45 protein-coding genes (1 of these 45 only partly in view) are annotated in these 57671 nt (G+C 71.5%); 22 read left to right on the top strand and 23 right to left on the bottom strand.

Annotated features, from left to right (window positions below):
• The first annotated feature begins 5 nt into the window (after window positions 1-5).
• The 16 genes from WME75_RS46315 to WME75_RS46240 all read left to right on the top strand — a co-directional run bounded on the left by WME75_RS46315 (window position 6) and on the right by WME75_RS46240 (window position 18412).
• The gene (locus WME75_RS46315) at window positions 6-1418 is read left to right on the top strand and encodes a sigma-54-dependent transcriptional regulator (protein WP_437484878.1); all 1413 of its coding nucleotides are present in this window, start codon (window positions 6-8) and stop codon (window positions 1416-1418) included.
• 208 nt (window positions 1419-1626) lie between these two features.
• Window positions 1627-2601 (top strand): type II secretion system protein GspC, encoded by a 975-nt coding sequence (gene gspC / locus WME75_RS46310; RefSeq protein ID WP_437484876.1) that lies wholly within the window; start codon window positions 1627-1629, stop codon window positions 2599-2601.
• A gap of 63 nt (window positions 2602-2664) precedes the next feature.
• Window positions 2665-2946, top strand: a complete 282-nt coding sequence (locus WME75_RS46305) for a hypothetical protein (RefSeq protein WP_437484875.1) — start codon at window positions 2665-2667, stop codon at window positions 2944-2946.
• 52 nt (window positions 2947-2998) lie between these two features.
• Window positions 2999-5584 carry a type II secretion system secretin GspD gene (gene gspD / locus WME75_RS46300; RefSeq protein WP_437484873.1) on the top strand — a complete coding sequence of 862 codons (2586 nt, stop codon included), beginning with the start codon at window positions 2999-3001 and terminating at the stop codon, window positions 5582-5584.
• Complete coding sequence (gene gspE / locus WME75_RS46295; RefSeq protein ID WP_437484871.1) at window positions 5581-7359, top strand: type II secretion system ATPase GspE; 1779 nt, start codon at window positions 5581-5583, stop codon at window positions 7357-7359. Before gspD ends, gspE begins: the two co-directional genes overlap by 4 nt.
• Before the next feature lie 8 nt (window positions 7360-7367).
• Window positions 7368-8594 carry a type II secretion system inner membrane protein GspF gene (gspF, locus tag WME75_RS46290; RefSeq protein ID WP_437484869.1) on the top strand — a complete coding sequence of 409 codons (1227 nt, stop codon included), beginning with the start codon at window positions 7368-7370 and terminating at the stop codon, window positions 8592-8594.
• A gap of 8 nt (window positions 8595-8602) precedes the next feature.
• On the top strand, window positions 8603-9016 hold the full coding sequence (locus WME75_RS46285; protein ID WP_437484867.1) for a type II secretion system protein GspG: 414 nt from the start codon (window positions 8603-8605) through the stop codon (window positions 9014-9016).
• A 38-nt stretch (window positions 9017-9054) separates the two neighbouring features.
• On the top strand, window positions 9055-9459 hold the full coding sequence (locus WME75_RS46280) for a prepilin-type N-terminal cleavage/methylation domain-containing protein (RefSeq protein ID WP_437484865.1): 405 nt from the start codon (window positions 9055-9057) through the stop codon (window positions 9457-9459).
• 22 nt (window positions 9460-9481) lie between these two features.
• A complete protein-coding gene (locus tag WME75_RS46275; protein WP_437484863.1) occupies window positions 9482-10183 on the top strand; it encodes a pilus assembly FimT family protein in 702 nt (233 codons plus the stop codon).
• Window positions 10183-10857, top strand: a complete 675-nt coding sequence (locus tag WME75_RS46270; RefSeq protein WP_437484861.1) for a type IV pilus modification PilV family protein — start codon at window positions 10183-10185, stop codon at window positions 10855-10857. Before WME75_RS46275 ends, WME75_RS46270 begins: the two co-directional genes overlap by 1 nt.
• A gap of 2 nt (window positions 10858-10859) precedes the next feature.
• Complete coding sequence (locus WME75_RS46265) at window positions 10860-11573, top strand: type II secretion system protein GspJ (protein ID WP_437484859.1); 714 nt, start codon at window positions 10860-10862, stop codon at window positions 11571-11573.
• Window positions 11574-11576: 3 nt separating this feature from the next.
• Window positions 11577-13079, top strand: a complete 1503-nt coding sequence (locus WME75_RS46260; RefSeq protein WP_437484857.1) for a general secretion pathway protein GspK — start codon at window positions 11577-11579, stop codon at window positions 13077-13079.
• 27 nt (window positions 13080-13106) lie between these two features.
• Window positions 13107-14624, top strand: coding sequence for a type IV pilus biogenesis protein PilM (pilM, locus tag WME75_RS46255; protein WP_437484855.1), 1518 nt, complete (start codon window positions 13107-13109; stop codon window positions 14622-14624).
• Window positions 14621-15223 carry a hypothetical protein gene (locus tag WME75_RS46250; RefSeq protein ID WP_437484854.1) on the top strand — a complete coding sequence of 201 codons (603 nt, stop codon included), beginning with the start codon at window positions 14621-14623 and terminating at the stop codon, window positions 15221-15223. The genes pilM and WME75_RS46250 overlap by 4 nt, the downstream gene beginning before the upstream one ends.
• A complete protein-coding gene (gspN, locus tag WME75_RS46245) occupies window positions 15220-16536 on the top strand; it encodes a type II secretion system protein GspN (protein WP_437484852.1) in 1317 nt (438 codons plus the stop codon). The genes WME75_RS46250 and gspN overlap by 4 nt, the downstream gene beginning before the upstream one ends.
• Before the next feature lie 31 nt (window positions 16537-16567).
• Window positions 16568-18412, top strand: a complete 1845-nt coding sequence (locus tag WME75_RS46240; RefSeq protein ID WP_437484850.1) for an STAS domain-containing protein — start codon at window positions 16568-16570, stop codon at window positions 18410-18412.
• 173 nt (window positions 18413-18585) lie between these two features.
• Here the strand turns inward: WME75_RS46240 and thrC are convergent, their stop codons facing one another.
• From thrC to WME75_RS46225, 3 genes are all read right to left on the bottom strand, one after another.
• Window positions 18586-19917, bottom strand: a complete 1332-nt coding sequence (gene thrC, locus WME75_RS46235; protein ID WP_437484848.1) for a threonine synthase — start codon at window positions 19915-19917, stop codon at window positions 18586-18588.
• A 54-nt stretch (window positions 19918-19971) separates the two neighbouring features.
• Window positions 19972-21057, bottom strand: coding sequence for a serine/threonine-protein kinase (locus tag WME75_RS46230; protein ID WP_437484846.1), 1086 nt, complete (start codon window positions 21055-21057; stop codon window positions 19972-19974).
• A gap of 119 nt (window positions 21058-21176) precedes the next feature.
• A complete protein-coding gene (locus WME75_RS46225; RefSeq protein WP_437484845.1) occupies window positions 21177-22529 on the bottom strand; it encodes an NAD(P)/FAD-dependent oxidoreductase in 1353 nt (450 codons plus the stop codon).
• Between the two features lie 57 nt (window positions 22530-22586).
• On the opposite strand from WME75_RS46225, the gene WME75_RS46220 reads away from it, so the two are divergent.
• Both WME75_RS46220 and WME75_RS46215 read left to right on the top strand, forming a co-directional pair.
• A complete protein-coding gene (locus WME75_RS46220; RefSeq protein ID WP_437484844.1) occupies window positions 22587-23825 on the top strand; it encodes a hypothetical protein in 1239 nt (412 codons plus the stop codon).
• Window positions 23826-23876: 51 nt separating this feature from the next.
• Window positions 23877-26099, top strand: coding sequence for a DUF2169 family type VI secretion system accessory protein (locus tag WME75_RS46215; protein WP_437484842.1), 2223 nt, complete (start codon window positions 23877-23879; stop codon window positions 26097-26099).
• 18 nt (window positions 26100-26117) lie between these two features.
• Here the strand turns inward: WME75_RS46215 and WME75_RS46210 are convergent, their stop codons facing one another.
• The 11 genes from WME75_RS46210 to WME75_RS46160 all read right to left on the bottom strand — a co-directional run bounded on the left by WME75_RS46210 (window position 26118) and on the right by WME75_RS46160 (window position 40718).
• Window positions 26118-26447 carry a hypothetical protein gene (locus WME75_RS46210; protein ID WP_437484840.1) on the bottom strand — a complete coding sequence of 110 codons (330 nt, stop codon included), beginning with the start codon at window positions 26445-26447 and terminating at the stop codon, window positions 26118-26120.
• Between the two features lie 12 nt (window positions 26448-26459).
• Entirely contained in the window at window positions 26460-28103 is a 1644-nt protein-coding gene (locus WME75_RS46205) for a PAAR domain-containing protein (protein WP_437484838.1), read from the bottom strand.
• Window positions 28104-28118: 15 nt separating this feature from the next.
• Window positions 28119-28553 carry a DcrB-related protein gene (locus WME75_RS46200; protein WP_437484836.1) on the bottom strand — a complete coding sequence of 145 codons (435 nt, stop codon included), beginning with the start codon at window positions 28551-28553 and terminating at the stop codon, window positions 28119-28121.
• Between the two features lie 63 nt (window positions 28554-28616).
• Entirely contained in the window at window positions 28617-31310 is a 2694-nt protein-coding gene (locus WME75_RS46195; RefSeq protein ID WP_437484834.1) for a type VI secretion system Vgr family protein, read from the bottom strand.
• Window positions 31311-31382: 72 nt separating this feature from the next.
• Window positions 31383-32384, bottom strand: coding sequence for a GAF domain-containing protein (locus tag WME75_RS46190; protein ID WP_437484832.1), 1002 nt, complete (start codon window positions 32382-32384; stop codon window positions 31383-31385).
• A gap of 143 nt (window positions 32385-32527) precedes the next feature.
• Window positions 32528-33499, bottom strand: a complete 972-nt coding sequence (locus WME75_RS46185) for a histone deacetylase family protein (protein ID WP_437484830.1) — start codon at window positions 33497-33499, stop codon at window positions 32528-32530.
• A complete protein-coding gene (locus WME75_RS46180) occupies window positions 33496-34902 on the bottom strand; it encodes an aminotransferase class III-fold pyridoxal phosphate-dependent enzyme (protein ID WP_437484828.1) in 1407 nt (468 codons plus the stop codon). Before WME75_RS46180 ends, WME75_RS46185 begins: the two co-directional genes overlap by 4 nt.
• Window positions 34903-34936: 34 nt before the next feature.
• Entirely contained in the window at window positions 34937-37258 is a 2322-nt protein-coding gene (locus tag WME75_RS46175; protein WP_437484826.1) for an FdhF/YdeP family oxidoreductase, read from the bottom strand.
• A complete protein-coding gene (locus tag WME75_RS46170) occupies window positions 37255-38127 on the bottom strand; it encodes a formate dehydrogenase accessory sulfurtransferase FdhD (RefSeq protein WP_437484824.1) in 873 nt (290 codons plus the stop codon). The genes WME75_RS46175 and WME75_RS46170 overlap by 4 nt, the downstream gene beginning before the upstream one ends.
• A 183-nt stretch (window positions 38128-38310) precedes the next feature.
• Window positions 38311-39300: a hypothetical protein gene (locus tag WME75_RS46165; protein WP_437484822.1), complete on the bottom strand. Its 990-nt coding sequence runs from the start codon at window positions 39298-39300 to the stop codon at window positions 38311-38313.
• On the bottom strand, window positions 39297-40718 hold the full coding sequence (locus WME75_RS46160) for an aminotransferase class III-fold pyridoxal phosphate-dependent enzyme (protein WP_437484820.1): 1422 nt from the start codon (window positions 40716-40718) through the stop codon (window positions 39297-39299). The genes WME75_RS46165 and WME75_RS46160 overlap by 4 nt, the downstream gene beginning before the upstream one ends.
• An 81-nt stretch (window positions 40719-40799) precedes the next feature.
• Between WME75_RS46160 and WME75_RS46155 the strand changes: the two genes are divergently transcribed.
• The gene (locus WME75_RS46155) at window positions 40800-42242 is read left to right on the top strand and encodes an aldehyde dehydrogenase family protein (RefSeq protein WP_437484818.1); all 1443 of its coding nucleotides are present in this window, start codon (window positions 40800-40802) and stop codon (window positions 42240-42242) included.
• Between the two features lie 12 nt (window positions 42243-42254).
• On the opposite strand, the gene WME75_RS46150 is transcribed toward WME75_RS46155, so the two are convergent.
• From WME75_RS46150 to cas6, 6 genes are all read right to left on the bottom strand, one after another.
• Window positions 42255-42851, bottom strand: a complete 597-nt coding sequence (locus WME75_RS46150; RefSeq protein ID WP_437484816.1) for a DUF4142 domain-containing protein — start codon at window positions 42849-42851, stop codon at window positions 42255-42257.
• A 429-nt stretch (window positions 42852-43280) separates the two neighbouring features.
• Window positions 43281-44756, bottom strand: a complete 1476-nt coding sequence (locus WME75_RS46145) for a ferritin-like domain-containing protein (protein WP_437484814.1) — start codon at window positions 44754-44756, stop codon at window positions 43281-43283.
• Window positions 44757-45009: 253 nt separating this feature from the next.
• The gene (locus WME75_RS46140) at window positions 45010-46041 is read right to left on the bottom strand and encodes a hypothetical protein (protein WP_437484812.1); all 1032 of its coding nucleotides are present in this window, start codon (window positions 46039-46041) and stop codon (window positions 45010-45012) included.
• A gap of 190 nt (window positions 46042-46231) precedes the next feature.
• The gene (gene cas8a1, locus WME75_RS46135; RefSeq protein ID WP_437484810.1) at window positions 46232-47179 is read right to left on the bottom strand and encodes a type I-MYXAN CRISPR-associated Cas8a1/Cmx1; all 948 of its coding nucleotides are present in this window, start codon (window positions 47177-47179) and stop codon (window positions 46232-46234) included.
• On the bottom strand, window positions 47164-49626 hold the full coding sequence (gene cas3, locus WME75_RS46130; RefSeq protein WP_437484808.1) for a CRISPR-associated helicase Cas3': 2463 nt from the start codon (window positions 49624-49626) through the stop codon (window positions 47164-47166). Before cas3 ends, cas8a1 begins: the two co-directional genes overlap by 16 nt.
• Complete coding sequence (gene cas6 / locus WME75_RS46125; protein ID WP_437484806.1) at window positions 49626-50255, bottom strand: type I-MYXAN CRISPR-associated protein Cas6/Cmx6; 630 nt, start codon at window positions 50253-50255, stop codon at window positions 49626-49628. Before cas6 ends, cas3 begins: the two co-directional genes overlap by 1 nt.
• A gap of 876 nt (window positions 50256-51131) precedes the next feature.
• Between cas6 and WME75_RS46120 the strand changes: the two genes are divergently transcribed.
• Window positions 51132-52121, top strand: coding sequence for a hypothetical protein (locus WME75_RS46120; protein WP_437484804.1), 990 nt, complete (start codon window positions 51132-51134; stop codon window positions 52119-52121).
• A gap of 94 nt (window positions 52122-52215) precedes the next feature.
• Window positions 52216-52851 (top strand): glutathione S-transferase family protein, encoded by a 636-nt coding sequence (locus tag WME75_RS46115; protein WP_437484803.1) that lies wholly within the window; start codon window positions 52216-52218, stop codon window positions 52849-52851.
• Between the two features lie 4 nt (window positions 52852-52855).
• On the opposite strand, the gene WME75_RS46110 is transcribed toward WME75_RS46115, so the two are convergent.
• Window positions 52856-53368 carry a hypothetical protein gene (locus WME75_RS46110; protein ID WP_437484801.1) on the bottom strand — a complete coding sequence of 171 codons (513 nt, stop codon included), beginning with the start codon at window positions 53366-53368 and terminating at the stop codon, window positions 52856-52858.
• A 4-nt stretch (window positions 53369-53372) separates the two neighbouring features.
• The gene (locus tag WME75_RS46105; protein WP_437484800.1) at window positions 53373-54866 is read right to left on the bottom strand and encodes a serine/threonine-protein kinase; all 1494 of its coding nucleotides are present in this window, start codon (window positions 54864-54866) and stop codon (window positions 53373-53375) included.
• Between the two features lie 322 nt (window positions 54867-55188).
• Here WME75_RS46105 and hemL point away from each other — a divergent pair, with 322 nt between their 5' ends.
• A complete protein-coding gene (gene hemL, locus WME75_RS46100) occupies window positions 55189-56505 on the top strand; it encodes a glutamate-1-semialdehyde 2,1-aminomutase (protein ID WP_437484798.1) in 1317 nt (438 codons plus the stop codon).
• Window positions 56506-56607: 102 nt separating this feature from the next.
• Here the strand turns inward: hemL and WME75_RS46095 are convergent, their stop codons facing one another.
• Window positions 56608-57671, bottom strand: the 3' portion of a protein-coding gene (locus WME75_RS46095) for an FG-GAP repeat domain-containing protein (RefSeq protein ID WP_437484796.1). 613 nt of this gene lie beyond the right edge of the window; only the last 1064 of its 1677 coding nucleotides appear in the window; the start codon falls outside the window, past its right edge; its stop codon occupies window positions 56608-56610.

Genomic DNA, 57671 nt, shown 5'->3' with positions numbered 1-57671 from the left:
GACGCATGGCTGACGATCTGGCACAAATCGGAGCCCCCCCGAGCGCGCCTCCGCCCGCCGGCGCCGCGCCGCCGCCCGGCGCGCCGACGGTCCTCGTGGTCGACGACGAGCCGTCGAACGTCGCCTCGATCGAGAAGATCTTCCAGCGCGACGGCATGCGCGTCATCACGGCGGACAGCGCGAAGGCGGCGCTCGAGATCGTGCGCAGCCGCCGCGTCGAGGTCGTCCTCACCGACCTCATGATGCCGGGGGTCAGCGGGCTCGAGCTGCTCCGCGCGCTGAAGCAGCTCGCGCCCGACACCGAGGTCGTGATGATGACCGCGTACGGCACCGTCGAGACCGCGGTCCAGGCCATGCGCGAGGGCGCTTACGACTTCGTGGAGAAGCCGCTCAAGCGGATGACGATCATCAAGAGCGTCCGCAAGGCCGCCGAGCGCCAGTCGCTCGTCGCCGAGAACCGCTCGCTGCGGCAGGAGATCAAGCTGCTCATGAAGCGCGAGATCGTCGGCTCGAGCCCGACGCTCCGCCGCGTGCTCGACATCGCGACCCAGGCGGCGCCCTCGAGCGCCACGGTGCTCGTGCTCGGCGAGAGCGGCACCGGCAAGGAGCTGCTCGCGCGCTTCATCCACGAGCGCAGCGCGCGGTCGCGGGGGCCGTTCGTCGCGGTCAACTGCGCCGCCATCCCGGAGACCATCCTCGAGGCCGAGCTCTTCGGCCACGAGCGCGGCGCGTTCACCGGCGCCCTCGCGAAGCGCGACGGCCGCTTCGCCAAGGCGGCCGGCGGCACGCTGTTCCTCGACGAGATCGGCGAGCTCTCGCCGGCGGTGCAGGTGAAGCTCCTCCGCGTGCTGCAGGAGGGCGAGTACGAGCCCGTCGGCGGCGACACGGTCCGCGCCGACGTGCGCGTCGTCGCGGCCACAAACAAGGACCTCCGCGCCGAGGTCGCCGCGGGCCGCTTCCGCGAGGACCTGTTCTACCGGCTCAACGTGATCGCGATCACGGCGCCCCCGCTCCGGACCCGGCGCGAGGACATCCCGCTCCTCGTCGACCACTTCCTCGGCGTCTACTGCTCGAAGAACAACCGCCCCCGCCTGGAGGCGCCGCGCGACGTGCTCGCGCGCCTGACCGACTACACGTGGCCGGGCAACGTCCGCGAGCTCGAGAACGTGATGGAGCGCGCCGTGGTGCTCTGCCGCGCCGACCAGCTCTCGGTCGACGACCTGCCCGACTTCATCCGCGAGGCCGCCCCCGCCGAGCCGAGCTCGCTCACGTTCTCGGTCGGCACGCCCCTCGACGAGGTCGAGCGCAGGCTCATCCGCGAGACGCTCCGGCACGCCCGCGGGGACAAGTCCGTGGCCGCGCAGTTGCTCGGCATCTCCACCCGCACGATCTACCGAAAGCTCGGCGAGCTGGAGTGACCCCGCGCGCGCCGTCCGGCGGACCGGGCGCGCTCCGGCGCGCCGGCACCCCCCGTGAAAATCCATTTGTCACTTTGGCAGAGGGGGCTATCCCGGGCGCCTCGGGTGCGTCACCTTGGCGGGGCAGTCCCCGAATTTTCGTGAAAAGCCGGGGGAACTGCCAGCGATTGACCCCTGGCATGGAACCCGCTTAGAGGAGCATGGGCGCATGGGCATCGACGCGATCCTGAAGCGGTATTTTCCCTGGCTCTTGGGCGCGCTGATCGCGCTTGCCGCCTATTTCCAGGCGTCTGGCATGGGTCAGCTCGTGGCCTCGAGCGTCGCGGTCGACGCGCCGCCGGCGCCGGTCAGCCCGCCGCCGCGGTCGCCGACGTTCGGGTCGACCGCGAACACGGACCACGCGACGCACGCCGGGCCGATCCTCTCGCGCAACCCGTTCGACTCGGTGACCGGGCCGCTCGATGGCAAGCCGGTCGAGCTCCCGACCATCGAGCAGGAGATGAGCAACAAGGACCCGTACGCGGACCCGTCGTGCGACGGCGCCCGCGTCCTGCTCATCACGCAGGCCGACGATCCCGAGTGGTCGTTCGCGGCCATGGCCGGCTCGGACGGCAAGGCGATCTTGCGGCGGCAGGGGGATGAGATCAGCGGGCAGACCGTTTACTACGTGGGGTGGGACCGGGTCTGGCTGACCTCCGGCAGCTCGCGGTGCCAGTCCATCGTGGGCGGCAAGAACGCCGGCGCGCGCACCGCCGCGGCGCCGACGCCCGCGCCCGCGCCGACGGCCACGACGTCGAAGGCGACCGCCCGCGGCGGCAAGAAGGTCCCGCCCGAGATCGCCTCGAAGATCCAGCGGGTGAGCGAGACGGAGTTCAACGTGGAGCGCAGCGCCGTCGACCAGATCCTCGAGAACCAGGGCGAGCTGATGCGCTCTGCGCGCATCGTCCCCGAAAAGGAGGGTGACAAGGTGGTCGGCATCCGTCTCTTCGGGATTCGACCGGACTCGCTGCTCGGGACGCTCGGGCTGGAGAACGGAGATCGGCTGTCCAGCATCAACGGGTTTGAGATGAGCGATCCGCAGAAGGCCCTCGAGGCCTATGCGCGGCTCCGGACGGCGGACCGGCTCACGGTGAGCGTCAACCGCAAGGGCAAGCCGATGAACATCGACTTCAACATTAAATGAGCGCTGCGGACTGAATTCCAGGGACGAAAGCAGGGTAGTGGCATGGCGCGATGGATAGGTAGATTGAACGAGGGGAGCCTGCTCCGGCGAACGCTGGTCGTTATCGGCACGTTCGTCCTCGGCTCACTCACGTTCGTCGGGGTCATGAGCCTGGTCCTCGTGTCGGTCGCCAAGGCCGTCCTGCCGCCCCACGGCGCCGAAGGATCCGCGTCGGACGCGGCGGAAGAAGCCGAGGGCGAGGCCACCACCGGGACGAACAAGAGCGCCCTGGGCAGGACATCCCGCTCGAAGCGGCCGCGGCCCCCCTCGCCGGCCGAGCGCGAAAGCGCGCCGAACGCCGACTGAGCGGCGCCGCCCCCCCCAACCCAACCTCACGCAGAGAATATCGAGCCGACTGATGGTGATGACGACCCTCGAGCGATCCTGCTGCCTCCAGAGGAGGCTCCTCGCCGCGCCGGTGGCGGCGCTCGTGCTCGCCGCGGCGGCCCCGCCGGCCGCAGCGCAGCCCGCGAATCGCAGCACTCCCGTGCTGCGGACCCCTGGCCAGGGCGCGCCGGCGCCCGGCCGCCCCGGGGCCCCCTCGACAGCGCCGGGCGCGGGCGCTCCCGCTGCAGGCGCGCCGGGGGCGGCGGGCGCCGCGGGAGAACCGGGGGACGACCCGCTCGCCGGGGTCAAGCAGGGGGTCCAGGAGATCGAGTTCAAGCCGAAGCCCGGCGGCTACAAGGTCAGCTTCAACCTCGACGAGGCCGACCTGCCCGAGCTGGTGAAGGCGATCAGCAACATCACCGGGCGCAGGTTCATCTACGGCGGCAAGCTCCGGCAGATCAAGGCCACGGTGTACGCGCCGGAGAAGGTGACCGTCGCCGAGGCGTACAGCGCGTTCCTGTCGATCCTCGCCTCGAACGACCTCACCGTCATCCCCCACGGCCGCTTCCTCAAGATCGTGGAGACGCCCGGCGCGGTCTCGGAGACGACCCCCGTGTTCGGCACCGCCGCGCCCGTGCCCGCGGAGGACCGGTTCGTCACCCGCCTGTACCGGCTGTCCCATATCGACGCCAACGACGCGGGCGGCGTCCTGACCAAGTTCAAATCGAAGGACGGCGACGTCACCGTCTACCCGCCCGGCAACCTGCTCATCATCACGGACACCGGGTCGAACATCCAGCGCATGCTCCGGATCGTCGAGGAGATCGACGTCGGCGGCGCCGGCGACCAGCTGTGGGTGCAGCCGGTTCACTATGGCTCCGCCGCGGAGGTCGCGACGAAGCTGAACGAGATCGTGGACCCGAGGGCCGGCGGCGGTGGCGGCGGCAGGGCCGGCAGGGGCGCCCCCCCCGGCGCCGGCGGCACCGGCGCGCGCATCATCGCGGACGACAGGACCAACTCGCTCATCATCACCGCCTCCGAGCCGGACTACCTGCGCGTCCTCGGCATCCTGAAGCGGCTCGACGTGCCGCAGTCGGGGGAGGGGCAGGTCCACGTGCTCTCGCTCCAGCACGCCGGCTGCAAGGAGCTGTCGGCGACGCTGAACCAGGTCCTCGGCGGCAGCGGGGGCGGCGGCGGCGGCGCCGCCGTGGGCGGCAGGGCGGCCGCGCGCAACGCGCCTGCGGTGCCCGGCTCGACCGACGACATCTTCGAGGGCCAGGTCAAGGTCACCTGCGACGAGGCGAGCAACAAGCTCCTCATCACCTCGTCGCCCCACGATTACGCCCAGCTGCGCACCGTGATCGACCAGCTCGACGAGCCGCGACGGCAGGTGTTCATCGAGGCCGTGATCATGGACGTGGACGTCAAGCGCTCGCTCGACTTCGGCATCGGCTACCACGCCGGCGCGCCCTTCACCGGCCAGGCCGAGGACGACAGCGTGGTCTACGGCGGCAACAACATCGTCCCGTCGGTCGGCGGCCTGCCGACGCAGCTCGGCGCGCTCGCGCTGGGCGTCCGGGGCCCCGAGATCCAGGGCACGAGCAACATCCTCGGGACGGGCATCTCGATCCCGGCGTTCGGCGTCGTCCTCCACGCGCTGGCCCAGGACGGCGACTCCAACATCCTCGCGACGCCGCACATCCTCGCGACCGACAACGTGCCGGCCGAGATCTCGATCGGCCAGAACATCCCGCTGCAGACCAACGTGGGCGGCGGCGGGCTCGGCCAGCTCGCGAACCTCGCGGGCGGCGCGGGCGGGGCGGCGGGGCTCGGCGGCCTCGGCGGCCTGCTCGGCGGCCTCGGCGGGCTCGGCGGCACGGCCGCGCGCCAGGACGTCGGCACGAAGATCAAGGTCATCCCCCACGTCAACGACTCGGACCAGGTGCGGCTGGAGCTCACGGAGGAGATCTCGGACGCCGGCGCCCCCCTGGGCGCGCTCGGCGCGATCCCCATCAACAAGCGCACCGCGAGCACGACCCTCGTCGTCAGGGATCAGCAGACCGTGGTGATCGGCGGCCTGGTGCGCGACGCCCAGACCAGCCAGGAGACCAAGATCCCGGTGCTGGGCGACATCCCGGTGCTCGGATTCCTGTTCCGGCAGCGGGTCAAGACCATGACCAAGGCGAACCTCCTCCTCGTGCTGACGCCCTACGTCATCCGCGATCAGGAGGACCTCCGGGCCATCTTCGAGCGCAAGATGCAGGAGCGACAGGAGTTCATCGATCGCTACTTCGTCTTCAGCGACAGCGCCGCCTGGGAGCCGCCGCGCGACTTCAGCCGGGCGAACGGGCTCGTCGAGGATATCCGTCAGTCGATCCTGACCGAGGAGGAGCGGGCGCGCCTCGAGGAGGAGGCGCGGCCGAGGGGGCCGCAGGAGCACGCGCCGGTGGAGCCGGTCGGGCTGCCGACGTTCGGAGGCAAGGCCGGCGGGCCGATGGCGCCTGGTATGGTCGACATGGAGGGCGACGTGCCCCCGCCCCCGCCGCCGAACGGGGCGGCGCCGCCGGCGCGCCCGCGGCGACCGATCGGCGGACGGCAGATGGAGCGCGTCGAATGAGCATGCAGCAGCAGCAGTACCTCGGCGAGATCCTGGTCCGGCGGGGCGTCGTCCCCGCGGAGCGGCTCGCGCCGCTCTACGACACCGTCCGCGAGCGCGGACAGCTGCTCGCGGACCTCATCGTCTCCTCCAACATCGCCGACGAGGCGAGCATCGCGAAGGCGCTCGCCGAGGAGTGCGAGGTCGGCCTCCTCCCGCGCATCGACATCGACGCGGTGTCGCTCGAGCTCGCGAGCCGGGTGCCGATCACCTACGCCAAGCAGCACAAGATCCTGCCGCTCGCCGAGCAGGACGGGGTCGTCTACTGCGCGGTCGCCGACCCCCTCGACACGACCGCGATCGACGACGTGCGGGCGCTGTTCGGCAAGCCGGTCGAGATCGCGGTCGCCACGAGCGACGCGGTGCTGAACGCGATCAACCGCATCTGGGAGCGCAAGGAGGACGGCGGCGCGAAGCTCGAGGGCGACACGGCGCTCGAGGAGGACAACCTCGTCGACATCATCGACTCGGACGACGACGCCCCGATCATCGCCTGGGTCAACGGCCTCTTCGCGCAGGCGGTCCGCGAGCGGGCGAGCGACATCCACATCGAGCCCGAGGAGCGCGACGTCGTCGTCCGCTACCGGATCGACGGCGAGCTCTACATCGCGAAGCGCGCCTCGAAGCAGTTCATGGCGCCGATCATCGCCCGCGTGAAGATCATGGCGTCGCTCAACATCGCCGAGAAGCGGCTGCCCCAGGACGGCCGCATCACCCTGAAGATCGCGGGCAACAGCGTCGACATCCGCGTCTCGACGGTGCCGACGAGCCGCGGCTTCGAGCGGATCGTGATGCGCATCCTGCACAAGGCGTCGGTCCTGCTCGGGCTCGACGACCTCGGCTTCGCGCCGCGCGAGTACGCCATCATGGACGGGCTCATCCAGCGGCCGGACGGCATCATCCTCGTCACCGGCCCGACCGGCAGCGGCAAGACGACGACGCTCTACGCCTGCCTCAACCGGATCAACGAGCCGAGCCGGAACATCCTCACCGCGGAGGACCCGGTCGAGTACGAGATCGGCGGCATCCACCAGATCCACGTCCACCCCGGCATCGGGCTCACCTTCGCCTCGGCGCTCCGCGCGTTCCTCCGCCAGGATCCGGACGTGATCATGGTCGGCGAGATCCGCGACAAGGAGACCGCCGAGATCGCCATCCACGCGTCGCTGACCGGCCACCTCGTGCTCTCGACCATCCACACGAACGACGCGGCCGGCGCCGTGACGCGCCTGGTCGAGATGGAGATCGAGCCGTTCCTCGTGCGGAGCAGCGTGATCGGCATCCTCGCCCAGCGCCTCGTGCGCCTGCTCTGCCCGGCGTGCAAGGTCGCCTACCACCCCTCGGACTACGAGCTCCAGCAGCTCGGCCTCGACCAGGACCGGATCGCCTGGAAGGTGCGGCGCAAGGTCTCGAACCGCTACAGCGTGCACGGGCAGAAATATGACTACATCGGGCAGGACCTCGACCGGGCCGTGTTCTACAAACCCGGGGGCTGCGACGCCTGCAACCAGAAGGGCTTCGTCGGCCGGCGGGGCATCTACGAGCTGATGGTCATCGACGACGCCGTGGGTCCGCTCATCCTGAAGAGCGCAGACGCGCAGAGCATCAAGCGGGTCGCCATCTCCCAGGGCATGGATACGCTCCGCGACGACGGGGCGCGCAAGGTGCTCAAGGGCATCACCACCGTCGAGGAGGTCCTCGCGGCGACGCAGGAAGACGTCATCGTCGACGAGTAGGGAAGGCCGTGGCGGTATTCGAATACAAAGGCATCCTCGTCGGCACCGGCAAGCCGGTCAAAGGGGTCCGTGACGCGGAGAACGCGAAGGCCCTCCGGGTCGCCCTGCGCAAGGACGGCATCATGCTCACCGGCGCGACCGAGGAGCGGGCCGCGAAGGCGAAGGCGAAGCGCGATCTCAAGCTCTTCGCCTTCGCGGGCCGCCCCTCGACGTCCGAGGTCGCCATGATGACCCGCCAGCTCGCGACGCTCATCGGCGCCGGCATCCCCCTCTTCGAGTCGCTCAACGCGCTCATCGAGCAGGTCGAGAAGGAGTCCCTGAAGCGGGCCCTCACGCAGGTGCGCGAGCAGGTGCGCGAGGGCACGAGCTTCGCGAAGGCGCTGGAGGGGCACCCCACGGTCTTCCCGCCGCTCTACGTCAGCATGGTGCGCGCCGGCGAGGCGTCCGGCACGCTCGAGGGCGTGCTGCTCCGCCTCACGGTCTTCATGGAGAACCAGGCGAAGCTCGTGGGCAAGGTGACCGCGGCCCTCGCCTACCCGGCGCTCATGGCGATCATCGGCATGGGGCTCATCTCGGTCCTCATGATCGCGGTCGTGCCGAACGTGAAGGACATCTTCGCGTCGATGGACCAGACGCTGCCCTGGTACACCTCGGCGCTCATCGGCACGTCGGCGTTCGCCTCGAGCTACTGGTGGCTCGTGCTGATCGTGATGGTCTCCGCGGTGTACGGGTTCCGCCGCTGGCTGCGCACGCCGAAGGGGCGCCTCAAGTGGGACACGTTCGTGCTCAGCGCGCCCATCTTCGGCAAGCTCATCCAGATGCTGTCCATCGCGCGCTTCGCGCGGACCCTCGCGACCCTGCTCTCGTCGGGCGTCGCGCTCCTCAGCGCGATGGACATCGTTCGGAGCGTGCTCGGCAACGCCGCCCTGGAGAAGGTCATCGCCGACGCGATCAGCTCGATCCGCGAGGGCCAGAGCATCGCCGATCCGCTGAAGCGCAGCGGCCGCTTCCCGCCGATCGTCATCCACATGATCGCCATCGGCGAGAGGAGCGGGCAGCTCGAGGCGATGCTGGAGAACGTCGCCAACGCCTACGACTCCGAGGTCGAGACCCGCGTCCAGGTGCTCACGAGCCTGCTCGAGCCGCTCATGATCGTCATCATGGGCGGCACGGTCGCGTTCATCGCGATATCCATCCTCATGCCGCTCATGCAGATGTCGAACTTCGTCGGGTAGAGGGCTTCATGGGGCGCCGGAGACACCGAGAGAGCACGATTTTCTTCCCGTGGGAGCGCGGCGGCGGGCTCTTCCGGCGGAGCGGCGTGGCGCGCGCGCGGCCGTTCGCCGCCGGCCTGGGGATGGTGCTCCTGCTCCTGCTCCTCGGCGCGCGCGAGCGGCGGCTCGTGGGAATTCGCTCGACGCGCGCCACGTTGTCTGTCGTCCACGGGGCGATCACGCTGTACCGCGCCGACCACGAGCGGCGGTGCCCGGCTTCGCTGGAAGAGCTGAAGCGCGAGGGATACCTCGCGATCGATCTGGTCGACGCCTGGGGGAGGCCGCTCCGGCTCACCTGCCCTGGCAGGACGGACGCGGAGGGATACGATCTGATGAGCGACGGTCCGGACGGCGAAATCGGCGGCCTTGACAGGGTGGAGTGAGGGACATGGAGACGAACAGGGCAATGAGGATTCGAAGGTTGGGCCGGAGGCTCTCGCGGGGCGTGACCCTGGTCGAGGTGCTGATCGTGGTGACGATCATGGCGATCATCGCCGGCGGCGCCACGCTCGTGCTGTGGCCGAAGCTCGAGGCCGCGAAGGTCAGGAGCGCCTACACCGGCACGTCGGTCATCAAGACGGCGGCGGATCAGTACCAGAACCTCGGCGCGGGCGGCGAGGGCTGCCCGACCATGCAAGCGCTCGTGAGCGCGAAGCAGATCGACGCCAACAAGACGGACGACCCCTGGGGGCAGCCGTACCGGATCAAGTGCGAAGAGGGCGATATCCGCGTCTACTCGATTGGCAAGGACAAGAAAGAGAGCACCCCGGACGACATCCGGGACAACATGAGACAGTCCGAGATCAGCAAGATCGCGGAGATGTGACGCCGACGCGGAGGGAGCGCTCATGACACGCCGCCTGCGCACGAGGGGAGTCACGCTTGTCGAGGTGCTGATCTCCGTCACGGTGATCGCGCTCATCAGCGGCTCGGTGATCCTCGGCATGGGCGCGGTCACGAGCGCCCGGCTGAAGCGGAGCGCGGCGCTGCTCGCGGGCGCCGTCCGGGTCGCCTACGCCCACGCGAACGCGAAGTCGAAGCCGATGCGCCTGGTCTTCGATTTCGAGGAGCGGATGATCGTGCTCGAGGAGTCCACGGGCGAGCTCCTCGTCGAGAGGAACGACCGGACCGGCGGCGCCGCCGCGGCCACGGAGGCCGAGCGGGCGGCGGTGGCCGAGGCCGAGGCGATCCTGAAGGGGCCCCGCGCGCCGCGGCCGTCGTTCGAGCCGACGAAGGCGTTCGGCTTCGACCCCACGAGCGACAAGCCAGGCAAGGAGCTGTCGAGCGGCGTCCGCTTCCTCCAGGTGGAGACAGGGCACCAGGACGAGCCCGTGACGGAGGGGCGCGCCTACCTGTACTTCTGGCCTGGCGGCCAGACCGAGCACGCGGCCGTCCAGCTCTCGCTCGGCGGCCAGGAGACCGAGGACGCCGTGATGACGCTGCTCGTCTCGCCGCTCACCGGCAAGACCGAGATCAGGCGAGGCAAGGTGAGCATGCCGAGGCCGCGCGACGACGCCGAGGAGTCGGAGCGCGAGGACACGGGGTTCTGATGCGCGCCCGCGGCTTCACCCTGCTCGAGATCATGGTGGCGGTGGCCATCCTCGGCCTCGGGCTCACCGCGATCCTCTCCGCCCAGGCCGGCGCCTTCTCGGCGGCGGCGCACGCGCGGAACATCAGCCTCGCGAACGGGCTCGCGCGCTGCAAGATGACCGAGATCGAGGAGCGGCTCGCCAAGGACGGCCTGCCGGCGCTCGACGAGGCCGACAACGGGCCGTGCTGCGAGGGCGACGAGTCGACCTTCATCAAGTGCTCCTGGCGCATCGACAAGCCGGAGATGCCCGAGCCCAACTACGGCGAGCTGGATCTCGATACGAACCTCGAGGGGCTCGGCGAGCTCACCAAGCCGGCCGAGTCGAGCGGCTCCGCCGCCCCGAGCGGCAGCCTCGACGATCTCGCGCAGTCGCTCGTCGGCGCGCCGGGCGGCGAAGGGAGCGGCGAGTCCGCCGGCGGGATCGCGGGGCTCCTGCAGCCGTTCGTGGACATGCTCGCGCCGACGCTCCAGCCGATCTTCGAGGCGAGCGCGCGGCGGGTGACGGTCAAGCTGACCTGGCAGCAAGGGTCGCAGGAGCACGCGCTCGAGCTCGTGCAGTGGGTCACGGTGCCCCAGATGGGCCAGCCCGATGAGACAGGCGCGGGCGGCGCGGGCCAGGGAGGAGGGGGCTGACCATGACGGCGCGAAGGGCGAGCTCTCTCCGCAGGCGCCGCGGCCGATCGGGCGGGGTGACCCTCCTCGAGGTCCTCGTCTCGATCTCCATCCTGGCGCTCATCGGGACGCTCATCTACGGCGCGTTCGACGGCATGAGCCGGTCGCGCGCGGGCATCTCGCGCATCAGCGACCGCTACCACCAGGGCCGCGGCGCGATCGCCCGCATCTCGCGCGAGCTCCAGGCGGCGTTCCTGTCCCGGCACCAGCCGGCCGACAAGAACATCGCGGTGCGGCTCACGGCCTTCGCCGGGCAGGACTCGTCGCCCGCCGACCGCGTCGATTTCACCGCGTTCGCGCACCGGAGGCTCGTCAGGAACACGCACGAGTCGGACCAGTGCGAGGTGGGCTATTTCGGCTCGCGCGACCCCGATCGCGACAAGCTCGATCTCGTGCGGAGGGAGGCGAAGGTCATCGACCTCGAGCCGACGAGGGGAGGCGTCGTCAACGTGCTCGCCGAGGACATCGAGAGCTTCAATGTCCAGTACCTCGATCCCGTCACCGGGGAGTGGGTCGACTCGTGGGACTCGACCCAGCCGGCGGCGCAGTTCGAGCGGCTCCCGTCGCAGGTGTGGGTGACGCTGGTCCTGAACGGCGGGCCGGGCGGCAAGCCCATCCAGTTCGAGACGAAGGTGCCCATCCCGATGCAGGTCCCCATCGCCTTCGGGGCCAACTGAGCCATGAGCCACCCGAGGAGCCCCCACGCCGAGGAGCGCGCCGCCCCCACCCTGCCGGGCGGACGCGGCCGCCTCCGCCGCCTCCGGAGGCGGCGCGACCGGCGGGGCGTGGCGCTCGTCATGGTGCTCGGCGCGATCACGGTGCTCACCGTGTTCCTGACCGAGCTCCAGGAAGAGACCTCCACCGAGCTCTCGGCGGCGCTCGCCGATCGCGACGCGCTCCGGGCCGAGTACTACGCGCGGAGCGCCGTGAACCTGTCGCGGATGCTCATCGCCTCCGAGCCGAGCGTCAGCTCGACGCTCGGGCCGATGCTCGCCATGATCGGGCTCAAGGGCAATTTCCAGGTGCCGGTCTGGAAGTTCACCGACATGTTCCTCGGCCCGTTCAACGCGCAGCTCGTCGAGCCGGGCGCGGCGCCGCCCGCCGAGGCCACCGGCCAGGCCAGCGCGGCGACGGGCAAGAACCTCGGGCTCACCGGCGGCGGCCGCTTCGAGCTCAAGATCGTCGACGAGGACTCGAAGATCAACATCAACCGCGCCGCCGACGACGTGGGTGGCATCGCGGATCAGATCGCCATCGGGGCACAGCTGGTCAGCCTGATGAGCCCCGCCCAGTACAATGCGCTCTTCGAGGAGCGCGACGGCGACGGCCAGTTCTCGGATCGCACGACCATCTGCAGCGCGCTCATCGACTGGGCCGACCCCGGCGACCAGACGTTCGCCTGCGACTCGTCGACGAACGCCCCGAGCTCCACCGGCGCCGAGGACAGCTTCTACCAGACGGTCGGCCTCCCCTATCAGCGCAAGAACGCCCCCTTCGACTCGTTCGAGGAGCTGCGCCTGATCCGGGGCATGAGCGACGACTTCTGGGCGACGTTCGTCGACCCGGATCCGAACAACCCGGACAAGCGGGTCCTGACCGTCTGGGGCAGCCGGAAGCAGAAGGTGAACGTGACGTCGGCGAACGCGCAGCTTCTCCTCACGCTCACCTGCAGCGACCAGTTCGTGGACATCGCGGCGACGCCGCTCTGCACCGACGTGAACCAGCAGACGGCGTTCCTGACCGTGGCGTCGCTCGTGCAGAGCATGACGGGCGGGATCCTCTTCCCCACCCCGAAAGATTTCGTCGACGCCATGACCCAGAAGACCGGCAATTCGCTCGGTGCGATGCTCGGGCAGCAGCTCAAGGCGATGGGCGTCGAAGCGGTCAAGTTCAAGCCGAACGCCACGAAGTCCCTCGGCAACAGGAGCAGCTTCCTGAGCATCTATGCCGATGGCATCGTCCCGGGGAACAAGCGGGAGACGCGCGTACGCGTACATGCTGTGCTCGATCTCACGGGGGCAACGAAGATCACCGATACAAGGCAGGACGGGTCGGGCTCCCCTGGGCCCGACCCCAATCAGCCCAACGCGAATCAGACCGGCGCCCCCGCGACGCCGGAGACGTACGAAACGCAGGTACGATCGAACCCCGCCGGGACGATCATCTACTATCGGATCGAATAGGACACCCCTCCGGGAAGAAGCGCGGAAATGCACAGGCTGCTCGGGATAGATGCTGGAAAATCCGTGGTGCGGGCGGCGCTCATCCGCACCTCGTACAGGAGGGTCTTCGTCGAGGCCCTCGGCGAGGCGGCCATCACGGACGCGGTCTCCGAGGCCGAGGCGATCCGCGCCGCCGTCGGGCTCCACCGCCCCGACGGCGCGTCGATCGCGCTCTCCGGGGAGCGGTCGTTCTACCGCCGCCTCGATCTGCCCGCGGCCGCGCACAAAGAGGTCGAGAACGTCCTCGGCTTCGAGCTCGAGGCCACGGTGCCGTTCGAGATGGAGGACGCGGTCTTCGACTACCGCCTGCTGAAGCGGCCCCCCAGCGCCGAGACGCTGCCGGTCTTCGCCGCGGTCGCGCGCACGGACGACGTGCGCGAGCGCATCGCCGTCGTGAAGGAGGCGCTCGGCTTCGAGCCGGAGCGCGTCGCGCTCGGCGCGGTGGCGCTCGCCAACCTCGAGGCCGTGATGCCGGAGCTCGCCTCGCCGTCGCCCGCCGGCGCGAGCGTGCCGATCGCGCTGCTCGACCTCGACCACCTCACCTCCGAGATCGTGATCCTCTCCGGCGGCGAGCCGGTCTTCGCCCGCACGCTGTCGCGGGGGACGGCCGGGCTCCCCGGCTCGGCGCCGGCGCTCGCGCGCGAGCTCCGCCAGACGTTCGCGGCGTGGCGCAACCTCGGCGGCGAGCCGCTCGCCGGGCTGTACCTCGTCGGCGGCGGCGCGACCGCCCAGGGCGCGGAGATGTTCCTGTCGACCCAGCTCGGCCTCACCATCCTGCCGCTGCCGACCCCGCGGCTCGAAGGGATCACGCCCGAGCAGGCCGCGGCGCTGCCCCGCTTCGCCAAGGCGCTCGGGCTGGCCCTCGGGCTGACGCCGAAGACCAAGGGGTTCAACCTGAGGCGGGGCGCGCTCGAGGCCGAGCGCAGCTACCCCTTCCTGCGCGAGAAGATCCCGATCCTCGCCGGCCTCGGCACCGTCATCGCGCTGAGCTTCGGGTTCTCCATCGTCGCGGAGCTGCGCACCCTCGACGCGGAGCGCGAGCTCCTGCTCGCGTCGCTCGCGACCGCCTCGCGCGACGTGCTCGGCGAGGAGACGAGCGACCCGCAGAAGGCGCGCGAGCTGCTCGACCAGGGCCCCGCCGCGGCCGACGAGGACCCGATGCCCCGCGTCGACGCCTTCGACGTCATGGTGCAGCTCTCGAAGGCCGTGCCGAAGGAGATCACGCACGACGTGCTCGAGCTCGACGTGAACCGCGGCCACGTGACCCTCCAGGGCGTCGTCCCGTCGGTGTCGGACGCGCAGATCATCGCGGATCACCTGAAGGAACACCGCTGCTTCCGCGACGTGAAGATCGGGCGGACGAGCCAGTTCACGGAGGGCAAGCACAAGTACGTCCTCGAGCTGGATCTCAAGTGCGAGGACAAGAAGAAGAAGAAGACCGGCGCCGCGGATGGAGCGGACAGCGCCTCGGCCGGCGCGCCGGACAAGCCGGAGGGATCGCGATGACGCTCCGCGAGCGACTCGACAAGCTGGAGCCGCGCGAGCGCCGGCTCCTCACCCTCCTCCTCGGATTCCTGGGGGTGATCGTGCTCCTGCTCGTGCCCATCGGGCTCGCGAGCATCGCCTCCGGCAAGCGCACCGAGAACCACGAGGTTCGCGATCTGCTGCAGTCGATCTACGAGGCCTCGGGGAAGGTCAGCGAGCGAAAGGCGCAGAAGGACGCGCTGATCGCGCGCTACGCGCGGCCTGCGCCGCCCCTCGCCGGCTTCATCGAGGAGGCGGCGAAGCAGCAGGGGCTCACCGCGGCCGAGTCGCAGGATCGCCCCGACGTCCCGCACGGCAAGAAGTACACCGAGCGGGTCACGGTGGTGAAGATGCACCGGATCGGGATGCTCGGGCTCGCCAAGATGCTCGAGCGCATCGAGAGCTCGGGCCACCCGGTCGCGGTGACGAAGCTCAACATCAAGCCGCGCGCCGGCGAGCCGGACTCGTACGAGGTGGAGCTCGGCGTGTCCGCGTTCGACCGGAAGGGTGACCCCCAGCCGGCGAGCCCTGCGCCGGCCGCGCCCACGGCCGCCGCCGACGAGGAGGAGCAAGAGCCATGAAGGAGCGCCTCGTCAAGATCGCGAAGTGGGCGGCCTACCCGCTCTTTTACCTCTTCTGTCTGGGCCTCTTCGGCTACCTCACGTTCCCCTACGACCGGCTCAAGGATCGGCTGATCGCCGAGTTCGATCGCACGCAGCAGAAGCGGGGCTCCGGCCCGGCGCAGCGCCTCGAGATCGACGAGCTCGACTCGTACTGGTTCACGGGCGTGGAGATGAAGGGGGTGCGGCTCATCCTGCCGCCGAACGAGCTCGGATCGAGCAGCAGGCCGAGCGGCGCCGCCGCCTTCACCTCGGGCGACGCCGCCAAGGACAGCGCGCCGAAGCCGAGCGTCATCGAGATCGAGGAGGCGCACGCCCGGGTGAAGATCCTGCCCTTCCTGATCGGGCGGATGCGGATCTCGTTCTGGGCGAGCGTGTTCGGCGGGGAGGTCGAGGGCGTGGTCCCGATGGGCAAGTCGGACGGCGACGTGCACGTCGAGGTCTCGGACGTGGAGCTCGCCCAGGTGGAGCCGCTCGGGGACATCCTCGGCCTGCCGATCGCCGGCACGCTGAGCGCGAACCTCGATCTCAGCGCGCCTGAAGGCAAGTTCAACAAGGCGAACGGCGCGCTCGAGGTCTCGGCCAAGGAGGTCTCGGTCGGCGACGGCAAGACGAAGATCCAGGGGCTCATCGCGCTCCCGGAGGCGAAGCTCGGCGAGCTCCTCCTGTCGGCGGAGGCGAAGGACGGCGTCCTCAAGATCACGAAGATGAGCGCGAACGGCCAGGACCTCGAGCTCGACGGCGACGGCAAGGTCAACATGCGCGAGCCGTGGAACAACTCCACGGCGGACCTCTACGTCCGCTTCAAGTTCGCCGACGCCTACCGATCGAAGAACGACGTCACCAAGTCGCTGCTCGGCGCGCCGGGGTCGAGCGTGCCCGGGCTGATCGAGATGCAGCAGCCCAAGATGAAGCGGTCGAAGCGCGCCGACGGCTTCTACGGCTGGCACGTCCACGGCGCGCTGAAGCGGCCGCGGTTCGATCCGCACGCGGGGGACTCGCCCGCCGCGCGGGGCCGCGGCAAGACCGGCGACTCTCCGGGCTCGGGCGCGGCCGCGACCGCCAGGAAGCCCGGGGGCGTGAACCTCCCCCTCGGCGCCTCGGAGGCCCCCGCGCGGGACAGCGAGGAGGAGGCGAGCCCTCCTCCGCTGATGCAGCCGCCGCCGCCGCCGCCGCCGCCGTCCACCGAGGATGAATCGCCCACGGGCGAGGCGCGGTCGCGGCCGACGCCCCCTCCGCCCGCGGAAGGCGAGGGCGCGCCTCCGGTCGAATAGGACCTCGACCTCACGCTCCAAGGACAAGGCCATGCGGGACCCCAGCTGGCAGCAGAACCGGCGCATTCTGCTGATCGACGACAACGAGGCCATCCACGGGGATTTCCGCAGGATCCTCCGGTCCGACGCGGAGCGATCGACCTTCGATAGCCTCGAGTCGGCGCTCTTCCGCGAAGCGCCCGGCCGGAGGCCGGTGAGGTTCGAGCTCACGACCGCGACCCAGGGCGCGGAGGGGCTGGAGAAGGTCCGTGAGGCGCAGCAGCGCGGCGCGCCGTACGCCCTCGCCTTCGTGGACGTGCGCATGCCGCCGGGGTGGGACGGCATCGAGACGCTCTCGCGCATCTGGCAGGAAGACGGCGCGATCCAGGCGGTCCTCTGCTCGGCGTACTCGGATTACTCCTGGGAGGAGATCTCCACCCGGTTCGGGAACACCGACAACCTCCTCATCCTCGCAAAGCCGTTCGACCCGAACGAGGTCCGCCAGATGGCCTTTGCGCTCACCGAGAAGTGGAACCAGCGCCGCGCCCTGTCCGGGGCCAACCACAAGGTGTCGGCGCAGTACACGGTGACCAAGATCCTCGTCGAGTCGACGACGCTGTCGTCGGGCGTCCTCGCGCTCCTCAGCGCGCTCGGGGAGACGCTCGGCTTCCGGTTCGGCGCCCTGTGGCTCGGCGACGACGAGAGCGACGGGCTGCGCTGCGAGCACACCTGGAGCGCCGCGCCCGACGACTCGGCCGCGCTCGAGGCGGCGACCCGGGGTACGCGGTTCGCCCGCGACGCGGGGCTGCCCGGCCGCGCGCTCGCCCAGGGGGAGCCGAGCTGGTTCTGCGACCTCGACGCGGTCGAGGACGACCCGCGCGCGCGGGCGGCGCGGGGCGCCGGCCTCCGCTTCGCGGTCGAGCTCCCCATCGCGGTCCGCGCCGACGCGCAGGTCGCGGCCGTGCTGGAGCTCATGGATGCCGAGCCGCGCGAGCCCGACCCGGGGCTGCTCGACGTGCTGCTCGCCATCGCCGCCAAGGCCGGCCACTTCATCGGCAGCAAGCGCGTCGAGGCGGCCCTGCGCCGGAGCGAGGCGAACAACCGCGCGCTGCTCTACGCCATCCCCGACACGATCCTCCGGATCAGCAGCGACGGCATCTGCCTGGACTTCAAGGCGTCGAGGGAGTCGAGGCCGTCGCTCCGCGCCGAGGATTTCGTGCACCGGCACGTCGCCGACGTGTTCCCTGCGCGCGTGGCAGAGCAGATCACCGAGCTCGTCGCGCGGGCGCTGGCCGACGACGCGACGCACGTCTTCGAGTACCAGGAGCAGCTCCGAGAGGGCACGCGCGACTACGAGGTCCGGATCGCCGGCAGCGAGCAGGCCGAGGCGGTCGTGATCGTGCGGGACATCACCGAGCGCAAGCGCGCCGAGGCGGAGACCGAGGCGCGGCGCGCCCGGGAGGAGGCCCTCCGGGCGCAGAACGAGATCCTTGCGGCGCTGTCGACCCCGCTCATCCCCATCCACGACGATGTCGTCGTGATGCCGCTCGTCGGCGCCCTCGACGCGCAGCGGGCGCGCCGCGTGCAGGAGACGCTGGTCCGCGGCGTCGCGGCCCGCCGCGCGCACGTCGCGATCCTCGACATCACCGGGGTGCCGCGGATCGACGGCCAGTGCGCCGACGAGCTCCTGCGCGCCGCCAGCGCGGTGCGCCTGCTCGGCTCGGAGGTGATCATCACGGGCCTGAGCCCCGAGGTGGCCAGGACCCTCGTCGCGCTCGGCGTCGACATGAGCGGGATCGTCACGCACACCACCCTGCAGGACGGCATCGCCTCGGCGATGGCCTCCGCCGGCGCCCGCCGGAGGCCCGGGCGGCGCCGCGCGAGGCGGCGCAGGTAGCGGCGGGGCGGCGCGCAGAGCCGGCGCCGGCCGCTCACAACGCCGCGGAGCGAAGCGCGGGTCGTGATCAAATTTGAACATGAAGGCGGGAAGACGAGACCCAGGATCTTCCCGCCTTCATGTGAGCTCTCTCCACGTCGCGACCGCTCAGCGCATCGGCAGGCCTGCTCTGCTCAGCGCTTGGCCGCGTGTCTGTCGAGGGCGGCGAGGACGCGGTCGTAGTCGGGCGGCAGCTCGACCGGCGGGTTGGCGTGCCGGCTCGTCACGTCCGCGAGCGCGCGCTCGTGGTATTTCACCTTGAACTCCGTGAACTTGAGGCCGTTCGCGGTCGAGACCACGACGACCCGCTGGCGCTTCTCCACGAGGCCCTTCTTCACGAGCTTCTCCAGGGCGGCGAGGGCGACCGCCGTGTGCGGGCACGTGTACATCCCGGTGCGATCGGCGCGCGCCGCCGCGTCGCAGAGCTCGTCCTCGGTCACCTCCTCCGCGACCCCGTTCATCGCCTGGAGGGCCAGCATCGCCCTCGGCGCGCTCACCGGGTTGCCGATCTGGATCGCGCTCGCCAGCGTCTCGCCCGCCTTCATCGGCTCGACCTCGCTCCGCCCCTCGGCCCACGCCCGGTAGAGCGGGTTGGCGCGCGCCGACTGCGCCACGCACAGCCGGGGGAAGCGCGTCGTCAGGCCGAGATCCTTCAGCATCTTGAAGCCGGCGTAGAGGGCGTAGGCGTTGCCCAGGTTGCCGCTCGGCAGGACGACCCAGTCGGGCAGCGTCCAGTCGAACTGCTGCACGATCTCGAACGCCACGGTCTTCTGGCCCTCGAGGCGCAGGGCGTTCATCGAGTTCGCCAGGTAGACCACGCCGTCGGCCGAGAGCCGCTGCACGATGGCCATGCAGCCGTCGAAGTCGGTGTCCAGCGAGAGGACCAGCGCCCCCGACGCGATCGGCTGGACCAGCTGCGCCGTCGACACCTTGCCCCGCGGCAGGAGCACGACCACCGGCAGGCCGGCCGCCGCGCCGTACGCCGCGAGCGAGGCCGACGTGTCCCCGGTCGACGCGCACGCGATCGCGCGCACCTCGAGGCCCTCGCGGATCGCCTTGTTCACCACCGAGACGAGCACCGTCATCCCGAGGTCCTTGAACGACCCCGTATGGCTGTTGCCGCAGAGCTTCACCCAGACCTCATCGAGCCCGAGCGAGCGGCCGTAGCGATCTGCCCAGAACAGGTTGGTGCCGCCCTCGTCCATCGACACGATGGCATCGTCCGGGACCTGGGGAGAGACCCACTCCCGCTTGCCCCAGACCCCGGATCCGTAGGGCCACACCGTGCGCTTGTAGCGCTCGTCGAAGAGCTTCATCCACGTGGCGGGGCTCCGATCGCGGAGCGCCTCGATGTCGTGGGCGACGTCGAGGAGGCCGCCGCAGGTCGGGCAGCGGTAGAGGGGCTGCGTCAGCGGGTAGCTGCCGGGGCAGCCGGTCAGACATCGGAATGCAGCAGAGTAGGCCATGGCGATACGGATCTCCTGGGTGGCGGGAAGCGCCCGCGGGAGGTGGTGTCGGGTTCAGTCGAAGCGTGGGGCTTCCATGCCGAGCCGCCTATAGAAGTAGATCGCCGCGTTCCTGGCAAACGATCCCTGCGGGACGTAGACGTCGTCCGGCTCGTGGAGCGGCTCCTCCGCCGAGAGCGGCCCGTCGCGGTCGCCGGCCAGCCGCTCGAGGTCCTCGACGAACGCCTCCATCGAGGGATAGCGGTTCTCCGGGCGCTTGCGGATCGCCTTCAGGATCACCGACTCGAGCAGCGGATCGATGCTCGGGCGCCGCTCCGAGGGGCGGGGCGGCGGGGTCACGAGCTGCCGGGCGAGGAGCTCGGACTGATCCGAGCGCGGGAACGGGAGCTCCCCGGTGAAGGTCCGGAACATGACGACGCCGAGCCCGTAGACGTCGGTGCGGGCGTCGGGCCTGTCGCTCACGACCTGCTCGGGCGCCATGTACTCGAGCGTGCCCACCGCGGTGCCGGTCGCCGTGATGTGGTCTGCGGCCTGCATCTTCGCCAGGCCGAAATCGAGCACCTTGACCGCGTACGGGTCCCCCTGCGCGCCCACGAGGTAGAGGTTGTCGGGCTTCACGTCGCGGTGAATGATCCCGGCCCGGTGCGCGGCGGCGAGCCCGGACGCGGCCTGGGCGAGCACCGGGAGGGCGAGGTCCGCCTCCATGCGGCGCTCGCGCCGGAGCCAGTCGCCGAGCGACTCGCCGAAGAGGTACTCCATGACGATGTACGGCGCGTCGTCGGAGGAGCGCGTGCCGGCGTCGAGCACCCTGACGATGTTCGGGTGCCCGATCATCGCGGCGCTCTGCGCCTCGCGCACGAACCGCTCGCGCGTCCGCTCCGCCCGGGACGCGAACGACTCCAGGACCTTGATCGCGACCGGCTGCCCCGTCTCGAGCTCGATCGCGAGATAGACGCGCGCCATCGCGCCCTTGCCGAGGTAGCCGCGCACCTCGTAGCGCTCCCCAAGGACGGTCCCCCGCAGCCGGGTCGGCTTGAACCGGAACAGGTCGACGCGCCGCGCCTCGGCGAGCTCCGCGCCGTCGTAGGGGCAGAACCGATGGCCCGCGTCGTACTCCCGGTGGCAGCGCGCGCAGAACATGGCCCCGCATCGAATAGCGCCCCGCGCTCCGGCCATGCAAGAGCTCCGCGCTCGCCTCGGCGCCGCGCTCGCCTCGGCGCCGCGCTCACCTCGGCGCCGCGCTCACCTCGGCGCCGCGCTCACGCCGCCTTGCGCGGCGAGCGCCCCGTCAGCTTCGTGTACGCGTGATAGCCGAGCCAGCGGAGCGGCTCGGGCGGGACGCCCCCGAGCGGGTACATGTAGAAAGGCAGGTCCTGCCACCGCGCGTCGTCGCCCGCGTAGATGTCGCACAGCACGCGGCCCGCGAGGTTGCCGAGCGTCACGCCGTGGCCGCTGTAGCCGAGGGCGTAGTACACGTTCCGGTGCTCGCCGCGCACGCCCATGCTGCAGATCCGGCTCATCGTGATCCCGAGCGTCCCCGTCCAGCGGTGCGCGATCCGCACCCGCTCGGCCTCGGGGAAATAGCCGACGAGCCGGCGCCGGATCGCCTCGAACGCCGGCCCCGCCGAGCCGGGGGAGCCCGGGTAGGAGGTCTGGTTCCCGTAGAGATAGGCATAGGCCGCGTTGCTGCCCCCGCCGAACACGAGCTCGCCGGCGGGGGTCATGCTGGCGTATGCGATGCGGTCATGGTCGTCGCTGAAGCCGGCGACCTGCCCCCAGCCGAGCGCGGCGCGCACCCCAGGGTCGAGCGGCTCGGTCGCGATCACGTGCGAGTGCAGCGGGAAAATTCCGGTCTTGAAGTAGCCGAGCCGCGGCGTGTAGCCGTTTGTCGCGAGCACGATGGCCGAGGCCCGGACGACACCGCCCGGCGTGGTCAGCTCGATCGTGCGTCCCTCCTGGATCCGGAGCACCGGGGTGTCCTCGTGGAGGGCGACCCCCCACGCGAGGAGGAGCGGGCGCAGGCTGCGCAGCAGGTCAACCCCGTTGAGCTGCCCCTCGGTCGCGTCCAGCACGGCCCCGGCCGCCCCGCGGAGGCCGAGCCGCGTCGCGAGCGTCGCGCCGTCCAGGTACTGTAGCGGAATGCCCCACCCGGCGAGCTGCTCCACCCGCGCATGCGCCGCCTCCGCCCGCCGGGCATCCGTGAGCACCTCCAGGCAGCCGTCGCGCCGGTGGCGCACCGGGAGGTCATGCTCCTGGATCATCCCGACAATGCCGTCGATCCCCGCGCGCGTCGTCTCGTAGACGCGGCGCGTGAGGTGCGGATCGCGGTAGCTCACCCCGTTAATCCAGTTCAGCATCATCCCCCCGTTGCGCCCGCTCGCGCCGTTCGCGAGGTGACGCGCCTCGAGGATCATGATGCGAAGGCTCGGAAATCTGCGGATTAGATGGTATGCCGTGGAGACTCCGGTGAACCCTCCCCCGATGATGACCACATCGGCCACCGCGTCCCCGCGCAGCGGCGGGACGGGCTCATAGACCGGCCCCGCCTCGCTCCACACCGAGCGAGCGGAATCAATGTGGGTGCGCGTGTCGACGAGAGCTGCCCGGGTCACGATGATTACCTATCAGATGAACGCTCCGTCTGACACCATGGACCCCGGGAGCCCTGCTTGAAGAGACGTGTCCGGCTCTGCATGAAGGATCTCTTCCACCAGGACGTGGTGGAGATGATCGAGCGCGAAACCCGGAAATACCAGATCTGGTCCATCGAAGACCCTTCCGACCCGGACTTCGACACGGCGTATCAGATCCTCTGGGACTGCTTCGGCCCTCATGGAGAGATGGAGCGCAAGGAGGCGATCCACGCCTTCCTGCGCGACGACCCGTTCACGCCCGAGCCGTCGGGCACCTACATGCGCTACTTCCTGCTCGTGGCGCGAGACTCGGACGGGAACGTGCGCGGGGTGCGCGACGGCACCGTGCTCATCAACCCGGCGTACGCGCCGGATCTCTGCGTCATCTATCTCGCCCATATCTTCATGATCCCCGAGGCGCGCGGTACGGTGCTGTCGTACTGGCTGCGCATCGCCCCGGTCGAGCTCGCCATGCAGTACCTGGCCGACCTGCACGCGATGGGGAAGATCACGCTCCCCGCGCCCGCGGCCCCGGGCAAGTACTTCGGGATGAACCTCGATCTCGCGGCCGAGGTCGAGTTCTTCACGCCCGAAGAGCGCCTGTCGTGGCAGCGCATCCTGTTCTACGGCCGCGGCGGGTTCGACGCGATCAACCCGCGCCACTTCCCCTACCGCCAGCCCGATTTCCGCGATCCCGACGAGATCCGCGCGACGGGCAACCAGCCTTCTCCGTTCATGGTCCTCGTCCGGCGCATGGGCCGCGAGCGGCAGGCGCAGCTGCCGATCGACGAGGCGCGGGCGCTCATGCGGCTGCTCTACGACGACTTCGCGGATCACTGCGCGCCCCACCTGCTCGAGAACAGCCTCCAGCTCGTCCTCGACCGGCTGGAGGAGCGGGCGAAGCGGAAGAGCTTCGTCGAGCTCCTGCCGCTGCCGACCGGGCCCAGGGACGTGCACCGGCTGAAGCCGCTCTTCCGGTACAACGTGTTCACGAAGTACTACCCGGAGAGCCCCGACATCCGCGGTTATGTGGTGAACAGCGGCGTCCGCGAGCGGCTGGCCGCGAACCCGCGCTACCTCGACGAGGAGCTCGCCCGCATCGCGCGGGAGCTGGAGGCCCGTCCGCCGTACGTCTACGGGAACCGGGACAAGAGCGCGACCTGGGAGGGCACGCCGGTCACGCCGGGGTCGGAGCCGCCCCCGTCCGAGGGCCCCGACGCGGGCGAGATCACCCGCGAGCTGCCGGCGCCGCCCTCGACCGCCGCGCCGCGGTGATCGATCGGGCGCGCGAGCGCGCCGGAGACTCCTTCCCCCGATGATTGCCCCATGAACGTCATCACCGCTGGTCCGCTCCCTGTCGCCTCGATCCTCTGGCAACCCCAGGCCGGCTCCTGGGTGCTCACCGTCGTCTGCAAAGGGACGTTCCTGCTCCGCCCCGGCGAGTCGCTGTTCGCCCCCGAGCAGGACCCGCCGAACCCGAGCGACGCGACGTCCGAGGAGGCGCCGTCGAGGAGCCCGCAGTCCGCGAGCGATCTCGCGCCTGCGAAGCCGCGCGCCGACGTCGTGCTCGTCGGGTGCGCGTTCGCTCCGGGCAAGGCGCCGGTTCGCTCGCTGATGACCAGGATGATCATCGGCGACGTCGACAAGTCGATCGAGGTGTGGTGCGACCGGGTCTTCTCCCAGGACGGGACGCTCCACGAGGGCCCGCCGTTCTCGCAGATGCCGCTGGTCTACGAGCGCGCCGCGGGGGGGCCGGGGTCGTGGAACCCGGTCGGGGTGAGCGGCGCCTCGCGCAACGCCTACGGGCAGATCGCCGTCCCCAACCTCCAGCCTCCGGGGATGTTCATCTCCGAGCCGGGCAAGTCCATCGAGCCCATCGGCTTCGGCCCGATCGCCCCGACGTGGCCGTCGCGCGTCGAGAAGCTCGGCCGCCACGCGGCCGGGTGGCCCCATCGCGACTGGAACCGCAAGCCGCTGCCCGCCGGGTTCGACCCTGCCTACTTCAACATCGCCCCCGCGGATCAGCAGCTCTCGTCGCTGCGCGAGGACGAGCGCCTCGTGCTCGAGAACCTCCACCCCGAGCACCCGCGCCTCGTGACCAGCCTGCCCGGCCTCCGCCCCGTGGCGACCGTCGAGGGCCGGCGTGGCGGCCCCCGACAGGTCGCCATGCGCTGCGACACGCTCTGGATCGACGCCGCGCGGGGGCGCTGCTCGCTGACCTGGCGCGCGCAGATCGCGCTGGAGCACCCGGAGGAGCACGGGCGCGTGGTGGTGAGCCTGGAGCCGTCGCAGCTCTCGTGGGGCGAGGCCGAGCGATCCATGCCCCCGACCTCCCGGCGCGCCGGCATGAGCACGACCCAGACGCAGATCCCCGGGCTCCAGTCCGAGCAGGCGCCGGTGCTGCCCTGGAAGACGGAGGAACGCGGGCCCGACAGCGTGCCCCACTCGAGCCGCCCCTCGGGCGCCGGGCTCCCGTTCCGCGCGCCCGAGGCCCTGAGCAGCCTCGCAGCGCTCTCGGTCTCGTCCGTGGTGCGGCAAGCCCCGCCGCCTCCGCCCGCGCCCCCCGCCGAGCAGGCGCCGCTGAGCGCCCTCGCGCCCGCGCTCTGGGCGGCAGACCCGATGCCGCCGATGACGGTGGGTCAAAGGATCGGGGCCGCCGAGAGCGCGGTCCGCCCTCCGCTGCCTCGCTCGACCGAGAGCGACGGCGACGCCAGGGCCAGCGCGCCGTCGCCGCGGCCCGCGGCCGCGCAGCCCGACGAGATCGTCGAGCTGCTCTGGTTCGACCCCGACGCGCTGCCGCGCGTCCGCGCTCGATGGCGCGAGCTGATCCTCGAGCTCGACTTCGAGGAGCTCGATCCCCGCCACGACCTGCCGGCCGACGACGCGGCCGCGGCGAGGGACCGCCACCACGTCCTCGGCGTGCTCACCGACGGGTCGCCGATCGATCCGGGCGCCGTCCACCAGGCGATCCTCGCGTCGCTCGGCGACCGGAAGCGGTTCGCCCCGCCGCTCGTGCTCGTGACCGGCGAGGCGCGGTTCCCGTTCGACGAGCTCGAGGCGCTCAGGGCCACGGTCGCCGTGGTCACGCCGCTCGCGGGCCTCGACAAGCAGCTCAAGGACGCCATCGACTCGGTCGGGGAGCTCTTGAAGTCGCCTTACCTCCAGAGCTCGACCGGCGTCGTGGACCGGCTGACCCAGCAGCTCAAGGAGCACCTCGCCCAGTCGCAACGCGCGCTGCCGGCCGGCCAGATCGAGGCGTACACCGAGCGGCTCCTGCTCGAGCAGCGGCGGTACCAGACCCGCAAGGTGCTCGGCGACGTGTGGATCCGCGCGCTGCTCGCGGGGGGCGTGCAGCGCGCGCTGCCGCTGTACCTGCCCAAGGCCCTGGAGCACCGGCTGCCCATGATGACGAGCCTCAAGGTGCGGATCCTCGCGGAGGCGCACCTCAGGCAGGATCAGCTCGAGCCGAGCCGCTACGCGCTCAAGGCGATCGCGCTCGGGAGGGTCTTCACCGCGGACGAGCTGCGGCCCGGGCGCGCGCCGGACTGATCCGGACCGAGGGGAGCGTCAGTCGAGCGGCTCCGTCGGCTCGACGTCGCGCGCGCCGACGAGCGGGAGCACCTCGACGATGAGCCGCTGCTGCGCCTCCAGGAGCTGCATCTTCACGTCGCCGCCCGCCGAGTAGAAGCGCAGGTGCACAACGAACCTGAGGCCGTCCTCGTAGATGCGCGCCGCCGCCTCCGGCGTGAGCTTGCCGGCGAGGTAGTCGCCGTGACGATCGCTGTCCGAGATCGCCCACGCCGACGGCCATCGCTCGTCGAGCCGCCTGCGCATCTCCTCCTGCGAGAGATCGCTCTTGAAAGACCACGCGAGCGTCGTGCTGGCTGCCTTGCTCATGATCGTCTCCGCTCAGGGGTCGCCGTCGCCTGGAGGGGTCGCGACGCTCGTCCCGCCCGCGCCGGCCGTCCCGGCGCTGCCCGCCGGCGCCCGCGGGGCGGGGGGCGTCGTGCCGTAGGCCTCGGGACCCCGGTAGATCGTCGGGAAGCTGCCGTTCGGCTCCTGCGCCCCGTTGAGCTTGAAGTCGAAGCCGCCGTTGCTCGGGTTGGGCTCACCATAGATCTCGACGTTCCACCTCTCCGCGAGCGCGTTCAGCTTGCTCCCGAGCGACGTGTTCGCCAGCCCCGGCCTCCCCTCCGGGTTCAGCGCGCTCGGCGCCTCGCCGTTCTTGAAGATCCCGTACCTGGTGTTGTAGGGCGCGCCCGCCTGCTGCGCTTGCACCAGCGCCTGATCGCTGTGAATCGCAAAATCCGTGTCCGATTTCGACGACCAGAACCCGAACGGCTTCTCCGGGTTGCCCTTGAACCCGTCCGTGGCCGAGCCGAGCTGCTGCACGGTCGCGTCGGTGATCCCCTCGGACTCGAAGGTGTTCTTGATTTCCCCCTGCAGCCGGTCGAACTGCGCGCGATCCTTGTACGTGAGCGGGACGCGCTGGCCGTCGCCAGCTCCCTCGACGGCCATCTTGAGCCGCTCGGGGGTCGTGTTCGGGTGCTCCAGCTCGCCCCGCTGCACCCGCTCGTACGCCGCGCGGTTCTCCGCGATCCTCGCGTCGAGCCTCGCGTTCGCCGCGGGGTCCGGGGGCGGCGCCTCGGCCATCCGCTCGTTGGTCCAGGTGCGCGCCCTCGCCACCTCCTGCGGGCTCGGCGTCGCCCTCCTCCCCGGCGTGGCCGGCGTCGCGGCGGGCAGCCGGAGCGCTCCGAGCTGCTCACCGAGCTTCACGGCGCGGACGCCGCCGTAGAGGCTCCCGCCGAACTCGCCGACGATCTCGCCGATCCGCGCCGCGCGCTCGCCGCCGAGGCTGCCCACCGCCCCGCCCACGTGCTTGCCGATGAACCCGCCGCCGAGCGAGCCGCCGAGCCCCAGCGCCGTGACGGTGATGCCGGCGCGCACGCCCGCCAACACGCCGGCGCTCGCGCTCGCCAGCAGGCCGACGCCCACGCCCGTCAGGACGAGCGCCACCCCGCCCCCGATGAGCGCCGTCCATTGCAGCGTCGTGATGAGCCATGACGGCACCTCGTCCTCGATCGGCACGCGCGTCAGCGTGTCGCCGCCGATGAAGGTGAACGACGCCCCCTTTCGGATGACGCCGCCGCACTCGGCCCTCTCGCTCTTGCGCCCCAGGAGCTTGCCATTGACGAGGACCGTGGAGCTGCCCTGCGCGACCTTCTTGTCGCCGTGCTCGATGACATCGAGCTCCGCGCGCGCGGCGGCCCTCGCCTCGATGAACGTGTCGGGAGATCCCGTCTCGATCGCCCCGCACGGGGACCCCTCGAACATCTTGCCGATCTCGGCGCCGGCCAGCGCGCCGGCGGCGCCGAGCCCGACGCCGCCGGCGATCGCCGCGCCGATGAGGATCGCCCCGGCGCCCCCGGTGACCGCGGTGAACAGGATCGCGCCGCCGATCGCGAGCCCGATGCACGCCCCCGCGATGAGGCCGGCCCACGCGGACGTGTGGCCGATCTCGTCGCCCATCCGGGCCGCTTCGAGGGCGCTCACGGCCTCACGGCCCCCTCAGTCCTGGTCGAGCTTCACGCTCGCGAGGATGCGGTCGAAGACCGGGTTGAGCCGCGCGGCCTCGCCCTTCGGCATGGTCGCCGTGAAGCTCAGGACCGCCGGCTTGCGCCCGGCGACGAACACGATCCGCTGCTCGAGCGGCCCGCTCTGTCCCCGCCACACGAACCGGAGCTCCAGCGCCGGCTGGCCACCGAGCGTGATCTCCTGCCGCGCGTGCAGCTGGAAGCCGTCGAGCCGCCTGGCGATCTCGACGAGCTGCCGGTCGCCGTACCGCCGGATGTCCTCGCCCGCCGCGAGCGTGTCGCGCGTCATCACGAGGTTCGCGGCCATCCCCTGCCCGGGCTTCGCCGGCACCGAGAAGGCCACCACCGAGCGGTCCTCCCAGTCGCGCGGCACGTCGAAGGACACGTCGGTGTTCTCAACTCGCGGCATCGTCTCCGCCTCCACGCCGCGAGGAGCTGCGCTCGCCCTCCGGCATCCCACGGGCCCCCGGCGTCACGGCTCCACCTTGGCGAAGCCGCCCTTCAGATCGCCCCGGTAAAGCGCCACGCCCTGGGCCGACAGCGCCCCCGCGTAGGCCCGCTCGGGGGGCGCGCCCGAGGCCTCGGTCGCCTGCGCCTCGGCCTTCACCGCCGCGCCGTTCACCGACCGCGGCGCCGCGGCGGTCCGCAGCGCCAGGAGCTGCATCACCTGCCCGCCCGCGCCGCCTACGTGGAGGATGCCGGCCGCGCTGCCCGCGTTCACGAGCGACCCGATGTCGCTCGCGCTCAGGTCGCCGAGCGCGGGGATCGGCCGGGTGAGCACCGGACCGAGCACGTCCAGCGTCGACGGCAGCGAGGCGAGGCTCTCCCCCTCCGCGAGCCGGAAGAGCTGCACGGCGCCGGCCCCCATCTTCACCAGCGCGGCGAGCGGCGAGGAGGGCGCGCGGACCGCCTCCAGGATCGCCGCGCCCGCGCCGGGCCCGATCTGGAGCGACGCCGGCGCCGCGGCCGGGTTGAGCGGCGGCGTGGCGATGGCGCGGTCGAGCCCCAGCGGAGCGCTCCTCACCTCGACGTCCGCGATGCCCCCCGGCGAGGCGACGGCGCCGCCGCCGCGCATCACCTCCGCGAGCACGCTCGTCGCGCCCCCGCTGCCCGGCCCGCCCGGCGCGCTCGGGGCCCTGGCCTTGCCGATCGTCGCCACCGAGGGCGCCTTCGCGGACGTGCTGTTGATGAACACGTTCGGCCCGCCGTCGATCTGGACCTCGGCGCCGGACAGCTTGAGCAGCCCGCCCGCCGAGATCTCGAGGTTGCCGTTCGCGTCGATGAAGATGCCTTCCGGCGTGATCCGGATCGACGCGACGCCGTTCGTGATCTGGACGGTCTTGTCCTTGTTGATCGTGTATCCGACGCCATCGCCGACCGTGACGCTCTGGCTGTCCCCGGCGTCGACCGCGTCGGAGGTGCGGATGATCGACGTGCGGCCCGCGCCGATGTGGTTGATCTGCTGCTCGCCGATCGTGTGGCTCTGATCCTTGATGACGCTGGAGCTCTGGCTGCCCCCGACGGTCACCGAGTCGCTGCCGGTCACGCTGGCCGAGCGGTTCGAGAGCACGGTCGAGCGCTGATCGTGCTTGATCACCTCGGAGTAGTCGCGCTGCGCCTGGACGTGGATGAGCTCGCGCCCCGCGGCATCGTCGAACGAGAGCTCGTTGAACCCGCCCGAGCCCGGCGAGGAGTCGCTCTTCCAGCCGCTCTTGGTCTTCTCGGCGGGCAGCGGGTACGGCACGCGCGTCGTGTTGTTGTGGACGCGGCCCACGATCACCGGCCGGTCGGGGTCGCCGTCGAAGAAGTCGACGAGGACCTCCTGCCCGACGCGGGGGATGGCCATGAATCCATAGCGGCTCCCCGCCCAGCTCTGGCTGACGCGGATCCAGCACGAGCTCGCGTCGCTGAACCGCCCCTCGCGGTCCCAGTGGAACTGCACGCGCACGCGCCCGAACTCGTCGGTATGGATCTCCTCGCCCGGCGGGCCGACAACGATCGCGCTCTGCACGCCCACGACCCGCGGCTTCGGCGTCCGCCGCGCGGGGCGGTAGGGGTGCTCCGCGAACACGGCCTCGCCGGTGGTTGTCCACTCGCCGTCGTGCGCGCCCTCGAACGTGGAGGCGACGACGAGCAGCGCCTGGCCCGGGCCGAGCTCCTTGCGGGGGTGCTGGCCGATCGACAGGACGACGCCGGGGCACAGGTCGACGGCGTTCGTGCGGTACTGGACCGAGCGCCGTCCGCGCCGCTCGCTCTCGAGGCTCCGGGTCGCGAGCCCCTCCGCCTCCTTCATGTCGACCCGCGCGACGCCCCTGTCGTCGGCGACCGGCGTATCCCCGCCCTTGCCCGGCTCGACCACGAACGCCCCGGGCAGGTAGTGGTAGTGCTCGTAGCGGAGCTCGTCCTCGAGGCCCTCCTTCGCCTCCGCGAAGAGCTGGTAATCGGGCCTCATCCTGAAATCGAAGTCGCGGAGGGTGACGTGACCCGGCCGCACCTCGTGACTCACCATCACCTCGCTCACGTACTCCCGCCCGGCGGAGCGGTTCGGGTTCTCGACGTAGGCGATCGGCGCCTCGGAGCGCGGCTCGTTGCGCTGCGGGGCGTCGCTCAGGACGAGGCGAGTCAGCTCGGCGCCCATGCCGCTGCCCGGGCGGTGCGCGAAATGAAAGGCAATGCCCGCCTCCTCGAGCAACCGGCACATGAACGCGAAATCAGTCTCGCCGTACTGCACTCGGTACTCATAGGCGGGATATTTCGCGCTCAGCTTCACCTCCGGCTCGATATCCCACTCCTTGAGCATGAGGAGCGCGATGTCGGGCGCTGTCATGTGCTGAAAAATGCGGTTGTTGCGCCGGAGCGTCGCCCGAAACAGCAAAGGCACGATGCGCAGCCGGTAGGTGGAGAGCCCCGTCGGCTCGGCCTGCACCTGCTCCATGTGGGAGCAGAGGCCGGCCCAGACCCGGGAGGGCACGACCGACTGCAGGACGGCCGACTCGACCTTGAAGGCAGCGGCCTTGCCCACGATGCTGTCGAGATCGAGGTCCTCGAGCTCGGAGACGGCCAGGATCGACACCTCGAAGAGCGACGACATCTGCTCCCGGACCGCGAAGCGCCGCACCGAGAGCGATTCCTCTTTTGACGCGAACGAGAGCGAGAGGCGCGACATGGCTCGAGCTCCGAGTGTACGTTATGTGCGCGCTGCAAATCACCTACCGCGCGCCGCCGCGGCGCCCGGCGCTCACGCCGCGCTGCCGGCTGGCGCCGCCCGCGCGCGCAGGGCGCCCGCGCGGATCTCGCCCACCGCCGCGCAGGCGGCCTCGTGCGCCTCGAGCGCGCCGCGCAGCACGAGCGACCTCCCCCGCTCGGCGGCGGTTTCCTCGAGCGTCCCCTCGAGCACCCCCTCGGCGAGGCGGACGAGCGGGCCGACCTCGGCCATGCCCCGCGCGAGCGCCCGGGCCGCCGCGACGAGCCCGGACGCCGCGGGGGCGGAGCTCGCGACGGCCGCGGCCTCGTCGCAGAGCTCCTCCGCGACGGAGCCCATGTCGCGCCAGCACCCGACGGCCGCGCGCAGGCTGGCAAGCGTCACGAGCGCCGAGGGGGTCGCGTGCATCGCGTCGACCGGCGGCCGCGGCCCCGCCGCGCTCTCGGCCGCGGCGATGACCGGCGCGAGGGCCAGGAGCGCGCGCTCCAGGACGCGCGTGGCCTGCTCGATGCGGACGAGGCGCTCCTGGACGTCGGCGCTGCCGAGCGGCGCGTCGCGCTCGACGAGATCGGCGAGCCGGCCGGCGACCTCGAGGGCGAGCTGCTCGAGGCCGTCGATGGCGCGCGGGTCGAAGCGGCGGGGCACGACGTCGAGCACGCAGAGCGAGCCGATCGCGTGGCCGCGCACGCGCACCGGCACCCCGGCGTAGGCGCGGATGCCGTAGCTCTCGACGAGCTCCTTCGGCACGCGCTCGTCGCGCAGCGCGTCCTCGACGATGAGCGGCACCTCGTCGCGCACGACGAGCTGGCAGAACGAGTTGCTCCGCGAGGTCGCGCAGCTCACGGCGAGCTCCAGGGGCAGCCCGTGGTGCGCGCGCAGGAGCTGGATATGGCGGATGACGAGGCTCACGAACGCGATCGGCGCCCGCGCGAGCCTGGCGGCCCGCGCCACGCAGGCGTCGAGGAGGGCGTCCGCGTCCGTGCGCAGCATGGCGCCGTGCAGCTCGGCCAGGCGGACGGGGTCGTTCAGATCGGCCATGGCGCGAGTCTACCAGCAAAGGCCGGCGCGAAGGTCGCCGCGCCGGAGCAGGCGCCGCGCCGCGCCGCCGTGTGCACCCGCGCGATGAGCCTTCACCTGCGCCGCGCGGAGACGCGTCGAGCGAATGGCCCCTTCTTACGGGATCACGGCCCCTCCCGGCGCGCCTCCCTCGCCCGCACCGCCGCGACGAACGTGCCGAGGTGCACCTCGACCACCCGGCTCACGTCGGGCGTGTAGCCGCCCGCGAGGACCCACGCGATCGGGATACGCCGCTCGAGCGCGGTCCGGAACACGAACTCGTCGCGCGCGCGCAGGTCATCGTGCGTCAGGTCGAGCGGCGAGTACGGGTCCTCGCGGAACGGGTCCGCGCCGGCCTGGTACAGGATCAGGTCGGGCGCGGCGCGATCGATCGCGGGGCCGAGGTGCCGCTCCAGGATCTCGAGGTACGCGGCGCCGCCGCTCCCGCCCGGCACCGGGACGGACCAGCTGTTCTCCGTGTCCGGAGCGCGCTCGCCCTCGACGTCCCTGTACGCCCGGTTCTGCTTGTACCAGTTGCCGTAGATGGAGAGGGCGAACGCCCAGGGGCGCGACGCGAGCAGCGACGCGGTGCCGTTGCCGTAGTGAAGGTCCATGTCGACAACCAGGGCGCGGCGGATGCGCCCCTCGGCGCGCGCGCGCTCCATCGCGACGACGAGGCCGTTGAAGGTGCAGAAGCCCTCGCCGTGCGCGGCGTGCGCGTGGTGGAAGCCGCTCGCGAGGTTGCCCGCGATGCCCTCCTCGAGCGCCGCGGAGACGGCGGCGATGCAGCCGCCGTTCGTGAAGCGCACCGCCCCGGCGAGCGCCGGCGACCAGGGGAACTTCTGCGACTCGGCCAGCGCCCGGGGCTCGCCGGTCGCGATCGCCCGGAGGTACTCGGGCGTATGCACGCGGAGGAGGTCCTCGTCGCTGACCGGCTCGGGCTCCTCGATGCGCGCGGGCAGGCCGCTCCGCTCGATCGCCTCGCGCACGAGGGCGAACTTGCGCATCGGCATGACGTGCTCGCCGATGTCCGCGAAGTAGCGCGCCGAGTGGAACACCCGGATCGGAAGCGAGGTGGAGGCGGAGGCGGCGGTCACTTGCAGACCGACTCGAGGAGGTCGAGCGCCTCGGCGACGTGGCGCGGGGCGAAGACAAGCGCCGGCCGGAAGCGGAGCGTGCGGTCGCCCGAGCCCCCCACCTCGAGGCCGCGGTTGCGGAGCGCGGTGAGCGCCGCGTCGCGGCGGGCGGCATGGGGGAAGTCGACGGCGGCGAAGGTGCCGCTGCCCCGGGCGCCCGAGAGCACCCCGGGGTAGCGGAGGCAGAGGTCCTCGAGCCCGGCGACGAGGCGCTGGCCCGTCACCCGCGTGTTCTCGAGGAGCCTGTCGCGCTCGACGACCTCGAGGATCACCTCGAGCTGCGCGCCGCGGATCGGGTCGCCGAGCCAGGTGTTGAAGATGCGCAGCGGCTCGATCGGCGCGAGCTCCTCGCGGCAGTAGAAGCCGCCGAGCTGCATCTTCTTGGAGAACGTCACCATGTCCGGCGGCTCGGGCAGGTCCCAGGCCTCGTGCGCCCACAGCGCGCCGGTCCCGCCGCCGCAGGTCTGCACCTCGTCGAGGATGAGCGCGACGCCGTGCTCCGAGGTGAGGCGGCGGAGCGCCTGGAAGAACGCGGGGCTCGCGTGGCGATCGCCGCCCTCGCCCTGGATGGGCTCGACGATGACCGCGGCGATCTCGTCCGGGTGCGCGTCGATCGCGGCCTTGACCGCCTCGAGCGAGCGCGCCTCGGCGGCGCGGTTCTGCTCGGCGTGGGCCGCCTCGGGGAACTGGTTCGCAGGGAACGGCACGACGGGCCAGTCGAACGCAGGGATATCGAGCTTGTGGATCGGCTTGCTCCGCGTCGCCGAGAGGGCGCCCATGCTGCGGCCGTGGAACCCGCCCTCGAAGGAGATCACCTTGAAGGCGTTGATGCCGGGCTGCCGGTTGAGCATGGCGGCGGCGAGGTCGCCGTCGCTCGGCTGCGCGCCGCCGCGCCGGCGCCGGGCGAGCCGGATGAACGCGGCCTTGAGCGCGTTCTCCACCGCCTCGGCGCCGGTCGTGAAGGTGAACACGTGCGAGTGCCCCTTCGGCGCGACGCGCATCAGCGCCTTCTCGACGATGTCGACCCACTCGGGCGCGGGCGCGACCCCGAGCGACGAGCGGTAGCCGGCGCACCAGTCAAAGCGGCCATTGCGCCAGGCGGCGAGCAGATCCGGGTGGTTATAGCCGATGGGCACGGCGGCGATGTGCCCGTACACGTCGAGCAGGACATTGCCGTCCACGTCGACCATGTAGTTGCCCAGGCTCTTCCGCGCGTCCTGATAGAAGTGGATCGGCCGCGCGTCCTGATAGCGATGGTGGCGAGCGCGGAGCGCCTCGGACGCGGGCCCCGGAATGGCGGTGCGCATCGAGGCGCGCTCGGGCTCGCCGGGGACGGGCGGAGAGATGCTGGGCAGTGCGTTCATGGTCGGACTCCAGTGCAACGGGGGCGGCGGAGCGTCACGCGGATCCGTCGTTCACGACGGCGGGCTGGACGCGCACAACGATCGATTTCGACGCGGGTGTGTGGCTCTTCTCGGCGATGCTGCCGAGCGGCACGAGCACGTTGGCCTCGGGGAAATAGGCAGCGACGTTGCCGCGGGGGATCGTGTAGAGCACGACGCGGAACGCGCGCGCCACGCGCTCTCCGTCGGAGAAGCGGCTCGTGACGTCGACGAGGTCCCCCTGCGCGAGCCCGCGCTCGGCCGCGTCCTCGGCGTTCATGAACACGACGCGGCGCCCGCCGCGGACGCCGCGGTAGCGATCGTCGAGCCCGTAGATGGTCGTGTTGTACTGGTCGTGGCTGCGGATGGTCATCATCAGGAGCTCGCCCGGCTCGAGCTCGTGCCGCGGGAGCGCGTGGGCGATGAAGTTCGCCTTGCCCGTGGCGGTGCGGAACTCGCGCCGCGCCGCGGCGTTCGGCAGGGCGAAGCCGCGCGGATCCCGGATCCGCGCGTTGAAATCGTCGAATCCATCGATCGTGCGCTCGATGAGATCGCGGATCCGATCGTAATCGGCCGTGAGCTCCTCCCAGGGCACGCGCGAGCGCGCACCAAGCGTCGCGCGGGCGAGCCCCGCCACGATCGCCACCTCGCTCCGCAGCCTCTCCGAGGCGGGCGGGAGGTTGCCGCGCGAGCTCGAGACGACGCCCATCGAGTTCTCGACCGTCACGAGCTGCGGCCCTCCCGCCTGCACGTCGCGCTCGGTGCGCCCGAGACAAGGCAGGATGAGCGCGCGCCGCCCCGTCACGAGGTGCGCCCGGTTCAGCTTTGTCGACACGTGCGCCGTGAGGTCGCACCGGGCGAGGGCGCGGGCGGTGAACGCCGTGTCCGGCGTCGCCGAGAGGAAGTTGCCGCCCAGCGCGAAGAAGACGCGGGCGCGCCCGTCGGCCATCGCGGCGATCGCGGCGACGGTGTCGAGGCCGTGGCGGCGCGGCGGCGAGAAGCCGAAGTTCTTCTCGATGCGGTCGAGGAGCTCGGCGGGCGGGCGCTCCCAGATGCCCATCGTCCGGTCGCCCTGCACGTTGCTGTGCCCGCGCACCGGGCACGCGCCCGCGCCGGGGCGCCCGATGTTGCCGCGCAGGAGCAGGAAGCTCATGACCTGCTGCACGTTGGCCACGCCGTTCTGGTGCTGCGTGAGGCCCATGGCCCAGCACGCGATCGTGCGCTCGGACCGCATCGCGATCTCGGCCGCCGCCCGCAGCTGAGCGCGCGGGACCCCGCTCTGCTCCACGATGTCGTCCCACGGCGTCCCGCGCACGGCGGCCGCGAACGCCTCGAAGCCGTGGGTGTGGCGCTCGATGAACGCGCGATCGAGCACGGCGCCCGGCCGCCGCTCCTCCTCCTCGAGCATCTCCTTGATGATCCCGGTGAAGAGCGCGACGTCGCCGTTGATGCGCACCTGGAGGAAGAGCGTCGAGAGCGGCACCCCCGAGCCGACGAGATCGAGCGGGTGCTGCGGGTGCTGGAAGCGCTCGTTGCCGACCTCGGGGAGCGGGTTCACGGTCACGATCTCGCAGCCGCGCAGCCGCGCCTCGCGCAGCGCCGAGAGCATGCGCGGGTGGTTCGTCCCCGGGTTCTGGCCGACGACGAAGATCGCGTCGGCCAGCTCGAAATCATGAAGAGATACGGTACCTTTGCCGACCCCGATGGCCTCGCGCAGGCCGACGCCGCTCGACTCGTGGCACATGTTCGAGCAGTCGGGCAGGTTGTTCGTCCCGAGCTCGCGCACGAAGAGCTGGTAGAGGAACGCCGCCTCGTTGCTCGTGCGCCCCGAGGTGTAGAAGAGCGCCTCGTCCGGCGAGGCCAGCGCGCGCAGCGACGAGGCGACGAGGTCGAGCGCCTCGTCCCACGACACAGGGCGGTAGTGCGACGCGCCCTCGTCGAGCAGCATCGGGTGGACGAGCCGCCCCTGCTTGCCGAGCCAGTGGTCGGACTGACGCGAGAGCGCCTCGACGCTGTGCTCGCGGAAGAACTCCGGCGTGACGCGCCGGAGCGTCGCCTCCTCGGCGACCGCCTTGGCGCCGTTCTCGCAGAACTCGGCGACCGAGCGCTTCTCCTCCGGCTCGGGCCACGCGCAGCCGGGGCAGTCGAAGCCCTCGCCCTGGTTCACGCGCAGGAGCGTGCGCACGGCGCGCGCGACCCCCATCTCGCCGATCGCGTGCCGGAGCGTCGCCCCGACCGCCGCGAGCCCGCCGGCGGCCCCGCTGCGCTCGCCGATCCGGGGCGGCTCGGCCTCGACCGGCGGCTCGGCCTGCACATCGCGCACGTCGCGCGCCGTCACGACGCCGCCTCCGGCGCGACCGCGATGCGCTCCCGACCCGCGTACACGTTGAACCGCCCGTCGCGCGCGAAGCCGACGAGCGTCATCCCGTGCGCCGACGCGAGCTCGGCGGCCAGGCTCGACGGCGCGCCCACCGCGACCATCACCGGGATCGACGCCCGGAGCGCCTTCTGCACGAGCTCGAACCCCGCGCGCCCGCTGACCATGAGCACCGCGCCCGGGTCGGGCAGCCGCCCGGCGAGCAGCGCGGCGCCGATCAGCTTGTCGACGGCGTTGTGGCGGCCCACGTCCTCGCGGAGGTCGGCGAGCGCGCCGCCCGCGTCGAAGAGGGCCGCCGCGTGCAGCCCCCCGGTCCGCCCGAACACCGGCTGCGCCTCGCGGAGACGCGCGGCGAGCCCGTGCACGACGCGCGGCGCGATCCGCGGAGCGCCCCGCGCGAGCGGCGAGGGCGGCGCGCACGACGCGACGTCGATCGACGCCTTGCCGCAGACGCCGCAGCTCGCGTTCGCGACCGCGAGGGCGCGCTCGGTGCGCCCGAGGTCGACGGTCACGTCCTCGGCGAGCGTGACGCGCACGAGGTCGCCCGAGGGGCCGGCGGCCTCGTCGACGGCGACAACGTCGGCCGCGCGGGAGATGACCCCCTCGGCGAACAGCAGCCCGATCGCGAGCTCGCGATCGTGGCCGGGCGTGCGCATCGTGATGCCGAGGCGGCGCGCGGCGCGCTCCTGCGGGGCCAAGGGGAGCGCCCCGCGGGCTCGCGCGACAACGACGATCTCGAGGGGCGCCTCGACGGCGAGCTGATCCTCGGCGTCGGCGGCGCTCTCGTCGGTGATCCTGCGGATCGAAACGTGGGTGGTGCTCGACGGCATGGCTGCGTGTCCGGCGCTCTCCATCGTAGCCCGCGGCGGACCGCCGAGGAGCCTCCGCGTGGAGCCGCTCGCCCGGCCGCTGCCGGCCCTCCGGGGCGCCCCGGGCGGAGCCCTCGCGAGGGCCCTCCGCCGAGCGGCCCGGCGCGCACGGCGGGGCGCGGGCCCGGGGATGCCCGACCGCGGCTATCCCGGGGGCCACGCCGCAGAGAGCCGCTCGAGCTCCCGCGCCGGGTCATCGAGCGGCGCCTTGCCGCGCCACGCCGGCGGGAACAGCGGCATCACCGCGCTCCGGAGCGCCGGCGCGAGCCCCGCGATCTCCGCCGGGCCCCGCGGGATCCGGATCAGGGGCACGCGCTCGCCCGGGAACGCCGCGAGGCGCGCGAGCGCGTTCTCGCGGATCGGCGCGAGCTCGCCCGGGCTCACCTCGGCGGCGTGGGCGGTCTGGTAATGGCGCAGGAACGACTCGGCCCGGGCGCGCGGGATGTCGTCGCGCTCCTCCTCGCCGACCTGGCGCACCACCGCGAGCAGCGGCAGCGGCACCGGCGTGACGCCGAGCGCGGCGATGTCGCGGAAGTCGGGCTGCGCGTACGGGAGCACCGCCGGCGGGATGATCGCGAACCCCGCGCGACCGTAGGCGATGAGCCGCACCACCGTGTCGCGGTCGTCCGGGTCGACCGCCTCCATCTCGGCGGCGAGCATCACCTCCACGCCGTCGCCGCCGGCCCCGCCGAGCCCGGCTGCGGCGATCGCGCGGCGCGCGAGCGCGACCGGCGCCGCGCGCAGCAGGGCGGCGAGGCCGGTGCGGCGGAAGGCCGGCAGGACGAGGGCGTGCGAGAGCAGCACCACGCAGCGCCGCGCCGCGCGGTCGAGCGTGACGTAGCAGTCGCGCACGCCGGCGAGGCGCCCGTCGCCGCCGTCCACGCCGCGCGCGAGCAGCATGTGGTACGTCGCCACGATCGGCGCCGCCGGATCCGTCTTCTGCCCGGCGAACCACGCCGAGAGCACCTCGCGGCGCTCGAGCTCGCCCTTCGGCCCGAAGACCGCGTCGAGCGCCCGGTACCCCTCGTCGAACGACGCATCATCGCGCGCCTCGTCCACGGAGAACCGCGCGAGCGCCCGCGCGACCTTCTCCGGCCCCTCCCCCGGGCACACGTCGCGCGGGTCGACGATCACCCGGCCATCTCGCGCAGCACGGCGTCGAACACCGAGACCGCCTCGTCCACGTCCGCGATCGTCGTGATGAGGTGCGGGCGGAGCCGCACCGAGCGCGTCCCCGTGTAGCTCGCGAACACCCCGCGGCGCAGCGCGCGCCCGAGGAAATCGTCGCGCGCCGCGGTCGTCGGCAGGTCGAACGCGAGCAGGAAGCCGCGGCCGCGCGGCTCGCTCGCGAGCGCGGGGTAGCGCTCGCAGAGCTCCTCGATCCGCGAGAGGAAGTGGCGGCCCGCCGCGCGCACGCTGGCGAGGAGATCCTCCGACTCGATCGCGCGGAGCGTCGCCAGCGCGATCGCGGCCCGCGCGCGGTCGCCGTTGCGCGTCTGGTACATGCGCCCGAACTGCGCGACGTCGTACGCCGACGTCGCGAAGAACCCGCCCATCTGCATCTTCTTGCCGAAGCACATGAGGTCGGGCGGGCGCGGCAGCTCCAGCTGCTCGTGCGCCCAGAGCGTGCCCGTGATCCCGAGGCCCGTCTGCACCTCGTCCAGGATGAACGCCGCGCCCGCCTTGCCGGCGAGCTCCTGCGCGCGGCGGAAGAAGACCGGGCTCGCGTGCCGGTCGCCGCCCTCGGACTGCACGGGCTCGACGATCACGGCGGCCACCCTGCCCTGGTGCGCGTCGAGGATCCGCTCGAGGTCGGCGAGCGCCTCCGCCTCGGCGCGGTCGTTCTGGTCGGCGAAGCGCGCGAGCGGGAAGCGGCTCGCGGGGAACGGCGCCGTGGGCCACGGGAACGCGGGCAGATCGGCCTTGTGGATGACCTTGGAGTGCGTCGCGGACATCGGCCCGAGGCCGCGGCCGTGGAACGCGCCGGCGAACGACACGACAACCGCGTCGGTCCCCGCGTTGTCCAGGATGCTCTTCTGCTGCTCCTCCGGGAGCTCCAGCGGGTTCCTCGGCAGCCCGGCGGCCTCGCGCCGGCGCTCGCCGTGCCGGATGAACGCCGCCTTGAGCGCCGACTCGACGCCCTCGCCCCCCGCGTCCACGCAGAAGACGCGCGCCATCCCGCGCGGGGCGTACCGCTGCTCGAGCGCCTCCACGAACTCGAACCAGGCCGGCGTCGTCACGAACGGCGTCGACGTCGGGTTCGCGACCGCGCGGATGAAGCCGTCGCGGTGCGCCGCCTCGACGAGCGAGGGGTGGTTGTAGCCAAGCGCCCCGAGCGCGAAGTTCGCGAACAGGTCGAGGAACACGTTGCCGTCCACGTCGACGAGCGAGCACCCCCGGCTCGCGATGTCGTCCATCACGACCGCGCGGTAGCGCGACTGCATGTCGAAGCCGCCGCGCGCCATCCAGGCGCGCGCCTTCGGCCCTGGCAGCTCGGTGACGACTCTTCGCGGAGGGACGGACGGGAGCGTGGGGCGGTCGGAGAAGTCCATGGGCAGGACGAGTATCCCGCACGGCAGGGCGCGTGTCATCGCCGCTTGCCGCGCCCGGGTGCGCGGGTTTACGACGAGGGCATGCCCGAGACGCGCGAGACGGTGAAGAAGCTCTGGATCGACAACGCCGAGAGGGAGGCGCTCTCCGGCGAGACGTTCGAGACCGCCAACCCCGCGACCGGCGGGGTGCTCGCGCGGCTCGCCCGCGGCCGGCGCGAGGACGTGGACGCCGCCGTGGCGTCGGCGCGCGCGGCGTTTCCGCGGTGGGCGGCGATGGATCCGAACGAGCGCGCGCGCATCCTGTGGAAGGCGGGGGAGTTGATCCTCGCGCGGTGCGAGGAGCTCGCGCGCCTCGAGGCCGTCGACACGGGCAAGCCGATCACGGCGGCGCGGACGATCGACGTGCCGCGCACGGCGGACACGTTCTTCTATTTCTCCGGGTGGGCGACGAAGCTCGGCGGCGAGACGATCCCGGTGCGGGGCCCGTTCCTGAACTACACCGTGCGCGAGCCGCTCGGCGTCATCGGCGCGATCATCCCCTGGAATTTCCCGCTGCTGCTCGCCGCGCGGAAGGTGGCGCCGGCGCTCGCGGTGGGCAACACGGTGGTCATCAAGCCGCCGGAGGAGGCGAGCCTGACGACGCTGGAGCTCGCCCGCATCCTCGCGGAGGCGGGGGTGCCGCCGGGGGTCGTCAACGTGGTCACGGGCCATGGCGAGGAGGCGGGCGCGGCGCTCGTCGAGCACCCGGGCGTGGCGAAGATCTCGTTCACGGGCGGCACGGACACGGGCCGGACGATCATGCGCGCGGCGGCGGGCACGCTGAAGAAGCTGTCGCTGGAGCTCGGCGGCAAGAGCCCGAACATCGTCTTTGCGGACGCGGACGTGGAGAGCGCCGCGAAGGCGGCGGTGACGGCCGTCTTCTACAACCAGGGCGAGCTCTGCACGGCGGGGAGCCGGCTCCTCGTGGAGCGTGCGGTGCACGATCGCGTGCTGGAGACGGTCACGAGCGGCGCGCGCCGGCTGGTCTCGGGCGATCCGCTCGACCCGTCGACGCAGATGGGCCCTCTCGTCTCCGAGGCGCACTTCACGAAGGTGCTCGGCTACATCGATCGCGGCGCGGCCGAGGGGGCGCGCCGCGAGATCGGCGGGCGCGGCGCGGGTCCTGGGTTCTTCGTGGAGCCGACGGTGTTCTCGGCGGTCTCTCCGTCGATGACCGTCGCCCGCGAGGAGATCTTCGGCCCCGTGCTGGCGGTGATCCCCTTCGACGACGTGGAGGAGGCCGCGCGCCTCGCGAACGCGACCGAGTACGGCCTCGCGGCGGGCATCTGGACGCGCGACGTGGGCAAGGCGCACGCGCTGGCGGCGCGGCTCGAGGCGGGCACGGTCTGGATCAACACGTACAACCGGTTCGACGCCGCGAGCCCTTATGGCGGAATGAAGCAATCCGGCTTCGGGCGGGAGAACGGGCGCGCGGTGCTGGACGAGCTCACGCAGCTCAAGTCCGTCTGGCTATCGCTCACCTGATCCGAGCGGGGCTCACTCCGCGCCCGTGCCGGCGGTGGTCGCCGCCGGGGCGAGCTTCTGCGCGAGCGCCTCCGCGTCCTTCAGGTGCTTCTCGACCGTCGGCCGGAGCTCCTTCTCGACCATCGCCTTCAGGTCGGCGTTCTTCGCGTCCGGCAGGACGCGCCTGTCGAGCAGGTCGAGCGTGGTCTGGTGGTCCTTGACCATGAGCGCCACGAACTGCTGATCGAAATCGGCGCCCTGGAGCGCCTTGAGCTGGTCGACCGCCTGCTGCGTCTCATCGGCGAGCTGCTTGCTCTTGTCCGAGTCCGCCGCCGTGAGGCCGAGCTTCTTGATCAGCTTGGCCTGCTTCGCCTTGGCCTCGGTGTGGTGCTGGGCGATGACCCTGGCGTAAGCCTTCACGTCCTTGTGCTTGGCCTTGGTCTGCGCGAGCTGAGCCTCGTCGATCTCCTTCTTGTTCGCGGCGTCGAGCACGGCGACGATCTGCTCGTCGGTGAGCGGCGCCTCGACGGGCGCGCTCGGCGTCGTGCTGGTGGTAATCCCCGGCTGCGTCGCTCCCGCCTGCGCGTCGGTGCTCGGCTGTGAGGCCGGCGGCGTCTCCAGCGGCGCCATCGGAGCAGGGGTCGGAGCCGGCGGAGCGGCTCCGTTCACCGCGCTCGGGTCAGTCGCCGCAGGCTGGCTGGAGCAACCGACAGCGAGAGCAAGACCGACCGTCAAGACAAGAACGTTGCGCGATGCGACCATAGATAAGGACCTCCTCAGGTGGGTTCAGGTGCCGGCCCCTGTGCAAGATCGGTGCGCAAGGTCCCAGCATGTTTTCCCGCCGAACCTCGCGATCGTGCCCATTTACACTGTGGCAAGTTGCTACGGCCGTGACGAATCTGCCTCAGTAGCCCGCTTTGGCCACTCAGGACATCCCCTATGACACCGACATTCTACGCACCGGTACTCCCGGAACGCACAGAGTCCGCGCTCCCCCGTCCCGTGTCCCGAGCCTGCTAGTCGGGTAGGCCGGGGTCGACTACCCCCCGGCCCCCCGGACTAGATAAGTCTCGACGGATCGACAGGAGCGCTGTCGCGCGACAACCCCGGGAGCGCCGCGCGGCACGGCGCGACGACCTCGGCGAGCACCTCGCGGCGCAGCGCCCCGAGCGCGCGCGCCGGGAGCACGCCGAGCGCCTCGTGCGCGGCAGGCCCCGGCGCCGGGTCGGCCGCATACCGCGCGACGGCGCGGGAGAACGCCCGCTCCGCCGCGGCGCGCGCCGGCTCGCCGAACGTCGCGAGCATCCACGAGAGCGCCCTCCACGCGAGGGCCGCGTGCCGCTCCTCGTCGGCGGCGATGCGCGCGAGCGCGGCCGCCAGCGCTGGATCCCCGGCGATCTGCGAGAGCTCCCGGCCCTCCGCCGCGCCCAGCGTCTCGCCGACGCACCCCTCCTCGACGAGCGCCTCCACCACCTCCGCGACGCCGGCGCCGAGCGGCGCCGTGGCCGCCTCGAGCAGCGGCCCCGGGCCGATCGCCCGGCCCGCGAGGCGCGAGGCGATGCCGTAGGCGAGGCGCGCGTGCTCCACCTCGTCGAGCGCGGCCCGGTGCGCCTCGCCGACGAGGGCGGCCGGCGCGCCGAGCGCGAGGAGCTGGAGGGAGAAGCGGGCGAAGCTCGCGATCGACGCGTGCTCGAGCGCGGCCACGGCGGCATAGTGCGCCGCGGCGCGCTCGCGCACCTCGGGCGAGAGGGACGCGACGTCGAGCTCCGCGGGCGCGCGCCAGTCATCGCGCGCGGCGCCCCGCGCGGCGCGCGGCCGGCCGTCGACGACGAGGGGGCGCCCGATGGCACAGGAGATCCCTGCGCACTGCCAGCGCACGCTCTCTCCGTCGATGTCGGGGGCGACGCAGGCGGCCCCCGGGATCGTGTCGGACGCGCAGTCGGCGTCGCTCCGACAGGTGTCGTCCTTGGTCCGGCAGGCGAGCGTGACCTGCTCCCAGCACCCGTTGAAGTAGGCCGACAGGCCGCAGGTGCTGCCAGGGCAATCGGCGTCGACGGCGCATTGGGCCTTTGCGCAGACCGAGTGCTCCTCTCGGAGCGCGCCAGTCCCCTTGCAGACGCACACCTCGGATGCGCCGCACTCGGCGTCGCTCTCGCAGGCGTACTCGCAGCCGCAATACGCCCCTATCTGCCCGAAGGCGCTCACGCACTTGCCGCGGGGTCCCTCTCTGCAATCGGCGTCCGTCTTGCATTGAAGCGTTCGCTCGGTACCGCTGCACGCGCGCTGCGCGATGGTCGCGTCGCAGCGGACCCGCGACGCGCGGTGCACCGTGCCGTCCGGCTCCTGCACCCAGCCCGCGGCGCGCGGCGTCCGGGGCGCGGGCGCCGCCGGATCGTCCGGGGCGCCCGCGTCGCCGCCCGCGGCCTGGGGCTCGGCCAGCGTGACGACCGCGATGTCGCGGCTGTTCGAGCTGGAACAGCCGGCGGCGCCGGCGGCGAGGAGGAGGGTCATGCGGAGCGAGCGGTGGCGGTCCATGGCGCGAGGGTAGCAGAGGGGCGCGCGAGACCGGATCGATGGGCTCGGGGACGCTGCGCGCCGGCGCCGACGCAGCGCGGGCGGAGTGCGTGGCGCAGGAGCTCGCGGTCGATCCGGGACAAGGCGGAGCGCGTGGAGCAAGGGCTCGCGGTCGATCCGGGACAAGGCGGAGCGCGGCGCTGGCTAGCTCGCCGAGGTAGCGAGGCGCGAAGGGCGAGAACGACGTACCGGCACCGCGATCGGGCGAGGTGCTCTAGCGTGCCGCGAGACCGCCGACGGGACCGTCCGCCCTGGCGAGCCGGGTGATATAAGGCGAACCTCGACCATCGAAGCGACATACCCAGGCACGGTCGGCGTCGTACGCGACACAACCACCGATGGACACCGGTGGTGCTGCTCGCAGGCTCGGCAACGATTCAAGGATCGCTTCGCCCCCGGCATGCCATCGAAAAGACCATCTGTTCATTTCGGAAGGCTTCTCCGGATGTTCCTGGTACTCGACAAGGCGCCCACCGCCGTGCCGGCTCCATTCGAGCAGTCGCCTCGGCACGTAGAGGTCTCCGACGTGCGAGAGCCATTCTCGCAGGCCAGGGCTGTCAACTTGTCCATTGACGAAGACCCTGGTCGACGTGATCCATTCACCGGACAGCTGCCTCAAGAGCAGCTCATCAAAGCGTGATAGCAATAGTTTTTTGTCGACCCGCCTGGGGAAATACCCTGCGTGATAGCAGCCAAGATTTGCCAGCTGCGGGTGGAGTGCGCCACCCGCAGCGCACAACCTGGACAGGGCGACGGGGGAGCGCTCACACCACAATTTCCACACTGTGGCGAGGAGCGCGACCTCGAGCTCCGAGCATTCGGTCACGGTTGGATTCCGTCGCAGAGCGTCCGCGACGTCGAAAAACGCTTCTTCCGTCGGATCCTGACCGTGCGGGAATGGCACGGCGATGTCCGACCTGAGAGCAATAAGTTTTATCTGGCGCTTTCGCTCGGCTCCGGAGGCACAGATTCTACACAAGCTCAGCAACCCGTTGATCGTCGGCGGGATGGCCACGCAGATAGGGAGGTCTGCAGAGCGGGCGAGCTCCTTGCTGAGCTTTGCCGATGGCCGCCTTCCCCAGTATCCAGTGCGCGCGGCGCGATGACGCCTCGGGTCCGAGCTCGACGGACCAAGAAGAAGATTGTCATCGTCGACGACGACGGGAGACACGATCTTCTTGAGCTCCGACTGTGCAATCCTACCGATCGCGACATACACGGCATCACTCTGCAAGGAGATCATCATCGATAACCGCACGATCTACAGTTGCACGCCGGCGGATACTCCAGGTCAAGCTGGCAGGCTCTAAGGCATGTCCTGCAAGGGCTGCTGCCGTGCACATCGCAACCGGGGAATCCTATGATACACCTTCCACCGATTTCTTGACATTCCACGAACATATCTTGACACGAATTCGCTGGAGTGCATCCTGCCATCAGCTCAGCCCGATCCTAACCGCGGCGCTCCGGTTGACCTGGTTCTTGTCCCACGCGACCTTCCCCATCGCGATCGCCTGGAGACCGGCCACGGCGGGGTTGTCACGCAGGTCGTCCGCGGTGAGATCGACGAGCAGCCGCAGCGCTGCCTCCTCGGCGCCGCCGGCTACACGCCCGAGATAGCTCCCGCTCAACCGCGGCCGCTCGACATCGACGCCCGCCACGGCGCGCAGCGCCCTGGAGAACGCGACGAGATCGCGCACGTCCGGCACGACGACGCACGCCTGCATCTTTTCCTTGTACGTCCTCGGACGCAGGAGAAACACCGCGCTGCCCACCATCAGGTAGAGCAGCAGGATCGCCTCCTCCGGGCCGGTCTCGAGCGGCTGCATCCCCGTCATGGCGCCCGGGACCATGGACTGCGGGATCGTCGCGACCACGGGGAGGCGCCCCGCCGGCGAGCCCTTCTTCGCCGGCTCGAGCAACCCGGTCCCCTGCGCCTTCTGATGGGCGTACGAGGTGATCGCCTTGTACGTGAACAGCCCGCGAGCCTCGTCGTCCGCGCTCCTGATCTCGACGCGCCTCGGCTCCTTCTCCGACGGGCGCATCTTGGGGTGCTGCAGGAACGTCGCGCACAGGCCGTTGTGAATCGCGAGCCGTAGCGCGACGTTGTCCTTGGCGACAGCTTGGCCGGCGAGATCGATCAGCTTGTCCTTGGTGAGCCGGAACGAGGCGTCGAGGATCCGCCGCAGCGCCTCCTGATCGGAGAGGTCGTCGCCCCATGCGAGCCTCACACGGTCGCGCTGGACGTCGTGTTCGATCCCGGCGGGCGCGCTGCCCCGCTTCGCCCGCCACGCGACCACCGTCGCCGCGAGGCCACCGAGCGCCGCGCGATGGTAGACGGTGTAGTTCGGGTTCGTGAGCCGGTAGATCAGCTCTCTCGCCATCGCGCGCCGGTCCCTTCTCCGGTGGATTCATCGTAGTCGTAAGCGACAGCATCCTCGGGCGCGACGTGCAGCCCGGCCACGCGCGGCCACCCGAGCACCGCCTGCTTGATCGGGATCGACACCTCGTGCTCGCGGAGCCACTCGGCGGCCGGGACATCGCCGCCATGCTCCCGCCGATGCGCGACCACATCGCGATCGAGCAGCACCGTGACGGTGTACCCGGCGCCGCGGGTGCTACCAGGCCGGGTGCGCCAGAGGCCGCTGCGCTCCGGCACGCCCAGAAAAACGGCGGCTTCCTCGGCGGCGCTGTAGTCGAGCGAGTGCGCGGAGGCCACGGTGGAAAACCGCTCCGAGAGATCGCGCTGGTGCAGCGCGCGCCCGAGCTTCACGAGGTCGCTCCTCCAGCTGCGGCTCGCCTCGATCTCCTCCGCGCTGTAAGGCAACGCCGCCTTCACCGCGACCGGCACGATCAGCGCCCGCTTCGGGCTCCCCGGGGACATCGGCGTGGCGCGACGGTTGAGACGCCCGAGGCGCTGGATCAGCGCGGGAACGGACGCCTCGTCGGTGACGAGCAGGTCCGCCGAGAGATCGAGCGACATCTCTGCCACCTGGGTGGCGACCAGGAAGGCCGGCGTCCCCGCGCGCTTGAAGCGATCGATCACGCGACGGTGTCGGCGGCTGCGATCTATGTACCGCAACCGCGAGTGGTACACGTCGACGCTCATCTCCGGGAACCGTTCCAGCGCCCTGCGGTAGATCTCGTTCGCCCACTCGACCCGGTTCCGTACCCAGAGCACCTTGCCGCCTCCGCGCAGGCAGTCGTCGATCTCTGGCCAGCAAGCCTCCGGGCTTTCGACCTCGACGAGGCGGTATCGCGGAAGCGTCTCCAGATCGGCCGGCCCGGGCACGACGTGAACGTCGGGGCGAACCTCGGCCAGCGCGCGCCGGCGCGCCTCCGGCAGCGACGCGGTCATCAGAAGCACCGGGATGCCCGGAAAGTTCTTCAGGAACACCAGCAGGTGACCGAAGAGGTGATCGTCGAACGCGTGGATCTCGTCGAAGACGATTGCCGACTGCACGATCGCCGGTAGCGCGCACAGCGCACGGCGTGCGTTCGCCATCAGCCCGAGCACGGTGTCGGCGGTTGTCACCGCGACGCGGACGTCCCAGAGCGCGAGCGCCTCGATCTGGTCCCGCTCGGCTCTCAGCGCGTTCTTCGCTGACTCGGCGCGGTCCGACCGAGCGTCGCCGTCTCCCGCGTCCTCGTCTTCCTCTTGGTCGGCGGTCGTCGCGAGGGTGTGCAGGTCGACGGACGCCCGCGAATGGACGAGCTCTGCCGGGACATCCGCCTCGAGCGCGTAGTCCTTGAAGTGCTCGGTGGTCGTGCCCGTGGTCGGGAGGCAGAAGAACAGGCGGAAGCCCGGCGCGCCGGCGATCTCGCGGCGTGCGCACCATTCGCGTGCCCAGAGGTAGGCAGCGACGCTCTTTCCGGAGCCGCACCCCGCCTCCGCCAGCGTCAAGCGCGAAGGAGACGCCGCCACGTGCTCCTGAAACGGACGGAAGCCGAAGCCAGGTGGAAGCCGCGAGAGGTCGACCGGCGCATGGCCGTCGTAGGTCCGCCACGCCCAGCCATGGATGAGTCCTGTCAACTCGCTGCGGGTGAGCCTGGTCGACAAACTGCGAACGATGAACTCCGGGAGGGAGTAACGCGCTGCCATGACGTGACGCCGTGCCACCGCGCTCGCGGCCACATCAGCGGCGATGCCGAGCCCCTTCACCAGCGCAACGAAGCGGCGCCGATGCTCGTCGTGGAAGTCGGCCTCGGCGTCGCGGAAGCTGTCGACCATCTGCTGCCGCATCGGCCCGGCGGCGCGGTCCGCACGGTCCCGCGTGCTGCGGCCGATCGTGAAGTCGCGCTCGAACCTGGGCGGTGCTGGCAGCCCGAGGTCGGCCGCCATGTCTCGGAGGAGCGTCGCGAAGTCTTCGTGGGCTGCGTGCACGGTCAGCGCAGCGCCCTGGTTCATTCCAGCCTGCTCGTCGAACTTGCGGTGATGACCGAGCGTGCCCCACGTCGCGACCATGAGGACCTCCTCCATCGGCGCGAGCCAGCGACGGATCGCCGGGTCCAGCCAGACGAGGAACCCGGAGACGGTCTCGTGCCGCACGAGCTGCTCGATCTGCGGCTGGTCGTAGACCATGGCCTGGAAGTCGCTGTTCGCCTTCCCGACGTCCTGCATCCAGCCGCACAGCCGCAGCGTCGTGGCGAAGCGCTCGATCTCGATCGGGTCAAGCGCTGCTGCCTCCAAGGCGGCCGGACCGATCACATCGGCCAGCGCCCGACACGCAGCGGCCACGTCACGGCTGTGCTGCGTCAGGAGCGCGAAATCGGGCGGGCCTTGCTTGAAATCCTTGCGGTCGTACGACTTCGCGAGGAGCGGCGAGCGCATCACGCCTCGGCCCGCGGCTGCGCCTGACGAACGCGTCGCCCGGTCGGCACGAGCACGCCGCACCCCATCCGCTGCTTGCCTCCGACGCCCGCGTACTGGGCTCGCAGCGACCCCTCCGGGGTCAGCTCATGCAGCGCCGTCTCGAACCCGACGACCGTGTAGCCGTTGACGGCGATCGTGCGTCGTCGCCCGAGCTCGATGCGCGCGGCGATCTCCAGAGCGTCGAGCTGCCGCCGCAGCGCTTCCCGGAACGGCTCCGGGTCGGTGAAGCCCTTGATGACGACGATGCGGGCGCGCAGCTCCGCTGCGGGCTCGATGGCGTGCACGGTGGAAACGCCCACGCGCGCGGAGTGTCCGTCGAGCTCGATACGCTTGCCGGCAAGGCAGAGGACACGAGCGATCTGGCCAGGCTCCAACCGGAGGCGAAGTCCGCGGTGAGCGTCCACCGCGAGCAGGCCGTCAGGCCGTGGCACGCCGGGAAGCGGGTGCACCGCGAGCCACCTCGCGCCGTGCAGGTCGCCGGCGATCCGGCAGATCGCGCCGAACAAGGCGTAGCCGTGGTCGAGCGGGACGACATTCGCCGCGAGGCGGAACGCGATATCGACGCGTGGTGCGATCTCCTGGGACACCGATATCTCCTTGAAGAACAGGTTGTGTGCTCATGCGACAAACCGCGCGTCAACATCATCAATAAAGCAGAGCAGCCGTGCTCAATCGCATTCCTCTGATGATCGAGCTCTCGTCATCATCTCTCAGTTGCCTGAGAAGCCAGAACCGCCCGCACTTCAAGAAGAGATCGTTTGTCATCTACCATGCCCCTGCGACATCCACACAATCAGAACGACCGCTCCTGCAACGATTCTTACACAAAAGTTGATGCTTGAGATCGCACCCCCGACAACCGAGTTCGAGTGTTGAGCACGTACACATCCGTAGCTGGCATGGATGGTGCTCGCGGAAAATCCACGCCGTGATGCCGGAAGGCGATCCTTCTCCGACTGCTGATCGGCTGACCGAACCACTGCCACAGCCCTATCCTCGTCTCCGCATCCCGCAGCCGCCGACGAAGCTGAACGCAGCACGTGCAACCTCCCGCATCCCCGTATCCACTGCGGCGAAGCGCGCGCGCTGCCCGCAACATCCTGCACCACCTCCGGCGAAGCCTCGCGCGCTTCCCGCAACATCCTGCACCACCTCCGGCGAAGCCTCGCGCGCTTCTCGCAACGTCCTCCACCACCTCCGGCCAAGCCCCGCGCACTTCTCGCAACGTCCTCCACCACCTCCGGCCAAGCCCCGCGCACTTCCCGCAACGTCCTCCACCACCTCCGGCCAAGCCCCGCGCACTTCCCGCAACGTCCTCCACCACCTCCGGCCAAGCCCCACGCACTTCCCGCAACGTCGGAGCGTCGTCCATCGCCGGCAACCCCCACGCACCGACCGGAGCGCCGTCGGTTCCGTCCACTTGGTGCTCCGCTCCACCCTCGCGCCCGCGCCGCTGAGCGCTCGTGTCCCAGGCCTTCCCCGCTGCCTGGAGGCAACCGCACGACTCTATTCATGAACCGCGCCGTTTTCGTGCTCTCTCGCGACATTCGCTCCCGCGCGACTTAGTCATTGCCTTCATGTCCAAACCCAAAAAGCCGAACAAATCAGGCACACCCGCCGTTGAACCCACCCAGATCCATACCGCGGAGGCGGCCTTCCACCGCGTGAAGCCCGACCTCGACGCGATACCGCTCGCCGAGCTGGACACGCCGCGGCTCGACCTCCAGGCAGCCGCCGTGCAGGCCATCGGCGTGGCCGAGACGCTCTCCACGCCGCAGCTGCGCCAGCGCATCGCGGCCATCGCCGCGGCGGGCACGCTCGATGCCGAGCGGATCGACGGGCTCGAGAGCGTCGCCTGGGCGACATGGTTCGCCCGGTACAAGTTCCTCCTTACCTCGGCGACGCACTCCGGCGCGGCGCTGCCGGCCACGCTCGTCGAGCGTGCCTACGAGACGCGCGCGCGCATGCTGAAGACGCTCGAGTACCACCTCGACGGCGACGCGGAAGCGACCGCGCAGCTCGCGCACCTGCGCGCGGGCAGCGGCCACCTCGATCTCGCCAATGACCTGTCCGGCGCCGCCGACATGTACCGCAAGCATCGCGAGGCGATAAAGGACGACAAGCGGAACTTCCGCAACGAGGATGAACAGGACGCGAGCGCCCTCGCCGAGCAGATCCTCCGGCTGCTCGGCGCCACGGCGACGCCCGAACAGACGCTCTGGAAAGGCTACCAGGCACGCGCCGCCAAACTGCTCTTCCGCCATTACGACGAGGCCGTCCGTGTCGGTCGGTTCCTCTTCTATTACGACGATCCCGAAGGCCGCTTCCCCAACCTGTACACGGCGACACGCTCCACGCCGGCGTCCCCGCGGCCCGACAAGAAGCCGGAGGCTGTCAGCCCCGTGAAGCCCGAATCGGCGCCCGTCGAGCCGCCCGTCCTCGGCATCGCCTGATCCAGCCGGACGCTCTCGCTTCCCCTCGGGGCTCCTCTCCTCGCCCCCACCCCGCCCGCTCGCGCCCTCCGGCCGCATGCGCTACTGCGCCGGCATGCGCCTCTACACGTTTCTCCGGTCGCCCAATGCGCTCAAGGTGCGCCTCGCCCTCGCCGAGCTCGGGCTCACCTACGAGCCGGTCGAGGTCGACCTGTTTCGAGGCGAGCAGCGCGCCGAGGCCTTCGCCCGGCTGAACCCGCACCGGAAGGTGCCTGTCCTCGAGGACGGCCCGCTCGTGCTCCGGGAGTCGAACGCCATCATCGCCTACCTCGGCCGCACCCACGGGACGACGCGCTGGCCCGACGTGCCGACGTCCGAGGCCAGGGCGCTCCAGTGGCTGTTCTTCGACAGCGCGCACCTGACCCCGCACTGCGGCGTCGTCTGGTGGGCCAGCATCGTCGCGCCGAGGACCGGCTTCCCGGCCCCCGTCGAGGCGGTCCTGAAGCGGGCCGCCGACGAGGCGACGCGCTCGCTCGACCTGCTCGAGGCAGAGCTCGACGAACAGAAGTACCTGCTCAAGAGCTCCATGTCGCTCGCGGACTGCGCCGTGGGCGCCGCCCTCGCGATGCTCCGCGGATCGCACCTCGACGACGCCGAGCGCTGGCCGAAGGTGATCGCGTACCGCGAGCGGCTGCGCAGCCGCGACAGCTGGACCGAGGCGCGCGGCGACGCGCTCACCGATTTCGGTTGAGCAACTATCTCCTCGCTCGGCGGCCGCTCCCGCGCGCATCGCGCCCGATCGGCTCGCCCAGCTCGAACGCCGGATCGGCGGCCCTCGCCGGCGGCTCCTGCGGCTCACCCGCCTCGAGCGGGCCGTGCGCCCGCTCGGCGTCAGCGACGGACGGGTAGCCCTCCACGTCGCCGTCGACCCGGAAGCCGCCTGCGCGCGCCGGGCGCACAACGCGGCCGAGGACGAGCCCCTCGTCCCAGATGCCGCCGTGCTCGACCGCGATGGCCGCGCCCACGGTCACCTCGGCGAGCCGCGAGGGCGCGCCCTCCGGCCGCTCCGGCGTGGGCCGCCAGCGCAGGAACGCGTCCTCGTGGAGCACCACCACAGCCTGATCGCCGGGCAGCTCGGTCACCCCGCGGGCGAAGCGGACGCGGCACCCCGGCGCCCCGGAGGCCGCCCCACGCTCGCTGCCGGCGGCGCCCTCCGCCTCCTCGAGCGCGGCGAGCGGCTCCGCACCCGGATCCTCGAGCGGCGCCATGCGGCTACCTCGACGCCGGCGCGCTCCCGCTGCCCGGCGGCGCCGCGGCCTCAGGGCCCGGCTCGCCCTTCAGCTCCAGGTTGATCTGGATCCGCGCGGGGGACTCCGACGTGAGCTCCACGGTCTGCGAGACGCCGTCGCTCGACCGCGCCTCCACGAGCAGCGACACCCCCGGCTGTGGCCGGGCGATGATCTGGCTGCCCACGCCGAGCACCACGCCGTTCAGCTTCACCACCGCGACGCTCGGCTGGGTCTGCACCGCGATCGGGTCGACGAGGGGCCGGTGATCCCTCGGCCGGCTCAGCGCGACGAACATGAGCGACGCGACAGCGACCCCCGTGGACACCGACGCCACGAGCCACGGCAGCGCCACCGGGCGCAGCGCGTCGCTGCCGGCGCGCATCAGCCCGCCGAGCCCCGTCCGCGGCGGCGTGCGCGACCCCCGCGAACGACCCGAGGAGGGCGGCCCCGAGCTCAGCGTCGCGCCGGGCTTCGGCCGCCAGCCGGGGCGCTGCTGCGGGACGATCGCGGCCGCGATCATCTGCCGCTCCTCCTCCAGCTTGTCCCCGCAGCGCGCCATCAGGAGCTCCGCCACCTGCGCGGTCGTGATCACGCCCGACCTGCGCATCAGGAAGTCCTCCAGCGCGCTCGCCATCTCGCCCGCCGTCTGGAAGCGCTGCCGCGGGTCGCGCGCGAGCGCCTTCAGGATGATCTCCTCCAGATCCCGCGGGCAATGCGGCGCGATCAGCGTGGGCCGCGGCGGCTCCGGCACCCCGGTCTGCGGCAGCACGAGATCGTGCAGCACCTGGAACGGGAGCGCGCCCGTCACCGCCTCGAAGAGCACCACGCCGAGCGAGAAGATGTCCGAGCTGCGATCGACCGGGTGCCCCTGCGCCTGCTCGGGCGACATGTACTCGCCCTTGCCCTTGATCTCGCCGGTCTGCGTCGTGTCGCCCAGCCGCTCGAACGCCTTCACGATCCCGAAATCGGCCACCTTCACCGTGCCGTCGCGATCGATGAGGATGTTCTGCGGGCAGACGTCACGGTGCACGATGCCGAGCGGCACCCCGCGCTCGTCGTGGAGCTCGTGCGCCGCGTGCAGCCCGTGCGCCGCGTCGGCCACGATGCGCGCGGCCATCGCCGGGGAGATCGGCATCGGGCGCAGCCCCGGCCGGAGCAGCCGCTGCATCGTCTGCCCGTCGATCCACTCCATCACGAGGAAGAGCACGCCGTCCGTGTCGCCGAGATCCAGGATCTCGACCACGTTGCGGTGGTGGATCTTCGAGGCGAGGTTCGCCTCGTCGAGGAACATGCGCTGGAACTGCGGATCACGCGCGAGCGCCGGAATGAGCGTCTTCAGCGCGACGACCTTGTGGAAGCCGCGGGAGCCCTCCATGCGCGCGGCCCAGACCTGCGCCATCCCGCCCTCGCCGATGAGGCGCAGAAGCTCATATCGCCCGAGACGCTGCCCCGGACCGGGGTCCTCGGAGATCCGCATGGCTCACCAGACGCTTGTGCTCGGGGATCCGCGCCCGCGGTCCCCAGGAGCAGCCCGGGCCGCAGCGCGCGGCCCCCTCTCTCCAGACGATCACCATAGCCAAGCGCGACCGCGCCGCAAAGGATCGTGTGGATCGAAGGCCGCTCGCCACCACCCCCGTCCGTCGTTCGGGCCCCACCACCTCGACGCCCCGCGTCCGGCAAACCTCGACGCCCCGCGTCCGGCAAACCTCGACGCCCGCGTCCGGCGACCACGACGCCCCGCGCCGGCAGCCTCGTTCCGCGTCGCTCCCCCGCCTTGCCCCTGCTATGGCCGGAGCACGATGACGAACGCGACAAGCGCTCCTCCGCCTGCCCGCGGGGGCCGAGCCCCCGCCTCCAAAGCCCTGTTCGACCGCGCCGCCGCCGTCCTGCCCGGCGGCGTGAACAGCCCGGTGCGGGCCTTCCGCGCCGTCGGCGGCGACCCCGTCTTCATCGCCCGCGCGCAGGGAGCGCGGCTGTTCGACGTCGACGGCGCCGAGTACATCGACTTCGTCGGCTCCTGGGGGCCGGCCATCCTCGGCCACGCGAACCCCGCCGTGGTCGAGGCCGTCCGCGAAGCCGCCCTCGGCGGCCTCTCGTTCGGCGCCCCGACCGAGCTCGAGGTCCGCTTCGCCGAGAAGATCCGCGAGCTCTACCCGAGCATCGACATGCTGCGCTGCGTCTCCAGCGGCACCGAGGCCACGATGAGCGCCATCCGCGTCGCGCGCGGCTTCACCCGCCGCGACGCCATCATCAAGTTCGAGGGCTGTTACCACGGCCACGCCGACCACCTGCTCGTCAAGGCAGGCAGCGGGCTCGCCACCTTCGGCGCGCCCGACTCGGCCGGCGTCCCCGAGAGCGTCGCCCGCGCCACGCTGTCGCTGCCCTACAACGACCCGGCCGCCCTCGAGGCCGCCTTCGCGGCGCGCGGCGGCGAGATCGCCGCGGTCATCCTCGAGCCCGTGGTCGGCAACATGGGCTGCGTCCCGCCGGAGCCGGGCTTCCTCGCCCTCGTGATCGACCTCTGCCGCAAGCACGGCGCGCTCTCGATCTTCGACGAGGTGATGACCGGCTGCCGCGTCGCCCGCGGCGGCGCGCAGGAGCGCTTCGGCCTCCGGCCGGACCTGACGACGCTCGGCAAGATCGTCGGCGGCGGCATGCCCCTCGCGGCCTACGGCGGCCGCGCCGACGTGATGCGCGTCGTCTCGCCGCTCGGCCCCGTGTACCAGGCCGGCACGCTCAGCGGCAACCCGCTCGCGGTCAGCGCGGGGCTCGCGACGCTCGAGCGCCTCACGCCCGACCTCTACGAGCGGCTCGAGCAGCTCGGCGCGTCCCTCGAGCGCGGCCTCAGGGCCGCCGCCGAGGGCGCCGGCGTGACCGCGTGCGTCCAGCGGGTCGGCTCGATGATCACGCTGTTCTTCACGAAGGGCCCGGTCCGCTCCTGGGCCGACGCCGCGACCTCCGACACGAAGCGCTTCAGCGCCTTCCACGCCGGCATGCTCGCGCGCGGCATCTACTGGCCTCCGTCGCAGTACGAGGCGGCCTTCCTGAGCGGCGCGCACACCGAGGAAGACATCGAGCGGACGGTCTCCGCCTGCCGCGAGGCGCTCGCGGCCTGAGGCCGGACCGGCCCACCGGCGAAGGGCCGACCGCCGGAGCGATCGGCCCCTCTCACGAGCGCACGAGCGCGGAGCCTGCCCGCGCAGGCCCCGCGGAGCGCGTCAGTCCGCGGCGCGGACCCAGCCGTTCCTGTAGTAGTTGCCGCGCGCGGTCGGCCAGAGCAGGCAGTTCGTCGCCGACTGCGGCACCGTGTACACGTACGTGTTCGGCTCCGGCTCGCTGCCGATCCACCCGATCTCGCGGAGCGACACGACGATCTCGATCGTGCCGTCGCCGTTCACGTCGGCGAGCGTCGGCACGGGCATCGCGCCGAGCCGCGGCAGCGGGATCTTGTGGAGGACCTTGCCGCCCGCGTTGAGGACGAAGAGGTGGCTCCGGTTCTCCTCGGTCGAGTAGGTGTTGAACACGACCTCCGGGATGCCGTCGCCCGACAGGTCCCCGACCACGACGCCGCCCGTGAGCACCTGCGTGTCGTCCGTGAACTGGACGTCCCAGTACTCCTGCTTGTCGGCGTGGACCGCGTGAATCCGCCCATCCAGGCCCGCGAAGATCATCTCGGGGCCGGGGTGCGTCGCGTCGAGGTCGGCCACCGTCACCTGCTGCGTCGCGGCCACGATGTTGCCGCCGAGATCCTCGCCGCCGGACAGGTAGTCCGGCGCATAGAACGGGCTCTCCCACCCCTCGATGCGGCTCGCGTCGTTGCGGACCACCCAGAGGCCGACGCCCTGGGACTGGTCCGACATGTCGACGTCCTCGGCCGCCGCGAGCATGATGATCTCCGGCGTGCCGTCGCCGTCGACGTCCGCGATCGCAGGGGCCGAGTTCTTGAAATAGGCCTGCAGGTCGCGGCTGTCGCCGAAGCCCTGCTGCGCGAGCTCGAGGTCGTGCATGTACCGCACGCCCGGCGTCTTCGGGCGGCCCTCGAACATGGGATTCGCGTCGAACGCCTCCCCCGTGCCGCGGTAGAACCCGGCATAGGAGTTGTCCATCGGCGCGACGATGTCCTGCGCGCCGTCCCCGTCGAGATCGCCGATGGCCAGGTTCTGGTCGTAGACGCCCACGATCCAGCACTCGGCGTCGTCGCTGCGGCGCGCGTCGCACCCGATCGTACCGCTTTCGATCGGCGGGAAGCCGGCGACCCGCGCCCCGCTCGCGTGGAAGGCCG

Origin of the sequence: Sorangium sp. So ce1014 (assembly GCF_051521505.1) — a bacterium.
Taxonomy (GTDB): domain Bacteria; phylum Myxococcota_A; class Polyangia; order Polyangiales; family Polyangiaceae; genus Sorangium.
This window is presented reverse-complemented; position numbering and strand designations above follow the sequence as displayed.

Excerpts from the sequence above, each read along its gene's own strand:
- WME75_RS46315 (WP_437484878.1), top strand. The coding sequence starts at position 6 with ATGGCTGACGATCTGGCACAAATCGGAGCCCCCCCGAGCGCGCCTCCG.
- gspC (WP_437484876.1), top strand. The coding sequence starts at position 1,627 with ATGGGCATCGACGCGATCCTGAAGCGGTATTTTCCCTGGCTCTTGGGC.
- gspD (WP_437484873.1), top strand. The coding sequence starts at position 2,999 with ATGGTGATGACGACCCTCGAGCGATCCTGCTGCCTCCAGAGGAGGCTC.
- gspE (WP_437484871.1), top strand. The coding sequence starts at position 5,581 with ATGAGCATGCAGCAGCAGCAGTACCTCGGCGAGATCCTGGTCCGGCGG.
- WME75_RS46285 (WP_437484867.1), top strand. The coding sequence starts at position 8,603 with ATGGGGCGCCGGAGACACCGAGAGAGCACGATTTTCTTCCCGTGGGAG.
- WME75_RS46275 (WP_437484863.1), top strand. The coding sequence starts at position 9,482 with ATGACACGCCGCCTGCGCACGAGGGGAGTCACGCTTGTCGAGGTGCTG.
- WME75_RS46270 (WP_437484861.1), top strand. The coding sequence starts at position 10,183 with ATGCGCGCCCGCGGCTTCACCCTGCTCGAGATCATGGTGGCGGTGGCC.
- WME75_RS46265 (WP_437484859.1), top strand. The coding sequence starts at position 10,860 with ATGACGGCGCGAAGGGCGAGCTCTCTCCGCAGGCGCCGCGGCCGATCG.
- WME75_RS46260 (WP_437484857.1), top strand. The coding sequence starts at position 11,577 with ATGAGCCACCCGAGGAGCCCCCACGCCGAGGAGCGCGCCGCCCCCACC.
- pilM (WP_437484855.1), top strand. The coding sequence starts at position 13,107 with ATGCACAGGCTGCTCGGGATAGATGCTGGAAAATCCGTGGTGCGGGCG.
- WME75_RS46250 (WP_437484854.1), top strand. The coding sequence starts at position 14,621 with ATGACGCTCCGCGAGCGACTCGACAAGCTGGAGCCGCGCGAGCGCCGG.
- gspN (WP_437484852.1), top strand. The coding sequence starts at position 15,220 with ATGAAGGAGCGCCTCGTCAAGATCGCGAAGTGGGCGGCCTACCCGCTC.
- WME75_RS46240 (WP_437484850.1), top strand. The coding sequence starts at position 16,568 with ATGCGGGACCCCAGCTGGCAGCAGAACCGGCGCATTCTGCTGATCGAC.
- thrC (WP_437484848.1), bottom strand. The coding sequence starts at position 19,917 with ATGGCCTACTCTGCTGCATTCCGATGTCTGACCGGCTGCCCCGGCAGC.
- WME75_RS46230 (WP_437484846.1), bottom strand. The coding sequence starts at position 21,057 with ATGTTCTGCGCGCGCTGCCACCGGGAGTACGACGCGGGCCATCGGTTC.
- WME75_RS46215 (WP_437484842.1), top strand. The coding sequence starts at position 23,877 with ATGAACGTCATCACCGCTGGTCCGCTCCCTGTCGCCTCGATCCTCTGG.
- WME75_RS46210 (WP_437484840.1), bottom strand. The coding sequence starts at position 26,447 with ATGAGCAAGGCAGCCAGCACGACGCTCGCGTGGTCTTTCAAGAGCGAT.
- WME75_RS46200 (WP_437484836.1), bottom strand. The coding sequence starts at position 28,553 with ATGCCGCGAGTTGAGAACACCGACGTGTCCTTCGACGTGCCGCGCGAC.
- WME75_RS46195 (WP_437484834.1), bottom strand. The coding sequence starts at position 31,310 with ATGTCGCGCCTCTCGCTCTCGTTCGCGTCAAAAGAGGAATCGCTCTCG.
- WME75_RS46190 (WP_437484832.1), bottom strand. The coding sequence starts at position 32,384 with ATGGCCGATCTGAACGACCCCGTCCGCCTGGCCGAGCTGCACGGCGCC.
- WME75_RS46180 (WP_437484828.1), bottom strand. The coding sequence starts at position 34,902 with ATGAACGCACTGCCCAGCATCTCTCCGCCCGTCCCCGGCGAGCCCGAG.
- WME75_RS46170 (WP_437484824.1), bottom strand. The coding sequence starts at position 38,127 with ATGCCGTCGAGCACCACCCACGTTTCGATCCGCAGGATCACCGACGAG.
- WME75_RS46160 (WP_437484820.1), bottom strand. The coding sequence starts at position 40,718 with ATGGACTTCTCCGACCGCCCCACGCTCCCGTCCGTCCCTCCGCGAAGA.
- WME75_RS46155 (WP_437484818.1), top strand. The coding sequence starts at position 40,800 with ATGCCCGAGACGCGCGAGACGGTGAAGAAGCTCTGGATCGACAACGCC.
- WME75_RS46150 (WP_437484816.1), bottom strand. The coding sequence starts at position 42,851 with ATGGCGCCGCTGGAGACGCCGCCGGCCTCACAGCCGAGCACCGACGCG.
- WME75_RS46145 (WP_437484814.1), bottom strand. The coding sequence starts at position 44,756 with ATGGACCGCCACCGCTCGCTCCGCATGACCCTCCTCCTCGCCGCCGGC.
- WME75_RS46140 (WP_437484812.1), bottom strand. The coding sequence starts at position 46,041 with ATGATGATCTCCTTGCAGAGTGATGCCGTGTATGTCGCGATCGGTAGG.
- cas8a1 (WP_437484810.1), bottom strand. The coding sequence starts at position 47,179 with ATGGCGAGAGAGCTGATCTACCGGCTCACGAACCCGAACTACACCGTC.
- cas3 (WP_437484808.1), bottom strand. The coding sequence starts at position 49,626 with ATGCGCTCGCCGCTCCTCGCGAAGTCGTACGACCGCAAGGATTTCAAG.
- WME75_RS46115 (WP_437484803.1), top strand. The coding sequence starts at position 52,216 with ATGCGCCTCTACACGTTTCTCCGGTCGCCCAATGCGCTCAAGGTGCGC.
- WME75_RS46110 (WP_437484801.1), bottom strand. The coding sequence starts at position 53,368 with ATGGCGCCGCTCGAGGATCCGGGTGCGGAGCCGCTCGCCGCGCTCGAG.
- WME75_RS46105 (WP_437484800.1), bottom strand. The coding sequence starts at position 54,866 with ATGCGGATCTCCGAGGACCCCGGTCCGGGGCAGCGTCTCGGGCGATAT.
- hemL (WP_437484798.1), top strand. The coding sequence starts at position 55,189 with ATGACGAACGCGACAAGCGCTCCTCCGCCTGCCCGCGGGGGCCGAGCC.